Origin of the sequence: Pseudomonas sp. K8, from assembly GCF_014889455.1 — a bacterium.
Taxonomy (GTDB): domain Bacteria; phylum Pseudomonadota; class Gammaproteobacteria; order Pseudomonadales; family Pseudomonadaceae; genus Aquipseudomonas; species Aquipseudomonas veronii.
On record NZ_VJWO01000005.1, the window covers coordinates 1 to 57,671 of the forward strand.

The window sequence follows — 57,671 nt, forward strand, 5'->3', positions numbered from 1 at the left end:
TGGCCACCCTTACCTTCCCGCGCATATGGCGAAGTTCTACGCATTTGGCACGCAGTTCCCGGTGGCGTTTGCTGCGAAGCAGCAGCAGGCCGAGTACCGGCCAAAAGAAGCATTCCGCGTAAATGAATGGGTTCGGTGAAAAATGAAAACCTGGCACAGCGACCAACAGGCAGGCGATGAAAAGGCCATACATGCCCCAGACCCACTCAGGTCGCCCGTAGGCAATCATGAAATTGCAGTGGGTGATAAACCAGGCCAAGAGCACGCATGCACTTTCAGCAGCAGCGTTCGATAACGATGGTAAATAATAGTTTTCCACCAGCACAACAACAGAAGAACTGCCGAAGATGCCCGCTAAAATTACGCCGATAAACACGGGAAAGTAGCGCAAAAGAAAAGGGCGCACCGGTATGAGAGGTTTCCGTCCGAGAAGTCTCACTCTGATATATCCTCATACAGCCCAACCGCGACGATCCGGATGTTCCCGAACAGTAAGTTGTCGGGAATGAGGCAACGCTCCCAATTAATCAAAGCAAAATCACCTTTTTTGTAGCCTGTCAGCAATTTTCCGTATCCGTTTTCGCCTAAAACGAAGTTCAACAAGCTTCCCACGCATCTCACGATGACGCTTGCTGTTGAGAATCAGCAGACCAAGCAATGGCCAAAACAAACTTTCGGCATAGATGAACAGATGAGGGGAATAACGAATGGCCGGAAGAGCGGTAACCAGGCAGGCTCCAAAATAGACAACCATGACCCACACCCAGTCTCGTCGCCCACGGACAATCATAATGTTGCTAAGACTCAAGGCGCATGCCAGAACGACACATGCCCACCACGCTACTTGTGCCGAAATAGCTAAAGAAATGGCTTTGAGATAGTAATTTTGCACTACCACCACTACGGAAGATCCAGCAAAAATGCTTGAAAAAATCCCCCCGAGAAACACGGGTAAATAACGCTTGAGAAAAGGGCGAAGGGGCAGCAGCAATATCACTCGGTCATCTCCTCATAAATTCCGACCGCGACAGTGCGAATATTCCCAGACATCGAACTGCTAGCAACCCCTAAGGCAGCACCTAGAGCGTCTTGAATCTGCAAAACAGTGCCCTGTTTTACTTCTGCGGGCGTAAAACGCTTTGGCATTTTTCCAGCGAGTTGCTTCAACCTGATCATTTTCCGGGTCATTTCCGGGTGCCGAATACTCAACAACTCCTGGGTCAACTTTGCTCGCTCTTGACGACTCAGTCCTTTCAACACCTGCGGCAAAGTTTTTCCGGTAGATTTTCTTGTCGCATTAACCAGTCGTATAGTTGCCAGTGCCGAGACACTAGCGCCCAGTAGCGAAACAGCATCCAAACCAATCGTCACAGCCTGATACCATGGCTCGCTATCCAGAGCATCGTTAAGAGCCGGGTCAATAATTTCGTTGCGAGTCCTCTGGCCGCCAACTAAGCACTGAATTGAACTGGCTGTTGCTGATGTAAAGCTTATCGCAGCTACCACCCCAGTAACCCCAAAGCTGAACGGACTGAGCGCCGATCCACTCAGTACCACGATCCAACTGATTACCGCAGAAGTACACGCCAAAGCTGTATTCACCGCCTCAAACGCCACCTGCGACTCTCGCGGCTCATTCGCCAGTTGCCGAGCGAACTCCACCCGCCCGACATAGCTGGGCGCCTCGCGCAAAATCACATTCTTCGGCGCGATACTGCAAATCGGCTGAAATTCACGCAGTACAACCATCCGTAGCTGCGCGTCGATGTACACCACGCCGGCACCGACGATGGCCGGATCAGCATCAATCGCCGCAAATAACTTGCGCAGATCAATACTGCTTTCCAGCCGCTGCCGCGTCATGTAATTGGGACTGAGGAAACTGTCTCTGAATACGCTGGAAGTCATCCCTTTACTCCTGAGGTTCACAAGAGCGCAGAGGGTAAAGACTGCCTATCCCCGAAAAATGTCAGAAGCTTCGCTTTATCCGGACAGGCACTTCCTGATCGTGATGCCGCCCCTTGTAAGCCATATCCCGAATAAGAAAAAGTACGCCCCGCGCCACTACCGGCGCACACCAAAACAGGGAGTGACAATGGCAACTGATATGTTTTTGAAGCTGGGGGACATCAAGGGCGAGTCCAAAGACCAGGCCCATCGCGACGAAATCGAGATCAGCCGATGGGGCTGGGGCATGTCCCAGACCGGTTCGATGCATACCGGCAGCGGCGGCGGTGCCGGCAAGGTCAATATTGAAAACCTGTCTGTCTCCAAGGTCATGGACAAGTCTTCACCCAACCTGATGATGGCCTGCTCCACCGGCAAGCATTACCCGGAGGCACGGTTGGTGGTGCGCAAGGCCGGTGGCAGCAATGCCGTGGAGTATCTGGTGATCACGCTGAAGGAAGTGATGGTCACGTCCTACCAAACCGACGCGGTGACCAGCAGCGATGTGCTGACTGAGGTGATAGCCCTGAACTTCGCCACGGTCGAAGTCAGCTACCAGCCGCAGAAATCCGACGGCGGCAAGGACGGCGGCGCCGTCAAATACGGCTGGAACATTCGCCAGAACGTCAAAATCTGAAACCACGTGCCGAGGCTACAGCCCCGCCTTGGCCGCCTCCCGCAACCGCCGCACTTCAACCAACTTCTTGACCATCGACCGATAGCCCTTGCTGTTGATCAGCAACAACCCCAGCAATGGCCAGAACAGGCTTTCACCATAGATAAACCAGTGCGGCCGGTAGAGCAGTGTCGGCAGCACGACCAACAGGCACACCGTAAAAAACGCCACCATCGCCCACACGGCCCAGGCTCGGCCGCGCACCACCAGGAAGTTGCTGTTGGCCACGAACAGCGCGGCGGCTATCACCACAAACCACGACACAGTGGCATTGGTTGCCATGGGCACGTCGGAAAAATAGGTGCTGGCCGCCAGGGAAATCGCCGCCGAACCGCCGAGGCAACCAGCGAGAATCACGCCGATGAATGCGGGAAAATGCTCCAGCAAAAACGGTTTAAGCGAAGGAACACCACTCATCACTCGGCCTCTTCGTACAAGCCAATCGCGAAGGTCTTGGCCTGTTTGTAGTTATCCGAACGCTTCAAGCCCCAGACGCTCAGCCCCGCACTGAAGGCATCGCCCAATTGGACATAGGTGGCGTGCTTGAGCTGGGTCGGCGTAAAGCGTTTGGGCAACTCGCCGCTCAGTTGCAGCAGCTTGCGCATCTTGTTCGACATTTGCGGGTCGGCCACTTTCAGCAGCTCTTTGGTGAGTTTCTCCCGCTCCTGCCCGTTCAGGCCTTTGAGCACCTGACGCAGGCTTTTACCCGTGGCAGCACGAGTGACGTTGACCAGCTTGACTGTCGTCAGCGCCGAGGCGCCCACGCCGACCAAGGCGGCACCGTCGAGGACTTTGGTCGCCGTCTGGTACCACTCTTCGTTATCCAGGTAATCATTCATCGACGGGTTGACGATTTCGTTGCGCGTGCGGAACCCACCGACCAGGCACGACACGGTGCTCGCCGAGGCGGCGGTATAGCCGATGGCCGTCACGACCGTGCTGGCCCCAGCGGTGAACGGGATAGCGATGGTGCCGCTCAACACCACCAGCCAGCCAATGACCGCGCCGCCGCAGGACAACGTGGTGTTGAAGGCTTCACTCACCAGTCGCGACTCCCGCGGGTTGTTCAGCACTTGGTCGGCAAACTGCGCCGGGGCGATGTATTTCTGCGCCTCGCGCACAATGATGCGCTTGGGTCGAATGCTGCAGATCGGCTTGAACTCGCGCAGGGTCACGACGTTGAAGTCGGCGTCGATATACACCACGCCCGCGCCGACGATGCCGGGGTCGGCGTCGATGATGGCAAACAGCCGAGGCAGGTCGACTTCACTCTCGATGCGCTGGCGCGCCATGAACTGCGAGCGGTTGGAGTCCATGCCGATGTTGAGCAGGGGGTTGCTCATGGGGGTGTTCTTCCTTGAAAAGTTGGGGACTGGACTGACGCCATCGGGGGCAAGCCCCCTCCCACATTTGAAGTGTGAATACATTCAAAATGTGGGAGGGCCGGTGCGACGATTCGGCTTGCTCCCGATAGCGATTTAATGGCCGCCACCTTAACAAACAGACTCCCCACCGGCTAGAAAGCAAAACGCCAGCACGAGGCTGGCGTTTGGCATATTCAGGCAACGATCAACGCGGTACCACCGGCTTGCGGGCTGGCTTGCCGCCCTTGCCCTTGGCCGCATCCGCGCGTTCCTTGGCGGCCTGCTTGTTGCGCGCCATGGCCGCGGCCTTGGCTTGCTCGCGCTTGTCCCACGGGTTGCTGCCGTCGCTGCCACGGGGCGGCAGGCCGGTGTGCTGGGTGAGGATCCTGGTGGTGGTTTCCTTGGCGACCTTATGGCTGCCGGCCGGCGTCGAGTTCTTGCGACGCGCGCTCTGGTAGCTGTCGGTGGCCGGCTGGTGCAACGGGATCAGTTGATCCTTGCCCGGCCCGATCAGGTCGGCGCGGCCCATGCGGGTCAGTGCTTCGCGCAGCATCGGCCAGCCTTTCGGGTCGTGGTAGCGCAGGAACGCCTTGTGCAGACGGCGCTGTTCTTCGCTCTTGACGATGGTCACCGCGTCGCTCTTGTAGGTGACCTTGCGCAGCGGGTTCTTGCCCGAGTGGTACATCGCGGTGGCGGTGGCCATCGGCGACGGGTAGAACGCTTGCACCTGGTCGGCGCGGAAACCGTTGCCCTTGAGCCACAGGGCCAGGTTCATCATGTCTTCATCGGTGGTGCCAGGGTGGGCGGCGATGAAGTACGGGATCAGGTACTGCTCCTTGCCCGCTTCCTTGGTGTACTTCTCGAACATGCGCTTGAACTTGTCATAGCTGCCGATGCCCGGTTTCATCATCTGGTTGAGCGGACCTTCCTCGGTGTGTTCCGGGGCGATCTTCAGGTAACCACCGACGTGGTGGGTGACCAGTTCCTTCACATACTCCGGCGACTCAACGGCCAGGTCGTAGCGCAGGCCGGAGGCGATCAGGATCTTCTTCACACCCGGCAACGCACGGGCGCTGCGATACAACTGGATCAGCGACGAGTGGTCGGTGTTCAGGTTCGGGCAGATGCCAGGGAACACGCACGACGGCTTGCGGCACGCGGATTCGATTTCCGGGCTCTTGCAGGCGATGCGGTACATGTTCGCGGTCGGGCCGCCGAGGTCGGAAATCACGCCGGTGAAACCCGGAACCTTGTCGCGGATTTCTTCGATCTCGCGAATGATCGACTCTTCGGAACGGTTCTGGATGATGCGGCCTTCGTGCTCGGTGATCGAGCAGAAGGTACAGCCGCCGAAGCAGCCGCGCATGATGTTCACCGAGAAACGGATCATGTCGTAGGCCGGGATTTTTTCCTTGCCATACGCCGGGTGCGGGACACGTGCGTAAGGCATGCCAAACACGTAGTCCATTTCTTCGGTGGTCATCGGAATGGGCGGCGGGTTGAACCACACGTCCACTTCGCCGTGTTTCTGCACCAGGGCCCGGGCGTTGCCTGGGTTGGTTTCCAGGTGCAACACGCGGTTGGCGTGGGCATAAAGCACCGCGTCACCACGGACTTTTTCCACCGATGGCAGGCGGATCACGGTCTTCTCACGGGTCATGCGCGGGCTGGCCAGGATCTGCACGACCTTGGCTTCCTGCGGATCTTCAACCGGCCCCTTTTCCTGCTCGATGGCGCAGGCCTGGGTGTCCTGGGTATTCACGTATGGGTTGATGATCTTGTCGACCTTGCCCGGACGGTCGATACGGGTGGAGTCCACCTCATACCAGCCTTCGGGCGTATCACGGCGAATGAACGCAGTGCCGCGCACATCGGTGATGTCTTCGATCTTGTGGCCCCACGACAGGCGCTGGGCCACTTCGACGATGGCCCGCTCGGCGTTGCCGTACAGCAGGATGTCGGCGGTGGCGTCGATCAGGATCGAATTGCGCACCCGGTCCTGCCAGTAGTCGTAGTGGGCGATGCGGCGCAGGGACGCTTCGATGCCACCGAGCACGATCGGCACGTTCTTGTAGGCTTCCTTGCACCGCTGGCTGTACACCAGGCTCGCGCGGTCCGGGCGTTTGCCGGCCATGCCGCCAGGGGTGTAGGCGTCGTCGGAGCGGATTTTCTTGTCGGCGGTGTAGCGGTTGATCATCGAGTCCATGTTGCCGGCCGCGACGCCGAAGAACAGGTTCGGCTCGCCGAGCTTCATGAAGTCGTCTTTGGACTGCCAGTTCGGCTGGGCAATGATCCCGACGCGGAAGCCCTGGGACTCCAGCAGCCGGCCGATGATCGCCATGCCGAACGACGGATGGTCAACGTAGGCATCACCGGTGACGATGATGATGTCGCAGGAATCCCAGCCAAGCTGATCCATCTCCTCCCTGCTCATCGGCAGGAATGGCGCAGGACCGAAACATTCGGCCCAGTACTTGGGATAGTCAAATAACGGCTTGGCTGTTTGCATGACGGTGACCGGTGTTGAGATGAAAAATCGCGGGCGCGGAATATAGCACAAATTTTGACCAATTCCGACGATAACAGTAGGAATTGAACAGAAGGATTATTCGTCGTCGTCGAAGTTGTAACTGCCCGGCGCAAGGTTCTCGAAACGCGTGTATTTGCCGATGAACGCCAGGCGGATAAAGCCGATCGGGCCGTTCCGCTGCTTGCCGATGATGATTTCGGCAATGCCTTTGTGCTCGGTCTCCGGGTGATACACCTCGTCACGGTAGACGAACATGATCACGTCGGCATCCTGCTCGATCGCTCCGGATTCACGCAAGTCGGAGTTCACCGGGCGCTTGTTGGGACGTTGTTCCAGGGAACGGTTGAGCTGCGACAGCGCCACCACCGGGCAGTTGAATTCCTTGGCCAGGGCTTTCAAGGACCGGGAGATCTCGGAAATCTCGTTGGTCCGGTTGTCGCCGCTGGAACCCGGGATCTGCATCAGTTGCAGGTAGTCGATCATGATCAGGGCGATATCGCCGTGTTCACGCACCAGGCGGCGGGTACGCGCGCGCATCTCCGACGGGCTGATGCCCGCGGTGTCATCGATGAACAGCTTGCGGTCGTTGAGCAGGTTGACCGCCGAGGTCAGGCGCGGCCAATCGTCGTCTTCCAGGCGACCGGCGCGTACTTTGGTCTGGTCGATACGGCCCAGGGACGAGAGCATCCGCATGATCAGCGATTCGCCTGGCATCTCCAGGGAGTACACCAGCACGGTCTTGTCACTGCGCAACACGGCGTTTTCCACCAGGTTCATCGCAAAGGTGGTTTTACCCATGGATGGACGGCCGGCGACGATGATCAGGTCGGACGGCTGCAGGCCGCTGGTCTTCTCGTCGAGGTCGGTGTAGCCGGTGGAGATGCCGGTGATGGCGTTGTCGGTGTTGAACAGCGTATCGATGCGGTCGATGGCCTTGGTCAGCAGGTCGTTGACGCTGACCGGGCCGCCGGTCTTCGGCCGGGCTTCGGCGATCTGGAAGATCTGGCGCTCGGCCTCATCAAGGATCTCGGCGGCGCTGCGACCTTCGGGGTTGAAGGCGCTGTCGGCGATTTCGGTGCTGATGCCGATCAACTGGCGCAAAGTGGCGCGCTCGCGAACGATCTGGGCATATGCCTTGATGTTGGCGACGGACGGCGTGTTTTTGGCCAACTCACCGAGGTAGCCCAGGCCGCCGACCTGGGAGGTCTGGCCTTCCTTGTCCAGCTGCTCGGCCAGGGTCACCACGTCGATCGGTGAGTTCTGGTCGGCCAGCTTGGCGATGGCGCGGAAGATCAGGCGGTGGTCATGACGATAGAAATCACCGTCCGAGACTTGATCCAGCACGCGTTCCCAGGCGTTGTTGTCCAGCATCAAACCACCGAGCACGGCCTGTTCGGCCTCGATGGAATGCGGCGGCACCTTCAGGGCAGCGGTTTGCAGATCGTATTGCTCAGGAGCTGAAATATCGTTCATGGCCACTTGGAATTAGGGGGTGTGAAAAAAACAAAAGGCACGACCTGTAAACAGGATCGTGCCCGATGTTAACCGCCTGGCACGCGAGGTGCCAGTCAGTTAGGTGCGACTTAAGCTGCTACCACGACAACGCGTACAGTGGCTTCAACTTCAGCGTGCAGGTGCACGGCTACGTCGAATTCACCTACGTTGCGGATGGTGCCGTTCGGCAGACGAACTTCGCTTTTCGCAACTTCAACGCCAGAGGCGGTCAGTGCGTCAGCGATGTCGTGGGTGCCGATCGAACCGAACAGCTTGCCTTCGTCACCGGCGGTGGCAGTGATAGTCACTTCCAGCTCAGCCAGTTGGGCAGCGCGAGTTTCGGCCGAAGCTTTTTTGTCTGCTGCTGCTTTTTCCAGCTCAGCACGACGCTCTTCAAACGCAGCCAGGTTGGCAGCGGTTGCAGCGGTGGCTTTGCCGTATGGCAGCAGGTAGTTACGACCGTAGCCGGCCTTAACGTTCACTTTGTCGCCCAGGTTGCCCAGGTTGGCGACTTTTTCCAGAAGGATCAGTTGCATGTGAAAATCCTCTAACTTTTAACCTTCACCGTTCGCGTTATCGGCGTCTTTCGGCGCCAGACGACCGCGAAAATCAATCAGGCCGTCGACAATGGCCAAAACCACGAGTAACGGATAGATCAGCTGCATGAACAGCATCAGCGTGACGTACAACCCCACCAGCCAGAACCTGGCCAGGCGCTTCTGCGCCACCAGCCCGTGAATCAGGGCCAGCCCGGAGAACACCAGCGGTACGCTGCAAAACAGCAATAACAAGGCCGCCTCTGGACCGAAGTTCGGTCCGACCACCATGCATGCCAGCAGCAACATCGCCGGGCCCGCGGGGATTCTGATACTGCGAAACTCGCGACCAAAACCACCCGGGTTGTACAACAACGCCTGCCAGTAACGCCCAAGCATCAGGCTCAGCACACTGACAATCTGCAACACCACCGCCATCAGGCCGATCAGGGCCGGTGCTATCAGCGCCGCAAGGCGCGCTCGCTCGTCTACCGACAATTGCTGGTAGAGCTCCCCGAGAGCCAGCGGCAGGACCTTGACGATCTCTTGCGCCAGCGCCTCGATTTGCGGGTGGAAAGCCGCGCCGAGCAACACTGAAAACACCAACCCCAATGCCACGCTGACCAGCAGCGTGCGGACCCAGGACTCACTTGCGCGTAAAACCAACGCAAGGCTCGACGACCCCAGCAGCACCATAAGCACTTTGGGTTCGCCCAATTGCAGCCACCAGATCAAGGCGGCCAGCAACCCCAGGGCCAGGACGCCAACGGCATCCTGCAAACCGCGCCGCAGAAGCACAAGGCATCCCGCGGCAGCACCCAACCAATACAACAACGGCAATGCTGCACATCCAGCCACTACCAGAGTGGCCTGCACGCGACCGCGCATGATGAACTCAGCTAAGGCGCGCATGCATTCAATCCCTTACTACTTGTCGACTGCCCGGTCTCAGCGGCCGTGGCTGTCGGTGTAGGCCAGCAGGGCCAGGAAGCGGGCGCGCTTGATAGCGGTGGCCAGCTGACGCTGATAACGTGCTTTGGTACCGGTGATACGGCTTGGAACGATTTTGCCGGTCTCGGATACGTAGGCTTTCAGAGTGTTGAGATCTTTGTAATCGATCTCTTTCACGTCTTCAGCGGTGAAGCGGCAGAATTTACGACGACGGAAGAAACGTGCCATTTGATAGGCTCCTTAAAAGGTCCGTGGATTACTCGTCAGCGTTATCGCTGTTGTCGCTGTCATCACTATCAGCGCTTTCAGCGCCTTCGTGCTCAGGACGGTCGCGACGCTCACGGCGCTCACTGCGGTTTTCTTCAGCCTTGAGCATCTCGGATTGGCCGGTAACGGCTTCTTCGCGACGGATGACCAGGTTACGGATCACAGCATCGTTGTAGCGGAAGTTGTCTTCCAGCTCGGCCAGGGCCTTGCCAGTGCATTCAACGTTCAGCATCACGTAGTGAGCCTTGTGAACATTGTTGATTGCGTAGGCCAGTTGACGACGGCCCCAATCTTCCAGACGGTGGATTTTGCCGCCGTCTTCTTCGATCAGCTTGGTGTAACGCTCTACCATGCCGCCGACTTGCTCGCTTTGATCCGGGTGGACCAAAAAGATGATTTCGTAATGACGCATGAATGCTCCTTACGGGTTGTAGCCTGCCGCTCAAAAACGGTCAGACAAGGAGTGAATGACACTTATGGATCTTGCCGCAGGGAGGCACATCGGTGCCTGCCAGGAAGGCAAGGGGCGCAATTGTAGAGAAGGGGGAGGAAGGGCGCAAGGTGATTGGTGATTATTTGAACAATCTTCCAGGCACCACAAAACAAAAGTGGGAGAGGGCTTGCTCCCGATTGCGGTGAGGCAGTCACATTATAGGTAACTGATCTACCGCAATCGGGAGCAAGCCCCCTCCCACATTTTGCATCTATGCCAGGCCCGACATTACTTCTTGGTCTTGGCCTTCGCACCGCGCTGGCGCTGGGCTTCGAACAGGCACACGCCGGTAGCGACCGATACGTTGAGACTGCTGACGCTGCCAGCCATCGGCAGATGAACCAGGTAATCGCAATGCTCGCGAGTCAGGCGACGCATGCCCTTGCCTTCGGCGCCCATGATCAGGATGGTCGGTCCGGTGAGGTCCTGGTCATAAATGCTGACCTCGGCCTCCCCCGCCGTGCCCACGACCCACAGGCCGCGCTGCTGGAGTTTCTCCAGGGTGCGCGCGAGGTTGGTCACGGCCACCAACGGAATCACTTCCGCCGCGCCGCATGCGACTTTACGCACAACCGGCGTCAACGTGGCCGACTTGTCCTTGGGCACGATCACCGCCAGCGCACCGGCAGCATCCGCAGAACGCAGGCAGGCGCCGAGGTTATGCGGGTCGGTCACGCCGTCCAGCACCAGCAACAGCGGTGCGCCTTCGGTTCGGTCGAGCAGTTCGTCGAGCATGGCCTCGCCCCACACCTGGCTCGGGCTGACATCCGCGACGACGCCCTGGTGGACGCCTTCAACCCACACGTCCATTTCGCGACGCTCGGCCTGGCCGATCGCCACACGGTTTTCGTTGGCCAACTCGACCAGCGCCTGCACGCGCGGCTCGCTGCGACCTTCCGCCAGCCAAACCTGTTTGACGCGCTTAGGGTGATGACGCAGCAGTGCTTCTACGGCGTGGACGCCGTAGATTTTTTCCAGACTCATGACTTGGCCTTAGGTTTACGCGACCCGCCGCTTTTCGCGGGGACCGAACCCGCTTTTGGCGGGCCTTTACGGTGTTTACTGGGCTTGCTCGACGGCTTTTCCGCCGTGTGGGGCTTTCCCCCAGACGCCGCTTTACCACCGCTTTTGGCTTCGTTGAGCAACTGCTGCTTCAACTCACGGCTTCTGCGCAGTTCGGCGTTTTTCGCCGCTGCGTCGCTTGGGCGGTAGGCCTCGGGAACCTTGTCCTTGGCCGCCGGACGACGACCGGCCTTGGCCGGCGCAGGCTCGGCAACCGCGGCCTTCGCAGGAGCGCCCTTGCCTTGGGTGGCCGGCGCGGCGGTTTCGCTGCCACGTTTTTTACGGCCGATCGGCGCGGCGATGGTTTTTTCGGCCATCTCGAAGTCGATCTTGCGTTCGTCCAGGTCGACGCGCATGACGCGCACTTCGACCGTGTCGCCCAGGCGGAAACTGCGACCGGTACGCTCGCCCGCCAGGCGGTGATGCACAGGATCGAAGTGGTAGTAGTCACCCGGCAAGGCGGTGACATGCACCAGGCCCTCGACGTAGATATCGGTCAGTTCGACAAACAGGCCAAAGCCGGTCACGGCCGTGATCACGCCAGGGAACGACTCGCCCACGCGGTCCTTCATGAACTCGCACTTGAGCCAGTTCACGACGTCGCGGGTGGCTTCGTCGGCACGGCGCTCGCTCATGGAGCACTGCTCGCCGAGCTGTTCCAGGGCCGCTTCGTCGTAAGGATAGATCCGCGCCTTCGGAATGGTCATGGCACCGGCGCGCTTGACGTGCGGGGTGTCCTGCTTGGAGTGGATCACGCTGCGGATCGCACGGTGCGTGAGCAAGTCCGGGTAACGACGGATCGGCGAGGTGAAGTGGGTGTACGCCTCGTAATTCAGGCCGAAGTGGCCCTGATTGTCGGCGCTGTACACCGCCTGGCTCAGCGAACGCAGCATCACGGTCTGGATCAGGTGGAAATCCGGACGGTCCTTGATGCTGGCCAGCAGTGCCTGGTAATCCTTCGGCGACGGGCCGTCCTTGCCTTTATGCAGGGACAGGCCGAGCTCGCCGAGGAAGGCGCGCAGTTTTTCCAGACGCTCCGGCGGCGGGCCGTCGTGTACCCGGTACAGCGCAGGAATTTCGTGCTTCTTCAGGAATTCAGCGGTGGCCACGTTGGCCGCCAGCATGCATTCCTCGATCAGCTTGTGCGCGTCGTTGCGGGTGGTCGGGGTGATCTCGGCGATCTTGCGCTCGGAACCGAAGATGATCCGGGTTTCCTGGGTTTCAAAATCGATCGCGCCACGCACATGACGTGCGCCCAGCAGCACCTTGTACAGCGCATACAGCTGCTTGAGATGCGGCACCACACCGGCGTATTCGGTACGCAGGGCCTTGGCTTCGCTGGTCTTCGGCGTTTCCAGGATGGTGCTGACCTTGTTGTAGGTCAGGCGCGCCTGAGAGTGGATCACCGCTTCGTAGAACTGGTAGTCGGTCATTTCGCCGGTTTTCGAGAGGGTCATCTCGCACACCATGGCCAAACGGTCGACTTTCGGGTTCAGCGAGCACAGGCCGTTGGACAACTGCTCAGGCAGCATCGGGATCACGCGCTCAGGGAAATACACGGAGTTGCCGCGCACCTGGGCTTCGTTATCCAGCGCCGAACCGATCTTCACGTAGCTGGAGACGTCGGCAATCGCCACGTATAACTTCCAGCCGCCGGAGAACAGGCGCAACTTGCCAGGCTTGGCTTCGCAATACACCGCATCGTCGAAGTCGCGGGCGTCTTCGCCGTCGATGGTGACGAACGGCAGATGGCGCAGGTCGATGCGCTTTTCCTTGTCCTTCTCTTCGACTTCCGGCTTGAGCTTGGCGGCTTCCTTGAGCACAGCTTCGGGCCAGACGTGAGGAATATCGTAGGTGCGCAGCGCGACGTCGATTTCCATGCCCGGCGCCATGTAGTTGCCGACCACTTCGATGATATCGCCCTGAGGCTGGAAGCGCGGGGTCGGCCAGTGGGTGATTTTCACCTCCACGAACTGACCGACCTTGGCCGCGCCATTGCGGCCCGGGGTCACCAGCACTTCCTGCTGGACCTTCGGGTTGTCCGGAATGACGAAGCCGATGCCGCCTTCTTCGAAGTAACGCCCGACGATGGACTCATGGGCACGGGACACCACTTCGACGATCACGCCTTCACGGCGGCCGCGACGGTCCAGGCCCGACACGCGCGCCAGCGCACGGTCGCCATCGAACACCAGGCGCATTTGCGCCGGGCTCATGAACAGGTCGTCGCTGCCGTCATCCGGGATCAGGAAGCCAAAGCCGTCACGGTGGCCGGCAATGCGACCCAGGATCAGGTCGAGCTTGTCCACGGGCGCATAGGTGCCACGGCGGGTGTAGATCAACTGAGCATCGCGCTCCATGGCACGCAGACGGCGGCGCAGGGCTTCGAGCTGGTCTTCGGTGGTCAGACCGAATTCTTCAACCAGCTGCTCGCGGCTAGCAGGCGAACCACGATCGGCGAGATGCGCCAGGATCAGTTCGCGGCTAGGAATAGGGTTTTCATATTTTTCCGCTTCACGAGCGGCCTCGGGATCGAGGGACTGCCAATCGGCCATTAGAGAGTTTTCACCTTGTCTATATGCGGGTTAGTTTGGCATACGCGTATTGAAACGGGAAATTTCAGGCGTCAACAAGCGTTTTAAAGCACTTTGTGACCGCCAACACGCACCTTGTACGACCATTGGCGAAATTTTCCAGGCTTTTTTCATGGCAGGGGTTTACAGTTCAAAAGCCACTCCGTATAGTGCGCGCCATCGACGACGGCAACGTTGAAGATACTGCCCAGATGGTGAAATTGGTAGACACGCCAGCTTCAGGTGCTGGTGACCGCAAGGTCGTGGAAGTTCGAGTCTTCTTCTGGGCACCAATTCAAAACTCGAGGTCAGCCTTGAGTTATCCAGAAACCCGCGAAAGCGGGTTTTTGCGTTACAGTCCTTTGATTCTTAACGAAAAACTGATTTATATTTTCGAATCAGGGGTTTACAGATCAAAAAGCGCTCCGTATAGTTCGCTCCATCAACAGCGGCAACGTTGCTTGATAATGCCCAGGTGGTGAAATTGGTAGACACGCCAGCTTCAGGTGCTGGTGATCGCAAGGTCGTGGAAGTTCGAGTCTTCTCCTGGGCACCAAATTCAGATCAAACCCGCGAAAGCGGGTTTTTTCGTTTCCGGGGTGTGAAAACCGCCCCATGGATTTCTCCTTCATCCGCACTTGAGAAGCTTTATCGTTTATTCTTGCAACGATTTGTTGCACTCAAGCGAGGAAACTTCCGGATGATGATCCGTGGCACCCATCTCAAGACATCCCTTCTGCGTGGCCTTAGCCTCACTCTGCTCGGCCTGACCCTGCTCTCGCCCACCGCCTATTGCGCCGACAAGGTTGCCCTGACCCTGTACAACGGCCAACACAAAGAAGTCGGCGATGAACTCGCCAAAGCCTTCGAAGCCAAGACCGGCATTCACGTCAACGTGCGCAAAGGCAGCAGCAACCAACTGGCCAGCCAGGTCGTCGAAGAAGGCGCGCGCTCCCCGGCCGATGTGATCTACACCGAAGAATCGCCGCCGTTGAACAAACTCGGCGAGCAAGGCCTGCTGGCGAAAATCGACGCCGGCACCCTCGAGGTATTGCCCAAGGATTACATCGGCAGCCAGGGTGACTGGATGGGCGTGACCGCGCGCACCCGCGTCGTGGCCTTCAACCCGAAACTGATTGCCGAGAAAGACCTGCCCAAGTCGGTCCTGGATTTCGCCCGCCCCGAATGGCAAGGCAAGGTCGGCTTCGTGCCCACCAGCGGCGCGTTCCAGGAGCAAGCCGTGGCGATCATCAAGCTGCACGGTCGCGAAGCCGCCGAAGAATGGCTGACCGGCCTGCGCGCCTTCGGCAAGGTGTACAGCAACAATATGGTCGCCCTCAAAGCCGTGGAAAACGGCGAAGTCGCCAGCGTGCTGGTGAACAACTACTACTGGTTTGCCCTGAAGAAGGAAAAAACCAACCTGGACTCGCAACTGCACTACTTCACCAACGGCGATGCCGGCGGCCTGATCACCGTGTCTTCCGCTGCCGCACTGAAATCCAGCAAGCACCCGCAAGAAGCCCAGCAACTGCTGGCGTTCATGGTCAGCGAAGAAGGCCAGCGCGTAATCACCAACACCTCGGCCGAATACCCGCTGCGCAAGGGCATGGAGTCCAGTCGCGGCCTGAAGCCGTTCAGCGAGCTGCAGCCACCGAAAGTCACCCCCGCCGACCTGGGCAACGCGCAAGAAGCCCTGGACCTGGAACGTGACGTTGGCCTGAACTGATGAACCCATCGCTCTGCGCTGCCGCCCTGCGCGGGGGCTACAGCCCGCGACGCAAGCGCCCGTCGATCTGGCTGTTGCTGCCTGTGCTGCTCCTGGTGGGCTTGAGCCTGTTGCCGCTGGCGTATGTCGGGCTCAAGGCCTGGCAAGCGGGCTGGGCGGAGGCCGTGCATCTGCTGTGGCGCCCGTATGTGTTCGGGCTGCTGCGCAACACCCTGGCGCTGATGGTCGGGGTGACGCTGGCGTGCGGCGTGATCGGCCTATCCCTCGCCTGGCTGCTGGAGCGCAGCAACCTGCCGGGGCGCCGTCTCTGGGGCGTGATCCTGTGCCTGCCGTTTGCGGTGCCGGCGTTTGTCAGCGGCTTCACCTGGGTGTCGCTGAGCGCTAACTTCGAAGGGCTCGGCGGGGCGATCCTGGTGATGACCCTGTCGAAATACCCGCTGGTGTTTCTGCCGGTGGCGGCGACCCTGCGCAATCTCGACCCCTCCCTCGAAGAGTCCGCGCGCACCCTGGGGCTGAATCGCTGGGGCGTGTTCCGGCGCATCACCCTGCCCTTGCTGTGGCCGTCGCTGTTGGCCGGGGCATTGTTGATCGCGCTGCATATGCTGGTGGAATTCGGCGCGCTGTCGATCATCGGCCTGCAGACCTTTACTACGGCCATCTATCAGCAATTCGAACTGGAATTCAGCAACGCCAATGCAGCGATGCTGTCGGCGGTGTTGCTGGCAATGTGCCTGACGCTGCTGTGGCTGGAACTGCGCGTGCGCGGCAAGGGCCGACATGTGCGGATCGGCCAGGGCGCGGCGCGGCATGCGGAACAGATCCGACTGGGCAAGTGGGCGCCATTGGGGCAGCTGTATTGCCTGGCGCTGGCGATCATCGGCAGCGGCATTCCGCTGGGGATGCTCGGCTATTGGCTGGCGGTGGGCTCGTCGGCCGCGTTCCCGGTGGCCGAGATTGGTGAGGCGCTGCTGTCCTCCCTGGCGCTGTCGCTGGGCGGTGCGGCACTGTGCCTGGCACTCGCGGTGCCGGTGGGGTTGCTGGTGGTGCGCTACAAAGGCCCGCTGGCGCTCTGGGCCGAGCGCCTGCCGTACTTGCTGCACGCCCTGCCCGGCCTGGTGATTGCGCTGACGCTGGTGTACTTCGCCTTGCACTACGTGCCGGCGCTGTACCAGACGTCGGCACTGCTGTTGATTGCCTATGCGCTGCTGTTTCTGCCGCTGGCCCAGGCGCCGATCCGGACGGCCTTGAACAAGGCGGCACCGCAGCTGGAAGAGGCTGCACGCACGTTGGGGGCGTCGTCGTTCAGTGCCTTTTGCCGAGTGACCCTGCCGATTATTTTCCCGGCTTTGGGGGCGGCATTCGCGCTGGTGTTTCTCGATGCGATGAAGGAATTGACCGCGACATTACTGCTCAGCCCAACCGGGCTGAATACCCTGGCGACAGCGGTGTGGGCGCACACCTCGAATATCGAATTCGCGGCGGCGGCGCCGTATGCGGCGTTGTTGATTCTGGTGTCGGGGTTGCCGGTTTATTTGCTCACGACGCGGATGTATCTGAGTCGCTGAAACCGCTATCGGGGGCAAGCCCCCTCCCACAGTTGACTGGGTTCCAGCTTTGGAATGCAGTCGAATGTGGGAGGGAGCTTGCTCCCGATGGGGGCGACACAGACCACACTAAGCCCGGAACTGCCCCAGGCTCGCCTTCAACTGCGCCGCCAAGCCATCCAGCACCTTGCCGCTGGCCGTGGTTTCCACCACAGCCTGTGCGGCACGCTCGGCCTGGGCATGGATCACCTCGACCCGCCCACGCACCGCATGCGCGCCCTGGGCCTGATGCTCGGCCGCACGAGTGGCCAGGCCAATCGCCGCATGCACCTGCTCCACCGAGGCCTGCACCGTCTGCTGCAAGCGCACACTGTCGCGCAGCACCAGCAAGCCTTCGTTGGCCTGGCGCCCGGCCTTGCCAATGGTTTCGACGGCCTCGCGCGCGCCCTGCTGCAACGCCACGATATGTGCCTGGATATCGCCGGTGGAGCTTTGGGTTTTACTCGCCAGCGCACGCACCTCGTCCGCCACCACCGCAAAGCCACGCCCGGTCTCACCGGCACGCGCCGCTTCGATGGCCGCGTTGAGCGCCAGCAGGTTGGTCTGCTCGGCGATGCCATGGATCACCGTCAATACCACTTCGATCTGCTCGCTTTGCGCGGCGAGGCGCTCGATGACCTTGGAACCGGCCTGCACCTGGCCCGCCAGCGCTTCGATCAAGCTGCCGACTTCAGCCGAAGTGCGTGAGTTTTCATCCGTGGCCTGGCGAATATCCACCACCTGCTGCAGAGCGGCTTGCATCGCATGGCTTTCGGCCTGCGCCTCATCCGCCATCTGCGACAGCGCGCGCAGGCTCTCGGCCACTTCGTCGCGCTGCAAACCGGCAGCCGCATCGGCGCCGGCATTGCGCAAGGTCATCGCGCCGATTTCCACACCGGTACGCTGCGCTACATCGCCGGCCTCGCGCACGATGGGCTGCAACTTATCCACAAAGCGATTGACCGCCGACGCCATGTCGCCGATCTCATCTTTGCTGTTGATCTGCACACGCTTGGTCAGGTCGCCCTCGCCCGCCGCCAGATCATCCATGGCCGCGATCAACAGTTTCAGGCGATTGACTACCCGCCGCCCGAGCACCACCGCGATCAACAGCAGCACACCGAAGCCGACCGCCGCGAGCCCCATACCGATGCGCCAGCGCAAGGTGCCCGCCGCGTCCTGCACGGCATTGGTGGTGTTGGCGGTCATCTGGGTGGCGGTCGCCTGCGCCGACTGCAACCTCGCGCCCATGGCGGCCGCGCTATCGGCCGCCGCACCTTTGAGGCTATCGCCCACCAACTGATCGCCGCTGGCGATCAGTGTCGCAAAGCGCTTATCCAGCGCCTGCAGGTTGGCTTCCACCGACGCGGTCGAGACCCCCATGCGAACCTTGCCGATCTCGACACCGTTGGGGCTGATGGACGCTTCGACGTAGTACACGGAAGAGTCCGCCTTGGCGGCGTCCAGCACTTTATCCAGGGCGCGGTCGCCCTTGCCCTTTTCCAGCAGCGCCTGGTTGATCGGGTTTTCCCGGTTCAGATAGCGGGTCAGATGCTCACCGGCGGCGTCGTCGTAAACCACGAACAACACGTTGGGATTGCGCTGGGCCCGGCGGGCGAACTCCGACAGCGTCGGCACATCGTTGTCCCACATGGCGCGAGGCGCCACGGATGCCAGCAGTTGCGCCATGTCGTTAGCGGAGTCTTGCAAGTCTTTTTCCAGGGTCGCACGCAGTTGCTTCTGCTCTTCCTGCAGGCGCGCAGAAAGCCCAGCGGTCAGACGCTGACGGGTACTGCTGGACAAGCTGTCCAGGCTGGATGTGACTTCCTTGCCGGCCTGGGCCAATTCGCCGGACAGTTTCTGACTGTCGACCCCGAGGCGATTGCCCAAATCAGCTTCCAGCGCCGTGACTGTGCTCCGAGTAAGAGCGACCGCCACCAGCACTTGCACCAAAAGAGCGATACCTAGGGTAACGAACACCGGCCGCAACAGACGACTTTGTAACAATGAGAGAACGGCAGACATCGGGAATCCCTCCACCACGGGTGCCATTAATTTGATAGCACCGCGAAAGAAGGAAATACAGCAAGGGTCGTGCCGTTTGGCGAACTTAAACGAAAAAGGGCTCCCTGAGGAGCCCTTTGCGTTTTACATCAACAGCTTATTAAGCGAACGGGTGACGCAGAACGATGGTCTCGTTGCGGTCCGGGCCCGTCGAAATAATGTCGATCGGTGCGCCGATCAGCTCCTCAACGCGCTTGATGTACGCACGAGCGTTGGCGGGCAGCTCTTCCAAGGTCTTGGCACCCACGGTCGATTCGACCCAGCCCGGTACTTCTTCGTACACTGGCTGCAGACCCACGTAGCTGTCTGCGTCAGTCGGGGCAACGACCTTACCTTCTGCATCTTTGTAGCCGACACAGATGTTGATGGTTTCCAGACCGTCGAGTACGTCCAGCTTGGTCAGGCAGATACCCGAGATGCTGTTCACATCGATAGCGCGACGCAGGATAACGGCATCGAACCAGCCACAACGACGAGCACGGCCGGTAGTCGCGCCAAACTCGTGACCTTGTTTAGCCAGGTGCGCGCCCACTTCGTCGAACAGTTCAGTCGGGAATGGACCCGAACCGACCCGCGTGGTGTAAGCCTTGGTGATGCCGAGGATGTAGTCCAGGAACATCGGGCCAACACCCGAACCGGTAGCGACGCCGCCAGCGGTGGTGTTAGAGCTGGTCACGTAGGGGTAGGTACCGTGGTCGATGTCCAGCAACGAACCTTGGGCGCCCTCGAACATGATGTCTTTGCCAGCGCGACGCAGGTCGTGCAGCTCGGCCGTCACGTCCAGCATCAGCGGCTTGAGCAGCTCAGCGTATTCCTTGCATTCGGCCAGGGTCTTGTCGAATTCGATGGCTGGCTCTTTGTAGTAACCCACCAGCATGAAGTTGTGGTAATCCACCAACTCACGCAGTTTGTCTTCAAAGCGCGGCATGTTGAGCAGGTCGCCAACACGCAGGCCACGACGCGCAACCTTGTCTTCGTAGGCTGGGCCGATACCGCGACCGGTAGTACCGATCTTCAGCTCGCCACGGGCCTTTTCACGAGCCTGGTCCAGCGCGACGTGGAAGGACAGGATCAGCGGGCAGGCCGGGCTGATACGCAGGCGCTCGCGCACCGGTACGCCTTTCTCTTCCAGCTTGGTGATTTCCCGCATCAGGGCGTCGGGTGCAACCACCACGCCGTTGCCGATCAGGCACTGCACGCCTTCGCGCAGGACGCCCGACGGGATCAGGTGCAAGACGGTTTTTTCGCCATCGATGACCAGGGTGTGGCCAGCATTGTGGCCACCTTGGTAGCGCACTACGGCGGCAGCATGTTCGGTCAGCAGATCAACGATCTTGCCTTTGCCCTCATCACCCCATTGGGTGCCCAGGACTACGACATTCTTACCCATAACACTTGTCCTCATTCGCGCAAACTTGGTGCCGGCGATGGCCGGCAGGAAAACTCAAGAAGCCAGTGGCGATACTTGCCAAAGCCCGTTCTGCAGAATCAATTGCCGGTCGCAGTCCGCTTCACGGGCGGCGGCCAATGGCTGCCCAGGCAACGCCTGGACGACACGCTGACCCTCACCGCGCAACTGACAAACCTGCTGCCAGAGTGCTGCGTCCGTACTGTCGGGCATCCAGATGCCACCAGACGGCAGCTCGACCTCAGCACGCCCCAGGGTCACCAGGGTTTTCAAATCGGTGGAAAAGCCGGTGGCCGGACGCGCACGACCGAAGTCGGCGCCGATATCGTCATAACGACCGCCTTGGGCGATGGCCTGGCCAACACCCGGCACAAACACAGCGAACACCACACCGGTGTGGTAGTGGTAACCGCGCAACTCACCCAGGTCGAAATACAGCGGCAGTTGCGGGAACCGCGCCGACAACTGCGCGGCAATCGCCAGCACGTCATCCAGTGCCGCCAATACCGGCGCCGGCGCATTGGCCAGGCGCTCACGGGCAGCGTCCAGGACTTCGCGGCCGCCGCACAGGTTCACCAGCGCACGCAGCATGTCAGCCAGTTCGGCCGGCACGCCTTCGGTCAGGGCGACGACTTCATCGATTGCCTTGCGCTGCAGGGCATCGAACAGCTGTTGCTCCACTTCACCGGACAAACCGGCCGCACGCGCCAGGCCACGGTAGATACCGACGTGGCCCAGGTCCATGTGGACATCCGGCACGTCAGCCAGTTGCAGCATGGCCAGCATCAGGCTGATGACTTCCACGTCGCTGCTCGGGCTGGCATCGCCATACAACTCGGCGCCCAACTGGATCGGGCTGCGCGACGACGACAACGCCCGCGGCTTTGCATGCAGCACACTGCCGGCATAGCACAGGCGGCTCGGGCCTTCGCGACGCAGGGTGTGTGCATCAATGCGCGCCACTTGCGGCGTGATGTCGGCACGGAACCCCATTTGCCGGCCCGATTGCGGGTCAATGACCTTGAACGTGCGCAGATCGAGGTCCTGGCCCGCGCCGGTCAGCAGGGATTCCAGGTACTCGATATGCGGGGTCACGACAAACTCGTAACCCCAGCTCTGGAACAGATCCAACACCTGGCGACGCGCTACTTCAATGCGCGCAGCTTCTGGTGGCAGTACTTCTTCGATGCCATCTGGCAGCAGCCAGCGGTCTACCGTTGCCATTACGCCATTCCCCTATGATCCGGGCGGCCAGCCCTCGGCCGAGCCTTGAGTGAAGCAGAAAATGCCTGCCCCCGGCATAAACCACGCGCAAGAGCGACGTGACGAACGGCCTGCAAACGGCCTCGTCGGGCACTTTCCTCGAAAAATCTGTCGCGCCTGCCGAATCAAACATGCAGACGCAAAAAAGCCGGGAATTTCCCGGCTGCCGCATCATACACCCGTTTTCTCAAAGGATCACCCCGCCAGGCGTTTTAGCCGCCCGACGGGAGTGAACAATGAGTTACTTGGACTTTTCCAGGTAGCGGAAGAAGTCGCTGCTCGGGTCCAGCACCATGACGTCGGTTTTGTTCGCAAAGCTTTCACGGTAGGCACGCAGGCTACGGTAGAACGCGTAGAACTCCTGGTCCTGGCCGTAGGCTTTGGCGTAGATCGACGCGGCTTGCGCATCACCGTCACCACGCGCCTCTTCAGACTCGCGATAGGCCTCGGCCAGCAGTACGCGACGCTGACGGTCGGCATCCGCACGGATACCCTCGGCCAGTTCGTTACCTTTGGCGCGGTGCTCACGCGCTTCACGCTCACGCTCGGTGCTCATGCGCTCGAACACGCTGCGGTTCACTTCCTTCGGCAGATCGATGGCCTTGACCCGGACATCGACAACTTCGATCCCCAGCTCTTTTTCAGCCATCGTATTCAGCGAACGGGTGATATCCGCCATCAGCGCATCACGTTCACCGGACACCACCTCGTGCAGGGTGCGTTTACCGAACTGGTCACGCAGGCCCGATTCCAGACGACGCGACAAACGCTCGTCGGCAATCTGCTTGAGGCCGGAGGTCGCGGTGTAGAAGCGCTCGGCATCCTTGACGCGCCACTTAGCGTAGGCGTCAACCATCACGGCTTTCTTTTCCAGGGTCAGGAAACGCTGTGTCGGTGCATCCAGGGTCATCAGGCGCGCGTCGAACTTGCGCACCTGGTTGACGTAGGGGACTTTCACATGCAGGCCCGGCTGGACGTCTGCCTGGACCACGCGACCGAATTGCAGCAGCACCGCACGCTCGGTCTGAGCGACGATGTAGAAGCAGTTCCAGGCAGCGATGACCACGACGACGCCCACAATCAGGGCGGTCAGCGATTTATTGCTCATCAACGACTCTCCCTGGTACGTGTTTGCTGTTGCAGCAAGTCAGCGGCCGCACGGGCGCTCGCTTCGTTGGCAGCCGCATTCGAACCGGTGGCCGGTGCGCTGGCGCCACTACGTCCACCTTCGATCATCTTGTCCAACGGCAGGTACAGCAGGTTGTTCTGCCCACCCTTGCCGCCGGTCACGAGAACCTTGCTGGTATTGCTGAAGACTTCCTGCATGGTGTCCAGGTACAGACGCTCACGCGTGACTTCCGGTGCCTTGCGGTACTCGGCGACCAGCTTGGTAAAGCGATCCGCCTCACCCTTGGCGCGGGAGACCACTTCATCGCGGTAACCGTTGGCATCTTCAAGGATGCGCTGGGCCTGACCACGGGCTTCCGGCACGACGCCGTTGGCGTAGGTTTCAGCCTGGTTGCGCGAACGCTGCTCGTCTTCACGGGCGCGGATCACGTCATCGAAGGCTTCCTGCACTTCACGCGGTGCCGCTGCGCTCTGTATGTTGACCTGGGTGACGGTGATACCAGTGCGATAGGTGTCGAGGAACCGTTGCAGGCGCTCCTTGATCTCGCTGGCCATCAATTCACGACCCTCGGTGAGCACCTGATCCATCGCGGTGGAACCCACCACGTGGCGCAGGGCGCTCTCAGTCGCCTGTTGCAGACTGATCTCAGGTTGATCGACGTTCAGCACGAAGTCCTGCAGGTTGCTGATCTTGTACTGCACGGTCAGCGGCACTTCGACGATGTTCTCGTCTTCGGTCAGCATCTGGCCCTGCTTGGTGTAGGCACGCTCACGCGTGACGTTCTCCATGTACTTCTTGTCGATCGGCGGGAAGTAGATGTTCAGGCCCGGGCCGACAGTCTCGTAGTACTTGCCGAAGCGCAGCACCACGGCTTGCTCCTGCTCGTCCACCACGTAGACCGCGCTGTACAGCCACACGGCCGCGAGCACGACAAGCCCAAGGCCCAGCAGGCCATAGCCGCCGCCCTTGCTTGTGCGACCGCCATCGTCACCACCGCGTTTTTTTCCACCACCGAACAACCCATTCAGGCTTTCCTGCAGCTTTCGGAAGGCCTCGTCGAGATCCGGCGGCCCCTTGCGGTCGCCATTATTGCGGCGCTTACCACCCCAAGGATCCTGATTATTCGAGTTGCCACCCGGCTCATTCCAAGCCATAGCGCTCTCCATCTGATAAAGCAAAGACGCACCCACGGCGCGCCGACCAATGCTACAGAATGCCTGCTACTGCGGCACAACCGCTTTCTCAGGCTTTTATTGCAAAGTGTGTTGCTCGATGAACTCTGTCGGTACAACGCCTTCGCGACTGACCAGCCGATTCAGCTCCGAGCGCGGCAATCGAACGGCCAGCAAGCTGACGCCATCTTCATCGTGTTCTTCTTTCTGTACCGCGCCCAGCTCGAAAAACTGTGCACGCAGTCGAGCAAAACGCTGAGGCAAGCGCAAGGTGCCGACGAACAAATCGTTGCCGAGCAACTCGGCAATCGCTTGCTCGAGCAAGTCCAGGCCCCGGCCATCACGCGCCGACAGCCAGACCCGCTGGGGCTTGCCGTCCTCGTCGCGCTGAATTTGTGGCTCAACGCCTTCAAGCAAATCGAGTTTGTTATAGACCTCGAGGATGGGCAAGTCCTGGGCACCAATCTCGCCCAGCACCACCATCACCTGTTCAATCTGCAACATGCGATCCGGCTCGGCCGCATCAATCACGTGCAACAGCAGGTCGGAGTTGCTCGACTCTTCGAGCGTAGACCGAAACGCCTCGACCAGCTTGTGCGGCAAGTGCCGAATGAAGCCCACGGTGTCGGCCAGCACGATCGGCCCCAGGTCGGCCAGTTCCAGGCGGCGCAGGGTCGGGTCGAGGGTCGCGAACAGTTGGTCGGCCGCGTACACGTCCGACTTGGTCAAGTTGTTGAACAGCGTGGACTTGCCGGCGTTGGTGTAACCCACCAGGGAAACGGTCGGGATATCCGCACGGCTGCGGCCACGTCGCGATTGTTCGCGCTGGCTGCGGACTTTTTCCAGCCGGCCCTTGATCTGACGCAGGCGAACCCGCAACAGTCGCCGGTCGGTTTCCAGCTGGGTCTCGCCCGGGCCACGCATGCCGATACCGCCACCCTGACGCTCAAGGTGAGTCCAGCCGCGCACCAGCCGGGTGCTCATGTGGTCAAGCTGGGCCAGTTCAACCTGGAGCTTGCCCTCATGGGTACGCGCGCGTTGGGCGAAAATATCGAGAATCAGGCCGGTACGGTCGATCACGCGACACTCGAAAACACGTTCGAGGTTACGTTCCTGACTGGGCGTGAGGATGTGATTGAAGATCACCAGATCGGCCTGTTCGGCATGGACCAGGTCGCGCAGTTCCTCGACCTTGCCGCTGCCAATCAGGTATTTGGCGGTTGGCCGATGACGCGGCACGTTAAAAAACGCAACGGTCTCGGCGCCGGCCGAATTAGCCAACTCCTGAAACTCCTGCGGATCTTCGCGCGCCTCAGGGTCCTGTCCATCCAAGTGAACGAGGATCACTCGCTCACCACCACCGTGGCGCTCAAAGAACAAAGGAGACTCCTATCAGGCGTTACCTGGCTCAGCGTCACCCTGTTCGCCATCAGTCGCGCTAGGCAGACGGATTGGACGGACGGGAACGACTGTCGAGATAGCGTGCTTGTAAACCATTTGGCTGACGGTGTTTTTCAGCAGGATAACGAACTGGTCGAACGATTCGATCGTACCTTGCAGCTTGATACCGTTGACCAGGTAGATGGAAACCCCCACTTTCTCTTTACGTAAAGTATTCAAGTAAGGGTCTTGTAGCGAATGCCCTTTTGACATGTGCCGCACTCCTTTAAGGATCAATAATAAAAAATCGGAAAATAAATAGCTTATGGCCGTCACACCCCCAAGGATAGACGGCAATTGCAAGGACTCAGCTCAATATGGAGACCGTTCCCAAGTATTTCAAGGCGCGTGACAGATTGTCGCTGTCCAGGCTGTCCAGCCAGTGCAAATCGCTCCAGCTGCGCAGCCAGGTGAACTGGCGCTTCGCCAATTGGCGCGTGGCAATGATGCCGCGCTCCTGCATTTCGGCTGACGTCAGCTTGCCATCCAGATGATCCCAGACTTGGCGATAGCCTACAGCACGTATCGAAGGCAACCCCGGATGCAGGTCACCTCTTGAACGCAGTGCTACGACCTCCTCCACGAACCCCTGTTCCAACATAATTGTGAATCTTTGTGCAATTCGTTCATGCAGCACCTGGCGATTTGCCGGAGCAATCGCCAGATTCGCCACAGTATAGGGCAATTGTGAGCGCCCCGATGCGCCTGCGTCAGCACTTTGCGCAGATTGTCGCTGCCGATGCTCGGTCATGGTCTGACCACTTACCCGCCAGACTTCCAGAGCTCGACTGAGGCGCTGCGGATCGTTGGGGTGGATGCGCGCGGCGGACACCGGATCGACCGCCGCCAGTTGCTCGTGCAGGGCTTGCCAGCCCAGGCGCGCCGCTTCTTCTTCGAGCTCGGCGCGCACCTGGGCGTCGGCCGGCGGCATATCCGCCAGGCCTTCCTGCAAAGCCTTGTAGTAGAGCATCGTGCCGCCCACCAGCAGCGGGATGTTGCCGCGCGCAGTGATATCGGCCATGGCCGCCAGGGCATCGCTGCGGAAATCCGCCGCCGAATAGCTCATCGCAGGGTCGATGATGTCGATCAAGCGGTGCGGATACTGCGCCAGCAACTCCTTCGAAGGCTTGGCCGTGCCGATGTCCATGCCGCGATAAACCAGGGCCGAGTCGACGCTGATCAGCTCGCAGGGCAGCACTTTGCTCAGCTCGATAGCCAGGTCGGTCTTGCCGGCGGCCGTGGGGCCCATCAGGAAGATCGCGGGGGGCAAGGCACTCATCAGCGGCCGCGCAAGAACAGTTTGTCCAGATCGTCCAGGCCCATTTGGGTCCAGGTCGGTCGGCCATGGTTGCATTGTCCGCTGCGCTCGGTGTTTTCCATGTCGCGCAGCAGGCCGTTCATTTCCGGCAAAGCCAGGCGGCGATTGGCGCGGATCGCGCCGTGGCAGGCCATGGTGCCGAGCAGCTCGTTGATGTGCGCCTGGATACGGTCACTGGTGCCGTACTCCATCAGGTCCGCCAAGACGTCGGCCACCAACCGGTTGGCCTCGGCTTGCTTGAGCAGCGCGGGAATCTGGCGGATCGCCAGCGTTTCCGGGCCCAGGCGTTGCAGTTCAAAACCGAGTTTCTGGAACACGCTGGCGTGCTCTTCGGCACAATCGGCTTCGCGCTGGCTGACCGCCAGGGATTCCGGCACCAACAGCGGCTGGCCGCTCAGGCCTTCGCTGGCCATGGCGATTTTCAGGCGCTCGTACATGATCCGTTCGTGGGCCGCGTGCATGTCCACCAGCACCAGGCCATGGGCGTTTTCCGCAAGGATGTAGATGCCCTTGAGCTGCGCCAATGCATAGCCCAGTGGCGGAATATCCCCGCCACCTTCGGGCAACGCGACCGCGCTCGGCTCGGCGCCCGGCAGCGGCGCAAAGAATTCACGATAGGCCGCCTGGGCCTCGGCCGCCGGCACCGCCGATTGCGGACGCGGGGTGTATTGATACTGATAGCCCGCCCCCGAACCCGAACCCGGCGCCGTGTAGCTCGGCTGGGGTTGCGGCGACTGCAGCAGGTTGCCCGCCAGGCTCATTTCGCCCTGCGGGCCGAACTCGCCGGCTTGCGGGCCGCTCGGACGAACCACCGCCGTCACGATCGGCGCGGACAGTTGGTCATCCGGGCGCACATCGCCCAGCGCGCGGTGCAAGGTGCCGTAGAGAAAGTCATGCACCATGCGCCCGTCACGGAAGCGCACTTCATGCTTGGTCGGGTGTACGTTGACGTCGACCACCGATGGGTCGACCTCGAAAAACAGCACAAACGTCGGGTGCCGCCCATTGAACAGCACGTCGCGATACGCCTGGCGCACCGCGTGGGCCACCAGCTTGTCGCGCACCGCCCGGCCATTCACAAAGAAATACTGCAAGTCCGCCTGGCTGCGAGAGAACGTCGGCAACCCCACCCAACCCCACAGGCGCAGGCCATTGCGTTCGATTTCAATCGGCAGCGCCTGCTCCAGGAACCCCGCGCCGCACACCGCCGCCACCCGCCGAGCGCGCGCGGCGTCGTCGTTGGCTTCGTGCAGGCTGAGGATGGTCTTGCCGTTGTGACGCAGGTGGAATGCCACGTCGAAGCGCGCCAGGGCCAGGCGCTTGATGACTTCCTGCAGGTGATCGAATTCGGTTTTCTCGGCCTTGAGGAATTTGCGCCGCGCCGGGGTGTTGAAGAACAGGTCACGCACTTCCACCGAAGTGCCCACCGGATGCGCAGCCGGCTGGACCCGAGGCGCCATGTCGCGGCCTTCGGTTTCCACTTGCCAGGCCTGGTCGGCGCTGCGCGTGCGGGAGGTCAGGGTCAGGCGCGCCACGGAACTGATCGAGGCCAGGGCCTCACCGCGAAAGCCCAGGCTCATCACCCGCTCCAGGTCTTCCAGGTCGCGAATCTTGCTGGTGGCGTGCCGCGCCAGGGCCAGCGGCAGGTCATCGGAGGAGATGCCGCTGCCGTCGTCACGCACCCGCAGCAGCTTGACGCCGCCTTGCTCCACATCGACATCGATGCGCTTGGCGCCGGAGTCGATGCTGTTTTCCAGCAACTCCTTGATCACCGACGCCGGCCGCTCGACCACCTCGCCCGCCGCAATCTGGTTGGCAAGGCGCGGGCTGAGCAGTTCGATGCGCGAGCCGCTGTTGAGGATCGATTCGCTCATTACTGTGCCGCCAATTCAGTGCCGGGGATGGTCAACACCTGGCCGACTTTCAGCTCATCGGTTTTCAGGTGGTTGGCGCTGCGCAACGTCGCAGACGACACTTGGAAGCGCACCGCCAACATGGCGAGGGTATCGCCAGGCTGTACACGATGGTCACGTGGGCCCTGGGCGATTTTCCCGGAGTCGCGCAGCCAGGCGACATACGAGCCCGGTGGCGGGTTCTGCTGGAAGAACTGGCGCACGCCGGAGCTGATGGAACGTGCCAATGCCTGCTGATGGCTGGCGCTGGCCAGTTTCGAGGCTTCGTTGGCGTTGGAAATGAACCCGGTTTCCACCAGGATCGACGGGATGTCCGGCGATTTCAACACCATGAACCCGGCCTGCTCCACGCGCTGTTTGTGCAGCGATGTCACGCGACCGATGTTGCTCAGGACTTTCTGCCCGACGTTCAAGCTGGAGGTCAGCGAGGCGGTCATCGACAGGTCGAGCAGTACACCGGCGAGCATCTTGTCCTTGTCGTCGAGGGACACGTTGCCGGCCCCGCCAATCAAGTCGGAACGGTTTTCACTGTCAGCCAGCCAGCGGGCCGTCTCGGACGTGGCGCCGCGATCCGACAGGGCAAACACCGAGGCGCCGAAGGCGGCAGCCGACGGCGCGGCGTCGGCATGGATCGAGACGAACAGGTCGGCACCCTTCTTGCGCGCAATTTCGGTGCGACCGCGCAGCGGGATGAAGTAGTCGCCGGTACGGGTCAGCTCGGCGCGATAACCTTTCATGCCGTTGACCTGGCGCTGCAATTCACGGGCGATGGCCAACACCACGTCTTTTTCATGCTGGCCACGCGAGCCCGAAGCGCCCGGGTCTTCACCACCGTGACCGGCGTCGATCACCACGATGATGTCGCGTTTACCCGCTGGCGCCGGCGGCGGCGGTGGCAACTTGACCTGCGGTTGCGACGGGTTGACCGGCACGGCCGGTACGGTCGCCACGCTCGGCGTCGGCGCGGGCGGCGGTGCGGCATCGGCGGCGTTGTCGAACAGGTCGACTACCAGGCGGTTGCCGTATTGGGCGTTGGGCGCCAGGGAGAAACTTTTCGGGGTCACGGCCTTTTTCAGGTCGATGACCACGCGCAGATCGCTCGGCGTGCGCTGGGCCGAACGCATGCTGGTAATCGGCGTGTTGGCAGTGGAGATTTTCAGCGGCGCGGCCAGGGTCGCACCGTTGATGTCGATCACCAGGCGATCAGGCGCCGTCAGGGTAAAGACGCTGTGCTGGACCGGGCCAGACAGGTCGAACACCAGTCGCGTGTTATCCGGCGCTCGCCACAGGCGAACACTCTTCACCTGTGAAGCAGCCAGAGCATTGACAGTCATTGCCGCAAGCAACACCCCTACGACAGCAACCAACGCGCGAAAGCGCATACCTAACCCCACCAATTATTTGAATTCCAATGCCAGAGCAGCGCACCACGACTCACCGCGCGCACCCTGGGGCAACAACTTCAGCCGACGTCCGTGCTCATGCGGCGTAATGGTAATGGTCAGGTCCGGCTTTGGCAAAAAGCCTGTGCCTTTATCTGGCCACTCGATCAGGCACAGCGCGTCATCCTCGAAATAATCCCGAATCCCCATGTACTCCAGCTCTTCGGGGTCCACCAGACGATAGAGATCAAAGTGGAAGGCCCTTGTCGCCCCGATCTCATAAGGCTCGACCAGCGTAAAGGTCGGACTTTTCACCGCCCCAGCATGGCCCAACCCGCGAATGATGCCCCGCGACAGCGTGGTCTTGCCCGCCCCCAGGTCGCCCTCGAGAAAGATCAGCCCCGCGCCGCCTGTCACCTGGGCAATCCGATGACCGAAGGCGACCATTGCCGCTTCATCCGCCAGGAAAAGGTTTACTTCAGGCACGGCGACTGTTCCTCGAGCAATTGACGAATGGCAGGTATCAGATCACTGGCCGCCAGGCCGCGGCCAAAGGTGCCCTGCCGGGCTCCCGCCGTGGCGTGCAGCCACACGGCCAGGCAGCCGGCTTCATAAGCGGGCATGCCCTGTGCCAGTAACGCGCCCACCAGGCCGGCCAATACGTCGCCGAGCCCCGCGGTCGCCATGGCCGGATGGCCTTGGTCACATCGCGCGACGCGACCGTCCGGGCTGGCGATCAGACTGCCCGCCCCCTTGAGAATAGCCACTGCCTTGAATTTCTGGCTCAACGCGCGCGCCACCTTAAGACGATCCGCCTGAACCTCAGCTGTCGAAATACCCATCAAGCGTGCCGCTTCGCCCGGATGCGGGGTGATCACGCAGTTGGCGGGAAGGCTGACGCTGCCGGTCGCCAGCTGGTTCAAGGCATCGGCGTCCCAGACTTGCGGCTGCTTGGCGTTGGCGGCGACGGACAGCAGGCTCTTGCCCCAGGCGGCATGGCCCAGGCCCGGGCCAATGACGATAACCGAGATCTTTTCGAGCAAACCCATCAATTGGTTGGCCGAACTCACGCCGACGCTCATGACTTCCGGCACGCGCGCCAGCGCGGCGGGCACATGTTCAAGGCGAGTCGCCAGGGACACCATGCCCGCCCCGCTGCGCAGCGCACTTTCGGCACTGAGCAACGCAGCGCCGCCAAAGCCTCGGTCGCCGCCGATGACCAGCAGGTGACCGAAGCGGCCTTTATGGGCGTCCGGGGAACGCGCAGCCAGTTGCGGCAAATTGCCGGGCAACAGGGGCTGAACGTCGGTTATTGCGTGTTTTGTCTGCGGCATGCGTCTTCAAGCTCCGATGTCTGGCAGAATTATACTCATCTAACCTGTGGTTTCCCGTGTCTCATGCCTGCTATTACTTCCGATCTGCCCGCGCTCGCCCAATCGATCAAAGACTGGGGCCGCGAGCTGGGCTTTCAACAAGTCGGCATCAGCGGCCTGGACCTGGCCGAGCATGAACAGCACCTGCAACGCTGGCTCGACGCGGGCTACCACGGCGAGATGGAATACATGGGCGCCCACGGCAGCAAACGCTCGCACCCCGATGAATTGGTGCCGGGCACCTTGCGCGTAGTCTCACTGCGCATGGATTACCTGCCCGGCGACACGCACATGGCGCAACGGCTGGCCCAACCGGAAAAAGCCTACATCTCCCGTTACGCCCTGGGCCGCGATTACCACAAACTGATCCGCAAGCGCGTGCAGCAACTGGCCGAACGCATCCAGGCACAAATCGGCCCCTTCGGCTTTCGCGCCTTTGTCGACAGCGCGCCGGTGCTGGAGAAAGCCATCGCCGAGAAAGCCGGGCTGGGCTGGATCGGCAAAAACACCCTGGTCCTCAATCGCAAGGCCGGCAGCTACTTCTTCCTCAGCGAGTTGTTTGTCGACTTGCCGCTGCCGGTCGATCCGCCCCACGCCACCGAGCACTGCGGCCGCTGTACCGCCTGTCTGGATATCTGCCCGACCAACGCGTTCGTCGGGCCCTACGTGCTGGACGCGCGGCGCTGCATTTCCTATCTGACCATCGAACTCAAGAGCGCGATCCCCGAAGACTTGCGCCCGCTGATCGGCAACCGGGTTTTCGGTTGCGATGACTGTCAGATCGTTTGTCCATGGAATCGTTTCGCCCGCACCACCGCAGAAAGCGATTTCAAGCCACGGCACAACCTGGATAACGCACAACTGGCCGAACTGTTCATGTGGGACGAGGAAAAATTCCTCAGCAGCACCGAAGGCTCGCCCCTACGCCGTGCGGGTTACGAGCGCTGGCTGCGCAACCTGGCGGTAGGCTTGGGCAATGCGCCACCGAGCATTCCGGTGCTGGAAGCCTTGAAGGCGCGCCGGGACTACCCGTCGGAGCTGGTACGCGAACATGTGGAATGGGCGCTGAAGCAGCATGCCGAGCGTCAGTGAACGTCGTCGTTGTAGATGAACTTGGGCATTTCCCAGTGAAAACGGATCGCCAGCAGGCGCAGGAGAAAGCCGCTGAACAGGGTGAGCATAATCGCCTGCTCGCCCGGCAATTGCAGGTAAAGGCACAGCAAGTAGAACCAAGCGGCGAGGAATGACACGCTGGCGTACAGCTCACGGCGAAAGATCAGCGGGATGTCGTTGCAGAAAATATCCCGCAGGATCCCACCGAACACCCCGGTGATCACGCCGCTGACCGACGCCACCAACATACCGTGGCCCATTTCCAGGGCGGTCATGCAGCCGATCAAGGTAAAGGCGACCAACCCCACGGCATCCAGCGCCAGAAACAGCGAGCGCAGGCGGCGCATCAGCGGCGCGATAAAGATCGTCACCAGCGCGGCGACGGAGGTCAGCACCAGGTATTCCGGGTGTTTGACCCAGGTCAGCGGGTAATGCCCGAGCAGCACATCGCGCACCGAACCGCCACCCAACGCCGTCACGCAGGCGATCAGCACCACGCCAAACCAATCCATGCCGCGCCGACCGGCAGACAAGGCGCCAGTCATAGCTTCGGCGGTGATGGCGACGAGGTAGAGCATCAGCAGCATGATGGCGATCCTTACAAAGAGGCGCGCAGTCTAATCATTTGCTGACGGCACCAAAAGAGGGCGCTTGGCGAAAGACCGAGGCGCCCCCAAGCATCAGGCCTTGATGAAGTGCTTGCGGTAGTGCTGCAACTCGGCGATCGACTCACGAATGTCATCCAGCGCCAAATGAGTGCTGCCTTTATGGAAGCTGTCTTTGACTTCCGGCGCCCAGCGCGCGGCCAGCTCCTTGAGCGTGGACACATCCAGGTTGCGGTAGTGGAAGTAGCTTTCCAGCGCCTTCATATGGTTATAAAGAAAGCGGCGGTCCTGGCAGATGCTGTTACCGCAGATCGGCGACTTGCCCTTGGGCACCCACTTTTCCAGGAAGGCGATGGTTTCGGCTTCGGCTTCGGCCATGCTGACACGGCTGTCGCGCACGCGCTGGGTCAGGCCGGAGTTGCCGTGGGTGCGGGTGTTCCACTCGTCCATGGTGGCGAGGACGGCGTCGCTATGGTGGATGGCGATCACCGGACCTTCGGCCAAGGTGTTGAGGTTGCTGTCGGTGACAATGGTCGCCATCTCGATGATGACGTCGGTGTCGGGGTTCAGACCGGTCATTTCCAGATCGATCCAAATCAGATTCTGTGGGTTTTGCATGGCTTGATTCTCTTGGCACCTTGGCGTAGCTGCGCAGTTTAGCAGGCGGGGCCGTGCTAGACTCGCGACCGTTTCACCCAACCTTTGCATTATCGACACGGAACACCAATGGCCAAACGCCAGCTCAACCGTCGCCAAAACTGGCGCATCGAAAAGATTCAGGGCGAACGCGCCGCACGCGCCGCCAAACGTGAATCCTCCGCCGTGGAAGCGCTCGAGGGCGGCGACCTGGGCCCCGAACAAACGGGCCTGGTGATCGCGCACTTTGGTGTGCAGGTCGAGGTCGAGGCGCTCGAAGGCGAACTCGCCGGCCAGGTCTTCCGCTGCCACCTGCGCGCCAACCTGCCGGCGCTGGTGACCGGCGACCGAGTGGTGTGGCGTGCCGGCAACCAAGGCATCGGCGTGATCGTCGCGCAACTGCCCCGCACCACCGAACTGCGCCGTCCCGACAGCCGCGGCCAGTTGAAGCCGGTGGCGGCCAACGTCGACATGATCGTCATCGTCTTCGCACCGCTGCCCGAGCCTCATGCCAACCTGATCGACCGTTACCTGGTCGCCGCCGAGCATGCCGGCATTCGCCCGCTGTTGTTGCTGAACAAGTTCGACCTGATCGACGAACAGAACGCCCCGGCGCTCAACGCGTTGCTGGCGGTCTACCGCACCCTGGGTTACCCGGTGCTGGAAGTGTCGGCCCATCACGGCAATGGCATGGAACAGCTGCAACACCAGTTGGACGGGCGCATCAGCGTGTTCGTCGGCCAGTCTGGCGTGGGCAAGTCCTCGCTGGTCAACAGCCTGCTGCCGGAAGTCGACACCCGTGTCGGCCCGCTGTCGGAGCTGTCCGGCCAGGGCACCCACACCACCACCACCGCGCGGTTGTTCCACTTCCCCGGCGGCGGTGAGCTGATCGACTCCCCGGGCATTCGTGAATTCGGCCTCGGCCATGTCAGCCGCAGCGACGTGGAAGCCGGTTTCATCGAGTTCAACGACCTGATCGGCACCTGCCGCTTCCGCGACTGCAAACACGACCGCGAACCCGGTTGTGCCCTGCTCAAGGCGTTGGAAGATGGCCGCGTGCAGCAGCAACGGATGAACAGCTATCGGTCGATTATTGCGAGTTTGCCCGAGAGCAGTTACTAAACAGCACATACGACAAGGCCGCGTTTATCGCGGCCTTGTCGTATACAGCTTACGATCCCGTACCCGGCACCGTAGGGTCTTTCATCCCGCCGCCCTCGAACAGGTTCAGCTTCTGCCGCAGCTCATGCGCCGGCAACGGTTCCTGCCCCGGCGGGATCGCGTTCGGGTCGGCCGGTGCTGCGCCCTGCGTGCCCGTATCTGGGGGCGGTGGCGGTGGCGGCTGATCACCTTCAATCGCGCGCTGGGCCTTTTTGGTCAGCACAACGATATCGATCCGACGGTTGATCGGGTTGAATGGGTCCTTCGAATCAAACAGCTGCGACGAAGCGAAACCCACCACCCGCGCCACCTGCGAGTCCGGGTAGCTGCCGGCCACCAGCGCACGTCGGGCGGCGTTGGCGCGGTTGGCCGAAAGCTCCCAGTTGCCGAAGTCGCCCTGCCCCGAATACGGCTTGGCATCGGTGTGACCGCTGATGCTGATCTTGTTCGGCACCGCCTTGATGGTGTCGGCCATGGCCAGCAGGATGTCTTCAAAGTACGGCTTCAACCGCGCACTGCCAGAGTCGAACATCGGCCGGTTGGCGGCGTCGGTGATCTGGATGCGCAAGCCATCCGGCGTGATTTCGAAGGAAATCTGATCCTTGAATTTCAGCAACTGCGGGTTTTCTTCGACCTTGGTCTGCAATTCCTTCAGCAACAATTCGAGGCGTTCCTGCTCGACCTGTTCGGCCAGGCTCTCGACGGTGTCGCGCTCGATCGGAATTTTTTCCTGCGGCGCCTCGGTCTTGACCTCAGGGTTGATGGTGCGCTCCGGCGCCAACTGCGGCGAACCGCCCAGGTCGATCACGAAGGGCGTACCGCTTTCCGAGAAGCCGATCGGGTCTTTGAAGTAACCGGCGATGGCGATCTTCTGCTCGGGGGTCGCGGTGGACATCAGCCACAGCACCAGGAAGAACGCCATCATCGCCGTTGCAAAGTCGGCGAAGGCGATTTTCCAGGCGCCACCATGGTGCCCCGCAGCGAAGCGCTTGACGCGCTTGATGATTATCGGCTGGTTGTTTTCCATGGCTTAGCGACCGCGAACCGCTTGTTCCAACTCGGCAAAGCTCGGGCGATGTTTCGGGTACAGCACCTTGCGACCGAATTCCACCGCCAGCGAAGGCGGCATGCCGGAGGCCGAAGCCACCAGGCTGGCCTTGATCGCTTCATACAGATTGACTTCTTCCTTGGCATCGTGGGCCAGGGAGGTGGCGAGCGGACCGAAGAAACCGTAGGCCGCGAGAATACCGAAGAACGTACCCACCAGCGCCGCACCTACGTGCATGCCGATGGCCGCCTGGTCGCCCTCGCCGAGGGAGGCCATGGTCACCACGATACCGAGTACCGCCGCAACGATACCGAAGCCGGGCATGCCGTCGGCAATACCGGTGACGGCGTGGGACGGGTGCTCCAGCTCTTCCTTGAGGCTGAACAGTTCCATGTCGAACAGGCCTTCCAGCTCGTGGGGAGCCATGTTGCCGGAGGACATGATGCGCAGGTAATCGCAGATGTAGGCGGTCATGCGCTCGTCTTTGAGCACTGCCGGGTACTTGGCGAAAATCGGGCTCGCTGCAGCGTCTTCGATGTCCGCTTCGATGGCCATCATGCCTTCACGGCGACTCTTGTTGAGGATCTCATAAACCAGGCCCAGCACTTCCATGTAGAAGGTGTGGGAGAAGCGCGAGCTGAACATGCCCAGCGACTTCTTGATCACGTGCATGGTCATGTAGCCGGGGTTGGCCTGCAAGAATGCGCCGAATGCCGCGCCGCCAATAATCATCACTTCGAAGGGCTGGATCAACGCTGCAATCTTGCCGTGAGACAGGACATAGCCACCGAGCACACTTGCAAAGACGACGATGATGCCGATTATTTTAGCCATAGGGGTTTTGTACTTGCGCCGTCGGGTTCATGGACATATTTGGGGTAACTGAAAAACTCTTGTTCTACTTATCGGCAAAACTGCGCCAGACTATAGGCCGTCAAGGCGAAAAGCCAGTTCGGCCCGTTCAGGGCGTGTTGAAGTAAGTGATGATCGCGCCCCAATCATGGCCAATGAAAAGACAGCCCCATCTGTAAGACCCATCTCTCTCGCCGCTTGGATCAAGTGCCTGGACGAAGTCCGGTTGCCCGTTCCCCAGGCCAGCCACGAGCGCGTGTGCAAAGCCATCCGCGATAGCCGCAGTTCTTTGCGAGATATTGCCGAGCTGATGCAGAACAGCCCGTCGCTGGTACTCAGCGTAATGCGCGAGGCCAACAGCCACACCCATGGCAGCATGGCGGAACCGGCAGAAAACCTTGAGGTGGCGCTTAACCGTCTCGGCCTCAAACGCGCCGAGGACCTGCTGGAACGGCTGCCGTCGGTGCCGATGAATGAAATCCCCGTCGCCTTTCGCCAACTGGTGCTGGTCAGCCGCCACGCGTCGCAGCAAGCCAGCGGCTTGTTCGCCAGCCGCCTGGCGCGGTTGTGGCAAGACATTCATTGGGGCAGCCTGCTGTTCCTGGCGCCGTTGTGGCCGATGGCGGTGGCCTACCCCAAGCTCCTGGACGAATGGGAACTGCGGGTAATCCACAAAGGCCAATCGGCGCGTCAGGTCGAACAGGAATTGTTCGGCGTGCGCCTGCTCGACCTGTGCCTTGGCCTGACCGAAACCTGGCACCTGCCGATCTGGGTATCCCAGGGCTATCACCTGCTGCTGACCGAGCAACGCTTGCTGGTCAAGGCATTGCGCATCGCCCGGGAAGACGACCCACTGCGCCAGCAACAACTGCTGGATGCCGAACCCAGTTTGCGGCGCTGGCTGAACCAGCCGGCCAATACGGTGTTGCTGGCCAACGGCCTGGCGATGTCGGCCCAGGAATCCTGGACCTGCCCACATACCGAGCGCTGGCAATACCTGACCGCGCTGTACCTGCAACAGCCGTTGAGCGAGGTGCAGCAACAGGTTCACCAGCAAGCGGTGATCAGCGCTCGCGCAACCCTGATGCCCGACCTCTGGCACCCGGCGCTGTCGCTGATCTGGCCGTGGAATGTACAGAAAATCCATCACGGCCTGCTGCCCGCACCGCCGCCGACCGCCGAGGCCCTGGCCGTCTGGCGCAGCCGTTGCACCGAACTGCTGGTGGAGCCAAGCCGCTTCGCCAACGCCATGCACCTGACCACCTGCGCCAAGGAAGCCCTGGAGGCCAGCGGCATGCAGCGCGTCTTGCTGTTCATGGCCGATCGCGCCCTGAGCACCCTGCGCGTCCACCAGGCCGCCGGCCTGCCGAAGGACGCCGCGAACTTGAGCCTGGACGTGGTCAACAGCACGCTGTTGCAACGCATGCTGGAAAAATCCGCCCAGGTGCGCCTCACGCCCGACAATCACGCGCAATTTGCCGCCCTGTTGCCGCCGATCCTGCGTCGCCTGTTCAACGGTGAACACCTGCTGTTGCGCTCACTGAGCTGCAACGGCCGGGTGGTCATGCTGATGATCGCCGACCAGGGCGGCGGGCCGTTCTCGGAAACCACCGTGCAGGCCTTCGGCAAAACCGCTCAATGCATCGAGAAAGCCCTGCACAGCTTTACCAACCGCACCGGCTGATGCTTGCGCTACAATCGCCCTCTTTTATCGCCAACATTTGTGCCCAGGAGACCTCACATGCCTGACTTCTCTGGCTTGCCGCTGGTGATCGAACCCAGCGACCTGCTTGGCCGCCTTGATGCCGACCAACTGATTCTGGTGGACCTCACCAGCGCCGCCCGCTACGCCGAAGGGCATATCCCCGGCGCGCATTTCGTTGACCCCAAGCGCACCCAACTGGGCCAGCCGCCAGCCCCCGGCCTGCTGCCGAACAAGGCAGACCTGGAAAAACTGTTCGGCGAGCTGGGCCACACCCCGGACGCGACCTACGTGGTCTACGACGACGAAGGCGGTGGCTGGGCCGGACGTTTCATCTGGCTGCTCGACGTGATCGGCCACACGAAATACCACTACCTCGACGGCGGCCTGCTGGCGTGGCTGGCAGACCAGCTCCCGCTGTCCACCGAGGTGCCGGCCCCGGCTGGCGGGCCTGTCAGCCTCACCCTGCATGACGGCCCCACCGCGACCCGCGAATACCTGCAAAGCCGTCTCGGCGCCGCCGACCTGGGCATCTGGGACGCACGCGGCCCGCTGGAATATTCCGGCGAAAAGGTCCTGGCAGCCAAGGGCGGTCACATCCCCGGTGCCGTGAACTTCGAATGGACCGCCGGCATGGACAAGGCGCGCAACCTGCGCATCCGCCGCGACATGCCGCAGATCCTCGAAAACCTCGGGCTGACCCGCGACAAAGAAATCATCACCCACTGCCAGACTCATCACCGCTCTGGCTTCACCTACCTGGTGGCCAAGGCGCTCGGTTATCCGCGAGTCAAAGGTTATGCCGGTTCCTGGGGCGAATGGGGCAACCACCCCGACACCCCCGTCGAGATTTAAGGTTTAAGGACAGTTAATGAAAAAGCAGTTGTTCATCCTCAGCCAGTACTTGCTGCCGCACCACTTGCTGTCGCGCCTGGCCGGCTGCATTGCCGAGTGCCGCGTGCGCTGGTTCAAGAACGCGTTCACCGCCTGGTTCGCCAAGCGCTATCAAGTGGACATGTCCCAGGCCCTGGTTGAAGACCTGAGCGCCTACGAACACTTCAACGCGTTCTTCACCCGCGCCCTGAAAGACGGCGCGCGCCCACTCGATCAAACCCCGGGCGCCGTGCTGAGCCCAGCCGATGGCGCAGTCAGCCAGCTCGGCCCGATCGAGCATGGTCGCGTGTTCCAGGCCAAGGGCCACAGTTTCAGCGTGCTGGAATTGCTGGGCGGCGATGCGGCCATGGCTACGCCGTTCATGGGCGGCGATTTCGCCACCATTTACCTGTCGCCGAAAGACTACCACCGGGTGCATATGCCACTGGCGGGCACCTTGCGCGAGATGGTCTACGTGCCAGGGCGGATTTTCTCGGTCAACCAGACCACCGCCGAAAACGTGCCGGAGCTGTTTGCGCGTAACGAGCGGGTTGTCTGCCTGTTCGACACCGAACGCGGCCCGATGGCCGTGGTGTTGGTGGGCGCGATGATTGTGGCGTCGATCGAAACCGTGTGGGCCGGCCTGGTCACGCCACCCAAGCGCGAGCTGAAAACCTTCCGCTACGACGAAGCCGCGCGTGCGCCGATTCACCTGGAGAAAGGCGCAGAGCTAGGTCGCTTCAAGCTGGGTTCGACCGCGATCGTGCTGTTCGGGCCGGATCAGGTGCAGTGGGCAGAAACACTGGTGGCGGGTTCGCCGGTGCAGATGGGCCAGGGCATCGCGTTACCGAAAGCCTGATCCGAAACCTGCAAAGATCCAATGTGGGGGGGGCCTGCCCCCGATAGCGGTGGGTCAGTCACTTATTTGTAGCTGAACCACCGCCATCGGGGGCAAGCCCCCTCCCACATTTTTAAGCGCATTGTTTCAGTTAGAGCTGCCCGTCGCGGTCGCGAAAGCCCAGCAAATACAGCACTCCGTCCAACCCAAGGGTCGAAATCGCCTGCTTGGCCGATTGCTTGACCAGCGGCTTGGCGCGGAACGCCACGCCCAACCCGGCAATCGCCAGCATCGGCAAGTCATTCGCACCGTCGCCGACCGCAATGGTCTGTTCCAGACGCAAACCTTCCTTGTGAGCCAATTCCCGCAGCAAGTCGGCCTTGCGCTGCGCGTCGACGATCGGCTCCACGGCCACGCCGGTCACCTTGCCATCCACCACTTCCAGCTCGTTGGCGAACACATAGTCGATGCCCAGCTTGGCCTGCAATTGCTTGGCGAAGTAGCTGAAGCCGCCGGACAGGATCGCAGTCTTGTAGCCCAGGCGCTTGAGTTCGGCGAACAGGGTTTCGGCGCCTTCGGTCAGGCGCAGGGAGGCGCCGATCGAATCCAGCACGCTGACATCCAGGCCCTTGAGCAACGCCAGGCGCTCCTTGAAGCTGGCGCGGAAATCCAGCTCGCCGGCCATGGCGCGCTCGGTGATCGCGGAGACTTGCTCACCCACACCGGCAGCCTTGGCCAGTTCGTCGATGACTTCGGCTTCGATCAGCGTGGAGTCCATGTCGAACACCGCCAGGCGGCGGTTGCGGCGGAACAGCGAATCTTCCTGGAAGGCGATATCGACATTCAGCTCTTGGGCCACGCTCAGGAAGTCGGCACGCAAGGCTTGGGGATCGGCCGGTTCGCCGCGCACGGAAAACTCGATGCAGCCCTTGCCCTGGTCATCTGGCGTGTCCAATGGCATGCGGCCCGACAGACGGTCGATATGGTCGATATTCAAGCCATATTGCGCGGTGATCGAGCTGACGCGCTGCAACTGCTCGGCCGTCACCTTGCGGGTCAGCAAGGTCACGATATGGCGTTTTTTGCCCTGGCCGGACACCCAATGCCGGTAATCCTCTTCGGACACCGGGGTGAAACGCACCTGCTGATCCAGCTTGTACGCGGTAAACAGGATGTCCTTGAGGACAGACGACGCCTGCTCGGTGCTGGGGATTTCCACCAGAATCCCGAAGGACAGGGTGTCGTGGATCACCGCCTGGCCGATGTCGAGAATGTTCACACCACCCTGGGCCAGAACCCCGGTAATGGCGGCGGTCAGACCTGGCCGGTCTTCCCCCGTGATGTTAATCAGGACAATTTCGCGCAAAGCGCACCCCCAGGCTGGAAAAAAACCGCATTCTACCCACTTTCAGTGACCATCGGGCACAGCCAGCGCTTTGCCGGTCTTGGGCCTGTCGCTATACTGCGCGTCAACTTCACGGACTAAAGAGCCGAGCTCAAGTGAACCGGCCCACGCCAGTAAAAACCGACAACTTCTTCCTGCTGATCTTCCGGGCACTGCGCCACCGCCGTGTACCGATCGCATTACGCATCGCCAGCCATAACGTGATCCTGGTCGCCCTGGCCCTGGTGATCTACGCCTGCGTGATGGGTTTGCAGTTCAAACAGGCCATGCACGAACAAGCCGATGCCCTGGGCGAGAGCTTGACCACCCAGACCGCCACCTCGGCGACCGAGCTGCTGGTGTCCAACGACATCCTCAGCCTCAACGTGCTGCTCAACAACCTGACCAAGAACCCGCTGGTGGCCCATGCCGCCATCTACAGCGTGGACAACCGGATCATGGCCGAAGCCGGGCAACGCCCGAAAAACGGCCTGCTGGGTGAAGCCGAAGGCCTGTACCAGAGCAATATCACGTTTCAGGATGTGAAAGCCGGCCAATTGCGCATCAGCCTGGACATGCAGCAATTCCAGCAGCCGATGACCATCAGCCTGCAAAGCATGGGCATCCTCAGCGCGATCCTGCTGGCGCTGGCCCTGGCCTTGAGCCTGCGTCTGGGGCGGCATATCTCCACGCCGTTGATGCAACTGCGCATCTGGCTGCGGGATATCGACGAGCACACCCCGGCCACCGATCGTCAGGACGAGATCGGCGACCTTGCGCGCCAGCTTCACGCCAGCTTCGCCCCGGAACCGGTGGTACACGAGGTTGAACCCGAGCCCGAGTTCGACGACAGCGATTACGACGAACCTGCCTTTGAAGTGCGCAACCTGCGCGACACGGGCTTTGACGAAAGCGCGCCGGTCGCGGGCCTGAAGCCTGCGCCACGCCATGTAATCAAGGCCGAAGAAGACGAGCTGGACGACGAAGACCCGTTCGCCGACCTGCGCGACACCTCGGCCAGCAGCCCGGCTATCGCGCCGAAGCCCGTGCCGACAAAGAACGCCGAACCCCAACACAGTGCGGTCCTGGCCGTGCAACTGGGCGCCCAGGACCAACTGCGCCGCCTGCCCCGCGCCCGCCTGACGGAATTGCTGGAACGCTACCGCGACTGCCTCGACCAGGCCGCCTCGCTCTACCAGAGCGAGCTGCACACCCTGAACGATGGCAGCACACTGATGCTGTTCCACAGCGAAGACAGCGGCGAAGACTACCTGACCAACGCCATCTGCTGCGGCGAACTGCTGCGCGCCCTGGGCCATGAGTTGCAGATCGAAGTGGCCGACAGCGGCATCACGCTGCAACTGCAACTGGGCCTGACCGTTGGCGACGACCTGTTCGGCATGAGCCAGATCGACCTGCTGCTGACCGAAATCGCCCAGGACGCCCTGGCCTTGTCCCAACACAGCCGCAACCTGCTGCTGGTGGAGCGCAAGATCAGCGAAGACACGCTGATCCGCCAACGCGCGCGCATCCGTCCGATTGCCAGCCCCGAGGGCGCCAGTTGCGTAGAGCGCTTGATGGAGCCGTATCCATCGATGCTGGAGCGGCAATTGGCGCGAATGCACGAGTCCCGCGTCAAGCCCTAGGGACACCATTGAACCAATGTGGGAGGGGGCTTGCCCCCTCCCACATTTGGACGCCACAAGCCTCAAGTAAATCGCGCACAAACAAAAAGGCCCGCTGAATAAGCGGGCCTTTTGGGTTGGAGCCATTCAGATCAGAACCTGAACACTTCCATATCCGTGCGGATCGGCGTAGCCATCGGCATTTTCGGTTTCCCCGGAGCCGCCGGTTTGGCCTGTACCGGCGCTTGCTTGCGCGGCGCCTCGGCGACTGGTGGCTGGTTGGCCAATGGCTTGAGGGCCACCGACAACTGCTGCGCCAGATGCTGCAACAGCACGCCCTGGGCCTGGACCTGGGACGCCGTGGTGCCAGCATGCTCTTCCTGCAGATGCACGATACGGCTATCACGCACCTGGCCGCGGCGGTCGATCAAGCGCCATTGCGCATCGAGGATCGCCGGTTGCGAGGTGCCGGAGTCGAGTCGGGTAATGGTCAGCAACACCTGCACATCCGGGGAAAAACCGGCGGGCGCGGGCGCCAGGACCACACGCTGACTGTCCAACTGACCCGCCACCTGGCGCAACATCAGTTGATTGATGTCGGACGACAAACTGCCCGCCCAACGACCATCGGTGGAACCTTGCAGGCTGCCGTCGTTCTGACGTTGCAGCAATGTTTCGCGTTGCAGGTAGTCAGCGACGACGACCGGGCCGAGCAAGACGGCCATGCCGGCCGATTGAGCTGGCTGAGCGGGACTTCCGCTGTCCAGCTGGTACAGCGACACCGGCTGGTGCGTGCTGCAACCCGCCAACCCCAGAAGGCCAGCGAGCATAAAAATAAAAGGAAGGCGTGGAGCAGTCATCATCCCATCCAGGCGGCTGCCACAAGGCAAACCACAATGTAATACTAAAAATAACCTAAACACGCTCGGCCACGCCGGCGCTGGAAAGGCCATATCATCCGTGAATATGCGCCATGACTCCAGCGCGAAAGCGTCGATCTACGCGTTAAATCGTAGATCAAGAGCTCTAATCCGCGCTAAACCGGCGTTTCCACCAGTAAAGCATCCACGCGCTGGAAGCCACGAGGCAGTTTATTACCGCGTCGGCCACGCTCGCCCTTGTAGTGCTCAAGATCGTCAGGGCGCAGCGACAACGTGCGCTTGCCGGCCTGGAGCACCAGGGTAGAACCTTCCGGGATCACTGCGATGTCTGTCACGTACTCTTCGCGACTGGCCACCCGCTCGCCGGGAATACCAATGATCTTGTTGCCTTTGCCTTTGCCCAACTGCGGCAAGTCGCTGATCTTGAACACCAGCAAACGCCCTTCCGTGGTCACCGACGCCAGCCAATTACCCTCGCGATCGTCCACCGGCCGCGGCAGGATCACCTTGGCGTTATTCGGCAGGCTCAACAGTGCTTTACCGGCTTTGTTCTTGGCCTGCAGGTCTTCACCCTTGACCACAAAGCCGTAACCCGCGTCGGAGGCGATCACATACAGCGAGTCGTCGTCCGGCAGCAGCACGCATTCGAAACTCGCCCCCGGTGGCGGCGTCAGGCGCCCGGTCAACGGCTCGCCCTGCCCGCGCGCAGACGGCAAGGTGTGGGCCGGCACCGAGTAACTGCGCCCGGTGGAGTCGATAAACACCGCAAACTGGTTGGACCGCCCGGCGGCGGCGGTCTTGAAGCCGTCGCCAGCCTTGTACGACAAGCCGGTCGCATCGATATCATGCCCCTTGGCGGAACGGACCCAACCCTTTTCCGACAGAACGACAGTAATTTTCTCGTTTGGCAGCAGCTCGGTTTCTGTCAGCGCTTTCGCTTCGGCGCGCTCAACGATCGGCGAACGGCGGTCGTCGCCATAGGTCTCGGCGTCTTTGATCAGCTCGCTGCGCACCAGCTTCTTGAGCTTGGTTTCGCTGCCCAGCAGGGCTTGCAGCTTGGCTTGCTCCTTGAGCAACGCGTCCTGTTCGTCGCGCAGCTTCATTTCTTCCAGTCGCGCCAACTGACGCAAGCGGGTGTCGAGGATGTAGTCGGCCTGGATCTCGCTCAGCTCGAAACGCGCGATCAGCTCGGCTTTCGGGTGCTCGGCGGTACGGATGATGTGGATCACTTCATCCAGGTTGAGGTAGGCAATCAGCAAGCCGTCCAACAGGTGCAGGCGGCGCTCGACCTTGTCCAGGCGGAACTGCAGGCGACGACGCACGGTCTGGACGCGGAACTCCAGCCACTCCACCAGCAGATTGCGCAGGTTCTTCAGCTGCGGCTTGCCGTCCAGGCCGATGATGTTGATGTTGACCCGGTAGCTGGACTCCAAGTCCGTGCTGGCGAACAGATGCTGCATCAGCACTTCATGGTCGACCCGGCTGTTGGTCGGAATAATCACGATGCGGCACGGGTTTTCGTGGTCGGACTCGTCGCGCAGGTCAGCGACCTGCGGCAATTTCGACGGTTTGGCCTGCATCAGCGCGGCGATCTGTTCCAGCACCTTGGCGCCGGACACCTGATGCGGCAACGCGGTGACGATGATGTCGCCGTCTTCGACGTGGTACACGGCGCGCATACGCACCGAGCCCTTGCCGGTTTCGTACATTTTCAGCAGGTCGGCACGCGGCGTGATGATTTCCGCTTCGGTCGGGTAATCCGGGCCCTGGATGTGCTCGCAGAGCTGCTCGACCGTGGCTTTGGGTTCATCGAGCAAGCGCACGCAGGCCGTGGCGACTTCCCGCAGGTTGTGCGGCGGTACGTCGGTGGCCATGCCGACGGCGATGCCGGTGGTGCCATTGAGCAGGATGTTCGGCAAACGTGCCGGCAACACCAGGGGCTCGTCGAGGGTGCCGTCGAAGTTCGGGCCCCAGTTCGCGGTGCCCTGGCCCAGTTCGCTGAGCAGCACTTCCGAATAACGCGACAGGCGCGCCTCGGTGTAACGCATGGCCGCGAAAGACTTGGGATCATCCGGCGCACCCCAGTTCCCCTGGCCATCCACCAGCGTGTAGCGGTAGCTGAACGGCTGGGCCATCAGCACCATGGCTTCATAGCAGGCCGAGTCGCCGTGGGGGTGGAACTTACCGAGCACGTCACCGACGGTACGCGCCGACTTCTTGTGCTTGGAATCAGCGTCCAGGCCCAACTCACTCATGGCGTAGATGATGCGCCGTTGTACGGGCTTCAGGCCGTCGCCGATATGCGGCAAGGCACGGTCCATGATCACGTACATGGAGTAGTTGAGGTAGGCATTTTCGGTGAAGTCAGCCAGCGACCGGCGTTCTACGCCGTCTAAGCTGTCTGCGAGGATGTCACTCATGCGGGCCTCATCATTGTTTGGTAAGGCGCAGCGGAAATGCCGCGGCGCCGGGTCAATTCAAAACAGGGGTGGCTCATGGCTGGGCGCTCCAGCCACCGGCGGGGGCGGCGAAACGATAGACCACCGGGCGTTTTTCGCCATCGGCGCGGGCGCCGAAATTACTATCGATGCCCAACCAGGCACCGTCTGCATCCAGCACCAGGGCTTCGGCCAGGCCATAAGGCTGGGCGTAGCGCCGTTCGGGCGTCAGGGTCTCGTCGGCGAACGACCAGCACAGCTCGACCTTGGCCGTGACCGCATCGCGCCGACAAATCTGGAACGCATTGCGCTCCAGGGTAAACAACTTACCGTTGAACAGCGCCAAGTCGGAAAAGTCCTTGGACACCGCCTTGGCACTGGGAAACTGTGCCGGCTGCACTTCCTGGCCGGCCTCGCTCAACAGCACGCACGCCCCCGCGCAATCCCACACGCTTTGCTGGCGCTTGATGGAAATCAGCCCGCGCCGCTCACGCTCCGCCGCCAGCCAGATCTGATTGCCTTCGGGGTTCACCGCGAGGCCTTCGAACAACGCATTGAAATGCAGCAACATGCCGCTAGCGCGGGCTTCACGCACCATCCCGGGGGCAATCTTCAACCACTCGGGCGCACCGCTCGCCGGCACTTTCAGCACCGCCGCATGGGCTTCGCTGACCACGTAGCGGTTACCCGCGGCATCGCAACTGATGCCTTCAAAATCCAGGTCGCCGCCGCGAATCAGCGACGCCGCCTTGGTGCGCGAACGCAGCCCCCAGGGCAGGCCGGAGTCAGGCACGGGCGGCACGTCGAGCTTGACCGTTTCGGCCTGCCAGGTCGGCGCGCTGATATCCAGGCGGTAGATCTGGTCGTCGTCGCGGTCGGAAACCGCCCACAACGCGTTGCCACACAAAGCCAGGCTCGACAGGTTACCGCCGCGCATGCCGTCCACCGGGTGTTCGGACACCAGCTTGAGCTCAGCCACGGGCGCAGCGACCGCCTGGGTGGCCGCCAACCCGCTCAACATCAGGATCGCCAGGGCGAAACCTGTACGCATCAGCCCAGGACCTCGGCGAGGTTGCCCTTGGACTCCAGCCAGGACTTGCGGTCCGGCGCGCGTTTCTTCGCCAGCAGCATGTCCATCATTTCCGACGTGGCGGCGAAATCGTCCAGGGTCAACTGCACCAGGCGCCGCGTGTTCGGGTCCATAGTGGTTTCGCGCAGTTGCGGCGGGTTCATCTCACCCAGGCCTTTGAATCGCGTGACCTGCGGCTTGCCGCGTTTCTTCTCGGCGATCAGGCGGTCGAGGATGCCATCGCGCTCGCCTTCGTCGAGAGCGTAGAAAATCTCCTTGCCCAGGTCGATACGGTACAGCGGCGGCATCGCGACGTAGACGTGACCGGCGTCCACCAACGGGCGGAAGTGCTGCACGAACAGCGCGCACAGCAAGGTGGCGATGTGCAGGCCGTCGGAGTCGGCGTCGGCGAGGATGCAGATCTTGCCGTAGCGCAACTGGCTCATGTCCGCCGCGCCGGGGTCGACGCCGATGGCCACGGCGATGTTGTGCACTTCCTGGCTGGCCAGGACTTCGCTGCCGTCGACTTCCCAGGTGTTGAGGATCTTGCCGCGCAACGGCAGGATCGCCTGGAATTCCTTGTCCCGCGCTTGCTTGGCGGAACCGCCGGCGGAGTCACCTTCCACCAGGAACAGCTCGGAGCGCATCGGGTCCTGCCCGGCGCAATCGGCCAGCTTGCCCGGCAGTGCCGGGCCCGCCGTGATGCGTTTACGCTCGACCTTCTTGCTGGCCTTGAGGCGACGGCCGGCGTTGTTGATCGCCAGTTCCGCCAGGGCCAGGCCCAATTCAGGGTGCTCGTTGAGCCACAGGCTGAACGCATCCTTGACCACACCGGAGACAAACGCCGCCGCCTCGCGGGACGACAAACGCTCTTTGGTCTGGCCGGAGAATTGCGGCTCCTGCATTTTCATCGACAGCACGAACGCAATGCGCTCCCACACGTCTTCCGGCGCCAGCTTCACGCCGCGCGGCAGCAGGCTGCGGTATTCGCAGAACTCGCGCATGGCGTCGAGCAGGCCCTGGCGCAAGCCGTTGACGTGGGTGCCGCCCTGGGCGGTGGGGATCAGGTTGACGTAGCTTTCCTGCACGCTGTCGCCGCCTTCGGGCAGCCACAGTAGCGCCCAGTCGACGGCTTCTTTGTTCCCGGCCAGGCTGCCGCAGAACGGCTCGTTGGGCAGGCGTTCGAAATCGCTGACGGCGTCTTCCAGGTAGGAGCGCAGGCCGTCTTCGTAGTGCCACTCGACCTTTTCGCCGCTGCCTTTGTCTTCAAAGGTGACCAGCAGGCCCGGGCACAACACGGCCTTGGCCTTGAGCACATGCTTGAGGCGGCTGACGGAGAATTTCGGCGAATCGAAGTATTTCGGGTCCGGGGCGAAGTACACGCTGGTGCCGGTGTTGCGCTTGCCAACGGTGCCGATCACCTGCAGGTCGGTGGCTTTGTAGCCATCGGCGAAGGTCATCTCGTATTCGTTGCCGTCGCGCTTGACCCGCACCCGCACCAACGTCGACAAGGCGTTGACCACGGAAATACCGACACCGTGCAAGCCACCGGAGAACTGGTAGTTCTTGTTGGAGAACTTGCCGCCGGCGTGCAGCTTGGTGAGGATCAACTCGACGCCCGACACCCCCTCTTCCGGGTGAATGTCCACCGGCATGCCGCGACCGTCGTCGGACACTTCCAGGGAGTGGTCAGCGTGGAGAATGACATGCACCGACTTGGCGTGCCCGGCCAAGGCTTCGTCGACGCTGTTGTCGATGACTTCCTGGGCAAGGTGGTTCGGCCGACTGGTGTCGGTGTACATGCCGGGGCGTTTGCGCACCGGGTCGAGGCCCGAGAGGACTTCGATGGCGTCGGCGTTATAAGAGCTAGCGCTGGGAGTGGCCATGGGGTCTCGTCGTGAGTCGTTCGATTAAAAAGTGACCTGCGGTTTCCAAGGCAATTACAGTGCCGAGAAATCGAAGGATTGATACTGATCCGCGCCAATGCCGGCAAAGCTCAACAACGCCGGCAACTGCCGGGCAAACCCCTGGTAACCGTGGTCGCCACCGGCCTGGATGCGCAAGGCACAGGCCCGGTAATACTGCTGGGCGAGGCGATAATCCAGGGTTTCGTCCCCGGTCTGCAACCACACCTGATAACGCGCGGCATCCTGGGGCGCCGGGACTTCCAGCTCGGCCAGCGCCGTGACGTGATCGTGGGTCAGTTCCCAGGTTTCATCGGTATAGAGATTCTTCTGGGTGCCCAGGTAACCGTCGAACATCCGATGGGGGCTGACCGCCGGGTTGACCAGCAGCGCCTTGAGGCCATGGCGCTCGGCAAGACAGGTTGCATAGTAGCCGCCGAGCGAGCTGCCGACCAGCAGCGGCCGCCCCAGTTCTGCGATGGCCGCCTCCAATTGAGGAATCGCCTGGCGAGGGTGGTGATGCAGGGCCGGCACGCGCAGTTGGTCGGCCAGGCCGAGGGTGTCCATCACGCGGATCAGCTGGCTGGCCTTGTTCGACGCAGGCGCGCTGTTGAAACCGTGGATATACAGGATCGAAGCGGACATGCCGGGCTCTCCGTGCTTGCGCCAAAAAAGGCGCAGTTTACAGGGATCGGAGTGGTGAGTCCCCTGTCTTCCCCTCCCACCTTCAGTAGCCGTTGCTGGCGTAATCCACGGTAAAGGCAAAGCCTTTGACCCGCTCCACCCCGGTCTCCAACCGCCCGTCGGCATGCAGACGCAGCCAGCGATAGCCCGGCGCCTCGGTGCTGACGTTGAAGTCCTCGCTGCCCGGCGTGAACTGGATGCAGGTGGACGGCGACGCCAGCAGGCGCACGCCGTTGCGCTCGCGGTCGATCTCCTGGTGTACATGCCCCCAGAGCAAGGCCCGGACCTGAGGGAAACGGTCCAGCACGGCAAACAGTGCCTCGGGGTTGCGCAGGCCGATGGGTTCCATCCACGCACAGCCGACGGGCACCGGATGATGGTGGAAACACACCAGATGATGGCGGTGCGGCGCTTCGCTCAAGGCTTGGGCCAGCAGTTGCAGCTGGCTGTCCTGCAGATAACCCGGCACCGAACCGGGTACGGCGGAGTCGAGCAGGGTAATGCGCCAATTGCCGACGTCGACCACCGGCTCCAGCAGGTCGCTGTGCAGGGCGGCGTGGGCCATGATCTGCGGCTCATCGTGGTTGCCGGGAATCCAGCGCGCCGGCACGCCAAAGGGCGCGGTCATCTCCCTGAAGTGCTGATAGGACGCCAGCGTACCGTCCTGAGACAAGTCCCCCGTGGCCAGCAGCAAGTCGATCCGGGGCTGCTGCTCGCGCACCAGGCCGATCACCCGTTGCAAGCTCTCACGGGTGTTCATGCCCACCAGCGTGGCGTCGGCCTCGGCAAACAGATGGCTGTCGGACAGTTGCACCAGCACTGCCGGTGCATCGGGGGTCACGGTGGGTACGCGGGGCAAGGTGCTCTCCCAAGGCAATCACAGGAATGGACGTATGGCGCGATTATGCTGGGGCAGGACACAAAGAGGAAACCCAGGGAAGCAGATGCAGTTCACATCTACCGCACGACTTCGAACTCGTGGCCCAGGGCCAGACAGTGACTCAACCATTCACCGAGGAACACATTGAGCTGTGCTTTCTCATCGGGCTGGTGCATGAACACATTGGGGTAAGGATAGATGCTGCGAAAGCGTCGCGCATGTTCGGCGCTGATGACTTCGGCCATTCGCGCATCGTGGTACACCTGCACTTCCAGTTGCGGCACCGGCAGCCATGGCAGGCTGTGCTCCTGGCGCACGCGCAGGGTGGTGGTGTACGGGCAATTGACGATGACTTCCAGGGTCAGCACGCCGAGCATCTGGTCGCCATGGGTCACGGCGATGCGCCGTGCCTCGGGCGTGTGGCGCATGTCCGGCAGCAGGCGCATCAGCCGCGCATAGTTGGCCTCGCAGGCGGCTTGCAGCCCGATCAGGTCAACCCGGTATCGTTCCCGTGCCTTTACTGCCATAACCCCCTCACTTCCGCGCGATTGAGCGCTAGCCATTGCAAGGCAATAATGCTGGGCGCATTGGATATCCGACCATCACGCACCGCTTGCAAGGCATCTTCGAAAGCCCAGGTGCTGACGCGGATATCTTCTGCCTCTTCTTCCAGTCCATGAACGCCACCGGCGCCCGAGCTGTCGCAACGGCCCAGGTACAAGTGGACGAATTCGGTACTGCCGCCGGGCGAAGGGAAATATTGGGTGATCGGCCACAGTGCGGAGAATGTCAGTCCAGCTTCCTCCTCGGCTTCGCGGTGTGCAACCTCCTCCGGTTGTTCGTCCTTGTCGATCAGGCCGGCGACCATTTCCACCAGCCACGGGTTGGCGGCGCGGCCCATGGCGCCGACGCGAAACTGCTCGATCAGCACCACTTCATCGCGCTGCGGGTCGTAGGGCAGCACGCACACGGCGTCATGCCGCACGAAGACCTCGCGGTTGATCACTCGGCTCATGCCGCCGTCGAATTTTTCGTGGCGCAGTTGCACGCGATCGAGCTTGTAGAAACCCTGATAGGCATTGTCGCGCTGAACAATCTCGATCGTGCTCGGCGTCGATTTCGCGATGTCCGTCATATCCTTCCTCGTTATGCCCGTGCAATTGGCGCCATCCTAACGCGCTCCTGCCCGTTGGCGCAGCCCCTTTACGGTTGCCGGGATAGACGGCGGGCGTCAAACTCACTCTAATGAGCTTAGTGGCGAACTGACTGCCATGCCGGTAGTCGAAGCTCCACGAATTTCGCTCTTATCGACGGACGAAGACCCTACATGTCACTTTTAAAAATCGCCTCCGTGGCGTGTATCGCCTTGACGCTCGGCGCCTGCCAGAGCCTGTTCCAACCGAACTACAGCACCCCGCTGGAAGCCACCCGCGACGCCAGCGAGCAAAGCAAGCCGGACTGCACCAACGCCGATTGCCCGCTGGTGAATATCGACACCGTGCATTTTGCCAAGGAGCCCAAGCTCGACGCACTGATCGAACAACGCCTGCTGGAAATGACCCGCACCCGGTCGAGCGACCCGTTGCCGTCGAGCCTGGCGACGTACCGCGAGCAGTTCCTGAGCACCGCCGCGCCACGCAACAGCATGTACTTGCAAGCCAAGGTACGCGAGCAGCATGACGGCTTGGTGATCATCGAGCTGTCCAGCTACCTGGACCAGGGCGCCACCCACGGCGAACCGGGCCGCGCCTTCATCAACTATTCGCGCCCGCAGCAAAAAGCCCTGTCGCTGAGCGACATGCTGCTGCCCGGCAAGGAAGAAGCGTTCTGGAAGGCCGCCCAGGTGGCGCACAACAGCTGGCTGATCAGCACCCGCCTGAGCCTGGAGCCGGAGTTCGTCAAGCGCTACCCGTTCCAGAAAACCCCGAACGTGGCGCTGACCTCCGGCAGCGTGACCCTCAAGTACCCCACCACCACGATCGCGCCGTATGCCCTGGGCCACATCGAGTTGCAGATTCCTTACTCGCGCCTGGAAGGCATCATCAAGCCTGAGCTGGTGCCCGCGCGCCGCTGAAGGCGCGCCCGAGGATGAACTGCAACAGCCCTGCCAGCGCCAGTGCCGGCAGGGTCGCGCCGATATCCGGATACAGGTTGGCCAGCAAGTGATAGGTGCCGATGCCGCCCAGCCAGGCCAGCAGCGCCGTCCAGCGTAGCGTGGCGAGCGCGCCCTGGCCGCGGCGGCGCAGGATGAAATGATCGACCAGCACCACGCCAAACAGCGGCGCGAATACCGAACCGATCAACAGCAGCCAGTTCTGGTACTGCGCCAACGGAGCAAAGCAGGCGATCAACGTGCAGAGCACACCGATGGCCAAGGCCAGGTGCTCGACCTTCAGGCGCAACAGAATCCCGCTGGAGACGGCCGCCGAGTGAATATCGGCAAAGGCGTTTTCCGACTCATCCAACAGGATCAGCAACAACGGAATCCCCAGCCCCGCGCCGGCCAGCGCCAGCAACAGCGCGTTGACTTCACCGCTCGGCGCAAACGCCAGGGTGTAGGCCACGCCCAGGCTCATCAGCCAGAAATTGCCGATAAAAAAGCCCAGCGCCGTGCCGCCGAACACGCTTTTCGCGCGTTTGCCGAAGCGCGAATAATCGGCGATCAGCGGCAGCCACGACAGCGGCATGGCGATGGCGATGTCAAACCCCACCGCGAAGGGCATCGAACCGTCACCGGCCTGGGCCCATAGCGTGGCGAGATCGGCTTTGGCGAACAGGTTCCAGGTCAACCACAGGCAGGCCGCGAGCAGCAGCCAGATGCCCCATTTACGCAGGATCTGGCGCACGAACGTCAGCGGGCCACTGACCGCCAGCAAGGTCGCCAGGCCACCGAAAAACAGGGTCCACAGCATCGGGCTGGCCAACAGGCTGGCGTCGCTGAAGGCCCGCGCACCCAACAGGCTGGCGGCATCGCGCATGACGATGATTTCAAACGCGCCCCAACCGATCAGTTGCAGCAGGTTCAACAATGCCGGCAGGCTCGCGCCTTTGGCGCCGAGGCTGAGCTTGAGCGCGGCCATGGCGGACAGCCCGGTGTCGCTGCCGATCACGCCGACAGCGGCGAGCAGCAGCACGCCGACCAGGGTGCCGAGGAAAATCGCCAGCAACCCACCGGCCAGGCCCAGGCCGGGCGCGAGCAGCGCGCCGGTTTGCAGGACCATCAGGCCGATGCCGAGGGAGAACCACAGGGAAAACAGATCGCGGGCGCCGAACACGCGTTTGTCAGCAGGCACCGCGATATCGGGGGAATAGGTGCTGGATTGAATGCTCAAGGATGGAATCTCTGAAGGGCATTTGTTGTTTGAAAGATTGTTATCGGGGGCAAGCCCCCTCCCACACTTGAATGTGTTCACAATTCAAAATGTGGGAGGGGGCTTGCCCCCGATAAGGCCCTTAAAAGCGCCTACAACCTCGGATCAGACCTTCTTGTAGAGCTGGCTGCCTTCCTGCTTGAACCGCTCCGCCTGCTCGGCCAAGCCCTTGGCCACCTCCACATCCACCGCATCGATGCGCTGGTTGGCCGCGTACTCACGCACTTCCTGGGTGATTTTCATCGAGCAGAACTTCGGCCCGCACATCGAGCAGAAATGCGCGACCTTGGCCGAGTCCTTCGGCAGGGTTTCGTCGTGATACGAACGCGCGGTGTCCGGGTCGAGGCCGAGGTTGAACTGGTCTTCCCAACGGAACTCGAAGCGTGCCTTGCTCAGTGCGTTATCGCGGATCTGCGCGCCCGGATGACCTTTCGCGAGATCGGCTGCATGGGCGGCGATCTTGTAAGTGATGATCCCGGTCTTCACGTCATCCTTGTTCGGCAGGCCCAGGTGTTCCTTGGGCGTGACGTAGCAGAGCATGGCGCAACCGAACCAACCGATCATCGCCGCACCGATGCCGGAGGTGATGTGGTCGTAGCCCGGCGCGATGTCGGTGGTCAGCGGGCCGAGGGTGTAGAACGGCGCCTCGTCGCAGCATTCGAGCTGCTTGTCCATGTTCTCCTTGATCAGCTGCATCGGCACGTGGCCGGGGCCTTCGATCATGGTTTGCACGTCGTGCTTCCAGGCGATCTTGGTCAGCTCGCCGAGGGTTTCCAGCTCGCCGAATTGCGCGGCATCGTTGGCGTCGGCGATCGAACCCGGGCGCAGACCGTCGCCTAAGGAGAAGCTGACGTCATAGGCCTTCATGATTTCGCAGATTTCGTCGAAATGCGTGTAGGTAAAGTTCTCTTTGTGGTGCGCCAGGCACCACTTGGCCATGATCGAGCCGCCGCGGGAGACGATGCCGGTAACGCGCTTGGCGGTCAGCGGCACGTAGCGCAGCAGCACGCCGGCGTGGATGGTGAAGTAGTCGACGCCCTGCTCGGCCTGTTCGATCAGGGTGTCGCGAAACAGCTCCCAGGTCAGGTCTTCAGCGGCGCCGCCGACTTTCTCCAGGGCCTGGTAGATCGGCACCGTGCCGATCGGCACCGGCGAGTTGCGGATGATCCACTCGCGGGTTTCGTGGATGTGCTTGCCGGTGGACAGGTCCATCACCGTGTCCGAGCCCCAGCGAATGCCCCAGGTCAGTTTCGCCACTTCTTCTTCGATGGACGAACCCAGGGCGCTGTTGCCGATGTTGCCGTTGATCTTCACCAGGAAGTTACGGCCGATGATCATCGGTTCCAGTTCGGTGTGGTTGATGTTGGCCGGGATGATCGCGCGGCCGCGGGCGATTTCTTCGCGCACGAATTCCGGGGTGATGATCTTCGGCACGCTGGCGCCGAAGCTGTAGCCGGCGTGTTGCTGGTCGAGCAGGCCGCTGGCGCGGGCTTCTTCGAGCTTCATGTTTTCGCGGATGGCGACGTATTCCATCTCGGCGGTGATGATGCCTTTGCGCGCATAGTGCATCTGCGTGACGTTGGCACCGGCCTTGGCGCGGCGCGGGTTCTTCACATGGGCGAAGCGCAGCGCAGTCAGTTCGGCATCGGTCAGGCGTTGCTGGCCGAAGTGCGAGCTCAGGCCCGACAGGCGTTCGGTGTCGCCACGCGACTCGATCCACGGCGAGCGCACATCGCCCAGGCCCTTGCGCACATCGATGATGACGTTGGGGTCGGTGTAGGGGCCGGAGGTGTCGTAGACCACCACGGGGGCGTTGATCTCACCACCGAAATCGGTGGGGGTGACGTCGAGGCTGATTTCACGCATCGGCACGCGGATGTCCGGACGAGTGCCTTGCACGTAGATTTTCTGCGAGCGGGTAAACGGTTGCACGGAGCCGGAGTCGACCTTGGCCGATTCACTCAAATGCACGGTATTTTTTGGTGTTGTACTCATCACGGGCTCTCCAACTATCCAGGCGGTGGATTTTTGTCGGAGCGAACCTGTGGCGGATGGACGCACTGGAAGCAGTGCTGTGCTGGGTACTCGAGGGTTGTTCGAAGGTCGAACAACATCCCGGACAAAGCACAAGAGGACTCGCCGGGTGACGAGAAATCTTGTTCCCTACGCAGGCGTTAACCTGATCAGGTTCAACGGGATCCGGTATTTACCGATCTCAGCCTTCCAACAAGGCACCCCGACAAGAACCCGGCCAGTCTAGACAGGGTGAGGGCAAATTGCCAATAACGGAGCATTCAGCGTGATGAATGGCGCAATTGCAGGATTGTTGCGCCGTGTAACCACCACTACACTCGGTGACTGCCCCGACGCTTGACGCCAGGAATGGCCAACCGTAGCCTTGGGCGTTAAATTATCATCGTAATATTAAACCTAGGGATCAATTCATGCTGCGCAAACTCTCACTGGCTCTCGCCGTGTCTTGTGCGACCAACGGAATGGTCTGGGCAGCTGAAGCGCCCTTGTCCGCCCGAACCGACCTGGTCAGCGTCTACCAGGAAGCGGTGGACAACAACGCCGACCTGGCCGCCGCCCGCGCCCAGTACGGTGCGCAGAAAGAAGTGGTGCCCCAGGCCCGCGCCGGCTTGCTGCCCAACCTGTCGGCCGGTGCCGATATCAACAATTCGCGCACCCAGATCGACACCCCGGCCGCCACCGCCAACCGCGACGCGCATTCCTGGCGTGCGACCTTGAGCCAGCCGCTGTTCCGCGCCGACCGCTGGTTCCAGCTGCAAGCCGCCGAAGCCGTCAACGAACAGGCTGCGCTGCAACTTTCAGCCACCGAACAGAACCTGATCCTGCAAAGCGCCGAGAACTACTTCGCCGTGCTGCGCGCCCAGGACAACCTGGCCTCCACCAAGGCCGAAGAAAACGCCTTCAAGCGCC

General features: G+C 61.6%; 51 protein-coding genes, 2 tRNA genes and 1 riboswitch (1 of these 54 running past the window's edge). Of the genes, 13 read left to right on the forward strand and 40 right to left on the reverse strand.

Going from position 1 to position 57,671, the window contains the following annotated elements; genetic code table 11:
- From INT12_RS05150 to INT12_RS05160, 3 genes are all read right to left on the reverse strand, one after another.
- Positions 1–439: hypothetical protein (locus INT12_RS05150; RefSeq protein WP_193058776.1), on the reverse strand; the 439-nt coding region annotated here is incomplete at its 3' end.
- Between the two features lie 99 nt (positions 440–538).
- Positions 539–997, reverse strand: coding sequence for a hypothetical protein (locus INT12_RS05155; protein ID WP_081610224.1), 459 nt, complete (start codon positions 995–997; stop codon positions 539–541).
- The gene (locus INT12_RS05160) at positions 994–1,908 is read right to left on the reverse strand and encodes a hypothetical protein (protein ID WP_017849739.1); all 915 of its coding nucleotides are present in this window, start codon (positions 1,906–1,908) and stop codon (positions 994–996) included. The genes INT12_RS05155 and INT12_RS05160 overlap by 4 nt, the downstream gene beginning before the upstream one ends.
- Before the next feature lie 187 nt (positions 1,909–2,095).
- Between INT12_RS05160 and INT12_RS05165 the strand changes: the two genes are divergently transcribed.
- Entirely contained in the window at positions 2,096–2,584 is a 489-nt protein-coding gene (locus tag INT12_RS05165; protein WP_046384893.1) for an Hcp family type VI secretion system effector, read from the forward strand.
- A 15-nt stretch (positions 2,585–2,599) separates the two neighbouring features.
- Here the strand turns inward: INT12_RS05165 and INT12_RS05170 are convergent, their stop codons facing one another.
- The 10 genes from INT12_RS05170 to rnr all read right to left on the reverse strand — a co-directional run bounded on the left by INT12_RS05170 (position 2,600) and on the right by rnr (position 13,875).
- Complete coding sequence (locus tag INT12_RS05170; RefSeq protein WP_193040384.1) at positions 2,600–3,040, reverse strand: hypothetical protein; 441 nt, start codon at positions 3,038–3,040, stop codon at positions 2,600–2,602.
- Positions 3,040–3,966 carry a hypothetical protein gene (locus tag INT12_RS05175; RefSeq protein ID WP_046384895.1) on the reverse strand — a complete coding sequence of 309 codons (927 nt, stop codon included), beginning with the start codon at positions 3,964–3,966 and terminating at the stop codon, positions 3,040–3,042. Before INT12_RS05175 ends, INT12_RS05170 begins: the two co-directional genes overlap by 1 nt.
- 226 nt (positions 3,967–4,192) lie before the next feature.
- A complete protein-coding gene (locus INT12_RS05180; protein WP_026140380.1) occupies positions 4,193–6,496 on the reverse strand; it encodes a YgiQ family radical SAM protein in 2,304 nt (767 codons plus the stop codon).
- A 96-nt stretch (positions 6,497–6,592) separates the two neighbouring features.
- Positions 6,593–7,990: a replicative DNA helicase gene (dnaB, locus tag INT12_RS05185; RefSeq protein ID WP_017849744.1), complete on the reverse strand. Its 1,398-nt coding sequence runs from the start codon at positions 7,988–7,990 to the stop codon at positions 6,593–6,595.
- Positions 7,991–8,100: 110 nt separating this feature from the next.
- Complete coding sequence (gene rplI, locus INT12_RS05190; RefSeq protein ID WP_010563337.1) at positions 8,101–8,547, reverse strand: 50S ribosomal protein L9; 447 nt, start codon at positions 8,545–8,547, stop codon at positions 8,101–8,103.
- Positions 8,548–8,565: 18 nt separating this feature from the next.
- Positions 8,566–9,459: a hypothetical protein gene (locus tag INT12_RS05195; RefSeq protein WP_057003678.1), complete on the reverse strand. Its 894-nt coding sequence runs from the start codon at positions 9,457–9,459 to the stop codon at positions 8,566–8,568.
- A 36-nt stretch (positions 9,460–9,495) separates the two neighbouring features.
- Complete coding sequence (gene rpsR, locus INT12_RS05200) at positions 9,496–9,726, reverse strand: 30S ribosomal protein S18 (protein WP_002551829.1); 231 nt, start codon at positions 9,724–9,726, stop codon at positions 9,496–9,498.
- A 28-nt stretch (positions 9,727–9,754) separates the two neighbouring features.
- Entirely contained in the window at positions 9,755–10,177 is a 423-nt protein-coding gene (rpsF, locus tag INT12_RS05205; protein ID WP_003217491.1) for a 30S ribosomal protein S6, read from the reverse strand.
- A gap of 309 nt (positions 10,178–10,486) precedes the next feature.
- Positions 10,487–11,242 (reverse strand): 23S rRNA (guanosine(2251)-2'-O)-methyltransferase RlmB, encoded by a 756-nt coding sequence (rlmB, locus tag INT12_RS05210; RefSeq protein WP_046384896.1) that lies wholly within the window; start codon positions 11,240–11,242, stop codon positions 10,487–10,489.
- A complete protein-coding gene (rnr, locus tag INT12_RS05215) occupies positions 11,239–13,875 on the reverse strand; it encodes a ribonuclease R (protein WP_193040382.1) in 2,637 nt (878 codons plus the stop codon). The genes rlmB and rnr overlap by 4 nt, the downstream gene beginning before the upstream one ends.
- 224 nt (positions 13,876–14,099) lie before the next feature.
- Between rnr and INT12_RS05220 the strand changes: the two genes are divergently transcribed.
- From INT12_RS05220 to INT12_RS05235, 4 genes are all read left to right on the forward strand, one after another.
- A tRNA-Leu gene (locus tag INT12_RS05220) sits at positions 14,100–14,186 on the forward strand.
- A gap of 176 nt (positions 14,187–14,362) precedes the next feature.
- A tRNA-Leu gene (locus INT12_RS05225) sits at positions 14,363–14,449 on the forward strand.
- Positions 14,450–14,593: 144 nt separating this feature from the next.
- Complete coding sequence (locus INT12_RS05230) at positions 14,594–15,619, forward strand: extracellular solute-binding protein (RefSeq protein WP_046384898.1); 1,026 nt, start codon at positions 14,594–14,596, stop codon at positions 15,617–15,619.
- Positions 15,619–17,184 carry an ABC transporter permease gene (locus tag INT12_RS05235; protein WP_193040381.1) on the forward strand — a complete coding sequence of 522 codons (1,566 nt, stop codon included), beginning with the start codon at positions 15,619–15,621 and terminating at the stop codon, positions 17,182–17,184. Before INT12_RS05230 ends, INT12_RS05235 begins: the two co-directional genes overlap by 1 nt.
- A gap of 108 nt (positions 17,185–17,292) precedes the next feature.
- Here INT12_RS05235 and INT12_RS05240 read toward each other — a convergent pair whose 3' ends face one another.
- From INT12_RS05240 to INT12_RS05295, 12 genes are all read right to left on the reverse strand, one after another.
- Entirely contained in the window at positions 17,293–19,227 is a 1,935-nt protein-coding gene (locus INT12_RS05240) for a methyl-accepting chemotaxis protein (protein WP_026140382.1), read from the reverse strand.
- A 139-nt stretch (positions 19,228–19,366) separates the two neighbouring features.
- Entirely contained in the window at positions 19,367–20,656 is a 1,290-nt protein-coding gene (locus INT12_RS05245; protein WP_017849751.1) for an adenylosuccinate synthase, read from the reverse strand.
- A gap of 54 nt (positions 20,657–20,710) precedes the next feature.
- Complete coding sequence (locus tag INT12_RS05250; RefSeq protein ID WP_017849752.1) at positions 20,711–21,898, reverse strand: ATP phosphoribosyltransferase regulatory subunit; 1,188 nt, start codon at positions 21,896–21,898, stop codon at positions 20,711–20,713.
- A 280-nt stretch (positions 21,899–22,178) separates the two neighbouring features.
- Positions 22,179–23,045 carry a protease modulator HflC gene (hflC, locus tag INT12_RS05255; protein WP_017849753.1) on the reverse strand — a complete coding sequence of 289 codons (867 nt, stop codon included), beginning with the start codon at positions 23,043–23,045 and terminating at the stop codon, positions 22,179–22,181.
- Entirely contained in the window at positions 23,045–24,220 is a 1,176-nt protein-coding gene (gene hflK, locus INT12_RS05260; protein WP_017849754.1) for an FtsH protease activity modulator HflK, read from the reverse strand. The genes hflC and hflK overlap by 1 nt, the downstream gene beginning before the upstream one ends.
- Before the next feature lie 96 nt (positions 24,221–24,316).
- Positions 24,317–25,618 (reverse strand): ribosome rescue GTPase HflX, encoded by a 1,302-nt coding sequence (hflX, locus tag INT12_RS05265; protein WP_046384903.1) that lies wholly within the window; start codon positions 25,616–25,618, stop codon positions 24,317–24,319.
- Positions 25,619–25,630: 12 nt separating this feature from the next.
- Complete coding sequence (gene hfq / locus INT12_RS05270) at positions 25,631–25,891, reverse strand: RNA chaperone Hfq (RefSeq protein WP_017849756.1); 261 nt, start codon at positions 25,889–25,891, stop codon at positions 25,631–25,633.
- 94 nt (positions 25,892–25,985) lie between these two features.
- Entirely contained in the window at positions 25,986–26,957 is a 972-nt protein-coding gene (miaA, locus tag INT12_RS05275) for a tRNA (adenosine(37)-N6)-dimethylallyltransferase MiaA (RefSeq protein ID WP_017849757.1), read from the reverse strand.
- A complete protein-coding gene (gene mutL, locus INT12_RS05280; protein WP_017849758.1) occupies positions 26,957–28,870 on the reverse strand; it encodes a DNA mismatch repair endonuclease MutL in 1,914 nt (637 codons plus the stop codon). The genes miaA and mutL overlap by 1 nt, the downstream gene beginning before the upstream one ends.
- A complete protein-coding gene (locus INT12_RS05285) occupies positions 28,870–30,291 on the reverse strand; it encodes an N-acetylmuramoyl-L-alanine amidase (protein WP_017849759.1) in 1,422 nt (473 codons plus the stop codon). Before INT12_RS05285 ends, mutL begins: the two co-directional genes overlap by 1 nt.
- Before the next feature lie 15 nt (positions 30,292–30,306).
- On the reverse strand, positions 30,307–30,777 hold the full coding sequence (gene tsaE / locus INT12_RS05290) for a tRNA (adenosine(37)-N6)-threonylcarbamoyltransferase complex ATPase subunit type 1 TsaE (RefSeq protein ID WP_017849760.1): 471 nt from the start codon (positions 30,775–30,777) through the stop codon (positions 30,307–30,309).
- Positions 30,765–31,625 carry an NAD(P)H-hydrate dehydratase gene (locus tag INT12_RS05295; protein WP_193058777.1) on the reverse strand — a complete coding sequence of 287 codons (861 nt, stop codon included), beginning with the start codon at positions 31,623–31,625 and terminating at the stop codon, positions 30,765–30,767. The genes tsaE and INT12_RS05295 overlap by 13 nt, the downstream gene beginning before the upstream one ends.
- Positions 31,626–31,688: 63 nt before the next feature.
- On the opposite strand from INT12_RS05295, the gene queG reads away from it, so the two are divergent.
- Entirely contained in the window at positions 31,689–32,756 is a 1,068-nt protein-coding gene (queG, locus tag INT12_RS05300) for a tRNA epoxyqueuosine(34) reductase QueG (RefSeq protein WP_102617177.1), read from the forward strand.
- Here queG and INT12_RS05305 read toward each other — a convergent pair.
- Positions 32,750–33,367, reverse strand: coding sequence for a trimeric intracellular cation channel family protein (locus INT12_RS05305; protein ID WP_169850564.1), 618 nt, complete (start codon positions 33,365–33,367; stop codon positions 32,750–32,752). The two genes, queG and INT12_RS05305, sit on opposite strands and share 7 nt — an antisense overlap.
- A gap of 90 nt (positions 33,368–33,457) precedes the next feature.
- The gene (gene orn, locus INT12_RS05310; protein ID WP_017849764.1) at positions 33,458–34,000 is read right to left on the reverse strand and encodes an oligoribonuclease; all 543 of its coding nucleotides are present in this window, start codon (positions 33,998–34,000) and stop codon (positions 33,458–33,460) included.
- A gap of 108 nt (positions 34,001–34,108) precedes the next feature.
- Here orn and rsgA point away from each other — a divergent pair, with 108 nt between their 5' ends.
- Positions 34,109–35,140 (forward strand): small ribosomal subunit biogenesis GTPase RsgA, encoded by a 1,032-nt coding sequence (rsgA, locus tag INT12_RS05315; RefSeq protein ID WP_017849765.1) that lies wholly within the window; start codon positions 34,109–34,111, stop codon positions 35,138–35,140.
- A gap of 49 nt (positions 35,141–35,189) precedes the next feature.
- Here rsgA and motB read toward each other — a convergent pair whose 3' ends face one another.
- Both motB and motA read right to left on the reverse strand, forming a co-directional pair.
- Positions 35,190–36,206, reverse strand: coding sequence for a flagellar motor protein MotB (gene motB, locus INT12_RS05320; RefSeq protein ID WP_046490721.1), 1,017 nt, complete (start codon positions 36,204–36,206; stop codon positions 35,190–35,192).
- 3 nt (positions 36,207–36,209) lie between these two features.
- Positions 36,210–37,061: a flagellar motor stator protein MotA gene (gene motA, locus INT12_RS05325; protein WP_017849767.1), complete on the reverse strand. Its 852-nt coding sequence runs from the start codon at positions 37,059–37,061 to the stop codon at positions 36,210–36,212.
- A 166-nt stretch (positions 37,062–37,227) separates the two neighbouring features.
- Here motA and INT12_RS05330 point away from each other — a divergent pair, with 166 nt between their 5' ends.
- Genes INT12_RS05330 through asd form a run of 3 tightly spaced genes read left to right on the forward strand, consistent with a single transcriptional unit; the run spans position 37,228 to position 40,513 of the window.
- The gene (locus INT12_RS05330; protein ID WP_026140383.1) at positions 37,228–38,763 is read left to right on the forward strand and encodes an HDOD domain-containing protein; all 1,536 of its coding nucleotides are present in this window, start codon (positions 37,228–37,230) and stop codon (positions 38,761–38,763) included.
- Between the two features lie 57 nt (positions 38,764–38,820).
- On the forward strand, positions 38,821–39,636 hold the full coding sequence (gene rhdA / locus INT12_RS05335) for a thiosulfate sulfurtransferase (protein WP_046490724.1): 816 nt from the start codon (positions 38,821–38,823) through the stop codon (positions 39,634–39,636).
- Positions 39,637–39,652: 16 nt separating this feature from the next.
- Complete coding sequence (asd, locus tag INT12_RS05340) at positions 39,653–40,513, forward strand: archaetidylserine decarboxylase (RefSeq protein WP_193040989.1); 861 nt, start codon at positions 39,653–39,655, stop codon at positions 40,511–40,513.
- A gap of 130 nt (positions 40,514–40,643) precedes the next feature.
- Here the strand turns inward: asd and serB are convergent, their stop codons facing one another.
- Entirely contained in the window at positions 40,644–41,858 is a 1,215-nt protein-coding gene (gene serB / locus INT12_RS05345; protein ID WP_017849771.1) for a phosphoserine phosphatase SerB, read from the reverse strand.
- 134 nt (positions 41,859–41,992) lie between these two features.
- Between serB and INT12_RS05350 the strand changes: the two genes are divergently transcribed.
- Entirely contained in the window at positions 41,993–43,522 is a 1,530-nt protein-coding gene (locus INT12_RS05350) for an AhpA/YtjB family protein (RefSeq protein WP_193039480.1), read from the forward strand.
- Between the two features lie 131 nt (positions 43,523–43,653).
- Here INT12_RS05350 and INT12_RS05355 read toward each other — a convergent pair whose 3' ends face one another.
- From INT12_RS05355 to INT12_RS05390, 8 genes are all read right to left on the reverse strand, one after another.
- Entirely contained in the window at positions 43,654–44,364 is a 711-nt protein-coding gene (locus INT12_RS05355) for a membrane integrity-associated transporter subunit PqiC (protein ID WP_026140384.1), read from the reverse strand.
- 173 nt (positions 44,365–44,537) lie between these two features.
- On the reverse strand, positions 44,538–46,802 hold the full coding sequence (parC, locus tag INT12_RS05360; protein ID WP_017849774.1) for a DNA topoisomerase IV subunit A: 2,265 nt from the start codon (positions 46,800–46,802) through the stop codon (positions 44,538–44,540).
- 73 nt (positions 46,803–46,875) lie between these two features.
- Positions 46,876–47,871: an esterase-like activity of phytase family protein gene (locus tag INT12_RS05365; RefSeq protein WP_193039481.1), complete on the reverse strand. Its 996-nt coding sequence runs from the start codon at positions 47,869–47,871 to the stop codon at positions 46,876–46,878.
- Positions 47,871–49,775, reverse strand: a complete 1,905-nt coding sequence (gene parE, locus INT12_RS05370; protein WP_046384916.1) for a DNA topoisomerase IV subunit B — start codon at positions 49,773–49,775, stop codon at positions 47,871–47,873. Before parE ends, INT12_RS05365 begins: the two co-directional genes overlap by 1 nt.
- 54 nt (positions 49,776–49,829) lie before the next feature.
- The gene (locus INT12_RS05375; protein ID WP_017849777.1) at positions 49,830–50,438 is read right to left on the reverse strand and encodes a YqiA/YcfP family alpha/beta fold hydrolase; all 609 of its coding nucleotides are present in this window, start codon (positions 50,436–50,438) and stop codon (positions 49,830–49,832) included.
- Between the two features lie 82 nt (positions 50,439–50,520).
- Positions 50,521–51,336 carry a 3',5'-cyclic-AMP phosphodiesterase gene (gene cpdA / locus INT12_RS05380; RefSeq protein WP_017849778.1) on the reverse strand — a complete coding sequence of 272 codons (816 nt, stop codon included), beginning with the start codon at positions 51,334–51,336 and terminating at the stop codon, positions 50,521–50,523.
- Between the two features lie 98 nt (positions 51,337–51,434).
- Positions 51,435–51,884, reverse strand: coding sequence for a DUF1249 domain-containing protein (locus tag INT12_RS05385; protein WP_003209507.1), 450 nt, complete (start codon positions 51,882–51,884; stop codon positions 51,435–51,437).
- Entirely contained in the window at positions 51,875–52,492 is a 618-nt protein-coding gene (locus tag INT12_RS05390; RefSeq protein WP_017849779.1) for an NUDIX domain-containing protein, read from the reverse strand. Before INT12_RS05390 ends, INT12_RS05385 begins: the two co-directional genes overlap by 10 nt.
- A gap of 192 nt (positions 52,493–52,684) precedes the next feature.
- Here INT12_RS05390 and INT12_RS05395 point away from each other — a divergent pair, with 192 nt between their 5' ends.
- Positions 52,685–53,431, forward strand: coding sequence for an RsiV family protein (locus tag INT12_RS05395; RefSeq protein WP_193039482.1), 747 nt, complete (start codon positions 52,685–52,687; stop codon positions 53,429–53,431).
- Here the strand turns inward: INT12_RS05395 and cytX are convergent.
- Together cytX and thiC are read right to left on the reverse strand one after the other, a co-directional pair.
- A complete protein-coding gene (gene cytX / locus INT12_RS05400; RefSeq protein ID WP_193058778.1) occupies positions 53,400–54,689 on the reverse strand; it encodes a putative hydroxymethylpyrimidine transporter CytX in 1,290 nt (429 codons plus the stop codon). The two genes, INT12_RS05395 and cytX, sit on opposite strands and share 32 nt — an antisense overlap.
- 144 nt (positions 54,690–54,833) lie before the next feature.
- Positions 54,834–56,723 (reverse strand): phosphomethylpyrimidine synthase ThiC, encoded by a 1,890-nt coding sequence (gene thiC, locus INT12_RS05405; RefSeq protein WP_017849782.1) that lies wholly within the window; start codon positions 56,721–56,723, stop codon positions 54,834–54,836.
- A 148-nt stretch (positions 56,724–56,871) separates the two neighbouring features.
- Positions 56,872–56,977: riboswitch (TPP riboswitch) on the reverse strand.
- Between the two features lie 195 nt (positions 56,978–57,172).
- On the opposite strand from thiC, the gene INT12_RS05410 reads away from it, so the two are divergent.
- Positions 57,173–57,671 carry the start of a TolC family outer membrane protein gene (locus INT12_RS05410; RefSeq protein ID WP_057003665.1) on the forward strand. The gene runs 941 nt beyond the window's last position, so the window shows 499 of its 1,440 coding nt (coding positions 1–499); it begins with the start codon at positions 57,173–57,175; its stop codon lies beyond the right edge, outside the window.

Coding starts and splice junctions, on each gene's coding strand:
- INT12_RS05160 (WP_017849739.1), bottom strand. CDS start 1,908: ATGACTTCCAGCGTATTCAGAGACAGTTTCCTCAGTCCCAATTACATG.
- INT12_RS05165 (WP_046384893.1), top strand. CDS start 2,096: ATGGCAACTGATATGTTTTTGAAGCTGGGGGACATCAAGGGCGAGTCC.
- INT12_RS05170 (WP_193040384.1), bottom strand. CDS start 3,040: ATGAGTGGTGTTCCTTCGCTTAAACCGTTTTTGCTGGAGCATTTTCCC.
- INT12_RS05175 (WP_046384895.1), bottom strand. CDS start 3,966: ATGAGCAACCCCCTGCTCAACATCGGCATGGACTCCAACCGCTCGCAG.
- INT12_RS05180 (WP_026140380.1), bottom strand. CDS start 6,496: ATGCAAACAGCCAAGCCGTTATTTGACTATCCCAAGTACTGGGCCGAA.
- dnaB (WP_017849744.1), bottom strand. CDS start 7,990: ATGAACGATATTTCAGCTCCTGAGCAATACGATCTGCAAACCGCTGCC.
- rplI (WP_010563337.1), bottom strand. CDS start 8,547: ATGCAACTGATCCTTCTGGAAAAAGTCGCCAACCTGGGCAACCTGGGC.
- INT12_RS05195 (WP_057003678.1), bottom strand. CDS start 9,459: ATGCGCGCCTTAGCTGAGTTCATCATGCGCGGTCGCGTGCAGGCCACT.
- rpsR (WP_002551829.1), bottom strand. CDS start 9,726: ATGGCACGTTTCTTCCGTCGTCGTAAATTCTGCCGCTTCACCGCTGAA.
- rpsF (WP_003217491.1), bottom strand. CDS start 10,177: ATGCGTCATTACGAAATCATCTTTTTGGTCCACCCGGATCAAAGCGAG.
- rlmB (WP_046384896.1), bottom strand. CDS start 11,242: ATGAGTCTGGAAAAAATCTACGGCGTCCACGCCGTAGAAGCACTGCTG.
- rnr (WP_193040382.1), bottom strand. CDS start 13,875: ATGGCCGATTGGCAGTCCCTCGATCCCGAGGCCGCTCGTGAAGCGGAA.
- INT12_RS05230 (WP_046384898.1), top strand. CDS start 14,594: ATGATGATCCGTGGCACCCATCTCAAGACATCCCTTCTGCGTGGCCTT.
- INT12_RS05235 (WP_193040381.1), top strand. CDS start 15,619: ATGAACCCATCGCTCTGCGCTGCCGCCCTGCGCGGGGGCTACAGCCCG.
- INT12_RS05240 (WP_026140382.1), bottom strand. CDS start 19,227: ATGTCTGCCGTTCTCTCATTGTTACAAAGTCGTCTGTTGCGGCCGGTG.
- INT12_RS05245 (WP_017849751.1), bottom strand. CDS start 20,656: ATGGGTAAGAATGTCGTAGTCCTGGGCACCCAATGGGGTGATGAGGGC.
- INT12_RS05250 (WP_017849752.1), bottom strand. CDS start 21,898: ATGGCAACGGTAGACCGCTGGCTGCTGCCAGATGGCATCGAAGAAGTA.
- hflC (WP_017849753.1), bottom strand. CDS start 23,045: ATGAGCAATAAATCGCTGACCGCCCTGATTGTGGGCGTCGTCGTGGTC.
- hflK (WP_017849754.1), bottom strand. CDS start 24,220: ATGGCTTGGAATGAGCCGGGTGGCAACTCGAATAATCAGGATCCTTGG.
- hfq (WP_017849756.1), bottom strand. CDS start 25,891: ATGTCAAAAGGGCATTCGCTACAAGACCCTTACTTGAATACTTTACGT.
- miaA (WP_017849757.1), bottom strand. CDS start 26,957: ATGAGTGCCTTGCCCCCCGCGATCTTCCTGATGGGCCCCACGGCCGCC.
- mutL (WP_017849758.1), bottom strand. CDS start 28,870: ATGAGCGAATCGATCCTCAACAGCGGCTCGCGCATCGAACTGCTCAGC.
- INT12_RS05285 (WP_017849759.1), bottom strand. CDS start 30,291: ATGCGCTTTCGCGCGTTGGTTGCTGTCGTAGGGGTGTTGCTTGCGGCA.
- INT12_RS05295 (WP_193058777.1), bottom strand. CDS start 31,625: ATGCCGCAGACAAAACACGCAATAACCGACGTTCAGCCCCTGTTGCCC.
- queG (WP_102617177.1), top strand. CDS start 31,689: ATGCCTGCTATTACTTCCGATCTGCCCGCGCTCGCCCAATCGATCAAA.
- orn (WP_017849764.1), bottom strand. CDS start 34,000: ATGCAAAACCCACAGAATCTGATTTGGATCGATCTGGAAATGACCGGT.
- rsgA (WP_017849765.1), top strand. CDS start 34,109: ATGGCCAAACGCCAGCTCAACCGTCGCCAAAACTGGCGCATCGAAAAG.
- motB (WP_046490721.1), bottom strand. CDS start 36,206: ATGGAAAACAACCAGCCGATAATCATCAAGCGCGTCAAGCGCTTCGCT.
- motA (WP_017849767.1), bottom strand. CDS start 37,061: ATGGCTAAAATAATCGGCATCATCGTCGTCTTTGCAAGTGTGCTCGGT.
- INT12_RS05330 (WP_026140383.1), top strand. CDS start 37,228: ATGGCCAATGAAAAGACAGCCCCATCTGTAAGACCCATCTCTCTCGCC.
- rhdA (WP_046490724.1), top strand. CDS start 38,821: ATGCCTGACTTCTCTGGCTTGCCGCTGGTGATCGAACCCAGCGACCTG.
- asd (WP_193040989.1), top strand. CDS start 39,653: ATGAAAAAGCAGTTGTTCATCCTCAGCCAGTACTTGCTGCCGCACCAC.
- INT12_RS05355 (WP_026140384.1), bottom strand. CDS start 44,364: ATGATGACTGCTCCACGCCTTCCTTTTATTTTTATGCTCGCTGGCCTT.
- parC (WP_017849774.1), bottom strand. CDS start 46,802: ATGAGTGACATCCTCGCAGACAGCTTAGACGGCGTAGAACGCCGGTCG.
- INT12_RS05365 (WP_193039481.1), bottom strand. CDS start 47,871: ATGCGTACAGGTTTCGCCCTGGCGATCCTGATGTTGAGCGGGTTGGCG.
- parE (WP_046384916.1), bottom strand. CDS start 49,775: ATGGCCACTCCCAGCGCTAGCTCTTATAACGCCGACGCCATCGAAGTC.
- INT12_RS05375 (WP_017849777.1), bottom strand. CDS start 50,438: ATGTCCGCTTCGATCCTGTATATCCACGGTTTCAACAGCGCGCCTGCG.
- INT12_RS05385 (WP_003209507.1), bottom strand. CDS start 51,884: ATGGCAGTAAAGGCACGGGAACGATACCGGGTTGACCTGATCGGGCTG.
- INT12_RS05390 (WP_017849779.1), bottom strand. CDS start 52,492: ATGACGGACATCGCGAAATCGACGCCGAGCACGATCGAGATTGTTCAG.
- INT12_RS05395 (WP_193039482.1), top strand. CDS start 52,685: ATGTCACTTTTAAAAATCGCCTCCGTGGCGTGTATCGCCTTGACGCTC.
- thiC (WP_017849782.1), bottom strand. CDS start 56,723: ATGAGTACAACACCAAAAAATACCGTGCATTTGAGTGAATCGGCCAAG.